Source organism: Paraburkholderia sp. Ac-20342 (genome assembly GCF_017104985.1).
GTDB lineage: Bacteria > Pseudomonadota > Gammaproteobacteria > Burkholderiales > Burkholderiaceae > Paraburkholderia.
In genome coordinates, this window is record NZ_JAAGPQ010000005.1 from 1 (window position 1) to 56,523 (window position 56,523).

General features: G+C 63.0%; 50 protein-coding genes, 1 tRNA gene and 1 pseudogene (1 of these 52 only partly in view). 29 read left to right on the forward strand and 23 right to left on the reverse strand.

Annotation, left to right across the window (positions count from 1 at the left end; genetic code table 11):
* Positions 1-388: pseudogene (locus G3N58_RS03065) on the forward strand (hypothetical protein); the annotation flags it as partial.
* Between the two features lie 109 nt (positions 389-497).
* Positions 498-1,493, forward strand: coding sequence for a twin-arginine translocation pathway signal (locus G3N58_RS03070; protein WP_205998444.1), 996 nt, complete (start codon positions 498-500; stop codon positions 1,491-1,493).
* Positions 1,494-1,599: 106 nt separating this feature from the next.
* Here G3N58_RS03070 and G3N58_RS03075 read toward each other — a convergent pair whose 3' ends face one another.
* Together G3N58_RS03075 and G3N58_RS03080 are read right to left on the reverse strand one after the other, a co-directional pair.
* Entirely contained in the window at positions 1,600-4,185 is a 2,586-nt protein-coding gene (locus G3N58_RS03075) for an adenosylcobalamin-dependent ribonucleoside-diphosphate reductase (protein ID WP_205998445.1), read from the reverse strand.
* 402 nt (positions 4,186-4,587) lie between these two features.
* Positions 4,588-4,875, reverse strand: coding sequence for a DUF3331 domain-containing protein (locus tag G3N58_RS03080; RefSeq protein ID WP_167049255.1), 288 nt, complete (start codon positions 4,873-4,875; stop codon positions 4,588-4,590).
* A 337-nt stretch (positions 4,876-5,212) separates the two neighbouring features.
* Between G3N58_RS03080 and G3N58_RS03085 the strand changes: the two genes are divergently transcribed.
* A complete protein-coding gene (locus tag G3N58_RS03085; RefSeq protein WP_205998446.1) occupies positions 5,213-6,307 on the forward strand; it encodes an AI-2E family transporter in 1,095 nt (364 codons plus the stop codon).
* An 81-nt stretch (positions 6,308-6,388) separates the two neighbouring features.
* On the opposite strand, the gene G3N58_RS03090 is transcribed toward G3N58_RS03085, so the two are convergent.
* Together G3N58_RS03090 and G3N58_RS03095 are read right to left on the reverse strand one after the other, a co-directional pair.
* Entirely contained in the window at positions 6,389-7,279 is an 891-nt protein-coding gene (locus G3N58_RS03090; protein WP_167049157.1) for an alpha/beta hydrolase-fold protein, read from the reverse strand.
* Between the two features lie 116 nt (positions 7,280-7,395).
* Positions 7,396-8,505, reverse strand: a complete 1,110-nt coding sequence (locus G3N58_RS03095; protein WP_205998447.1) for an OpgC domain-containing protein — start codon at positions 8,503-8,505, stop codon at positions 7,396-7,398.
* Positions 8,506-9,096: 591 nt separating this feature from the next.
* Between G3N58_RS03095 and G3N58_RS03100 the strand changes: the two genes are divergently transcribed.
* A complete protein-coding gene (locus G3N58_RS03100) occupies positions 9,097-10,275 on the forward strand; it encodes a porin (RefSeq protein ID WP_167049161.1) in 1,179 nt (392 codons plus the stop codon).
* A 683-nt stretch (positions 10,276-10,958) separates the two neighbouring features.
* A complete protein-coding gene (locus G3N58_RS03105) occupies positions 10,959-11,924 on the forward strand; it encodes a peptidoglycan DD-metalloendopeptidase family protein (protein ID WP_205998448.1) in 966 nt (321 codons plus the stop codon).
* 545 nt (positions 11,925-12,469) lie between these two features.
* Here G3N58_RS03105 and G3N58_RS03110 read toward each other — a convergent pair.
* Positions 12,470-12,868 (reverse strand): hypothetical protein, encoded by a 399-nt coding sequence (locus G3N58_RS03110; RefSeq protein ID WP_167049257.1) that lies wholly within the window; start codon positions 12,866-12,868, stop codon positions 12,470-12,472.
* 485 nt (positions 12,869-13,353) lie between these two features.
* On the opposite strand from G3N58_RS03110, the gene G3N58_RS03115 reads away from it, so the two are divergent.
* The 3 genes from G3N58_RS03115 to G3N58_RS03125 are packed head-to-tail and all read left to right on the forward strand — an operon-like array spanning position 13,354 to position 17,399.
* A complete protein-coding gene (locus tag G3N58_RS03115) occupies positions 13,354-13,809 on the forward strand; it encodes a (2Fe-2S)-binding protein (protein WP_167283043.1) in 456 nt (151 codons plus the stop codon).
* A gap of 1 nt (position 13,810) precedes the next feature.
* Entirely contained in the window at positions 13,811-16,063 is a 2,253-nt protein-coding gene (locus G3N58_RS03120) for a xanthine dehydrogenase family protein molybdopterin-binding subunit (protein WP_205998449.1), read from the forward strand.
* A gap of 16 nt (positions 16,064-16,079) precedes the next feature.
* A complete protein-coding gene (locus G3N58_RS03125; protein WP_205998450.1) occupies positions 16,080-17,399 on the forward strand; it encodes a cytochrome c in 1,320 nt (439 codons plus the stop codon).
* Positions 17,400-17,566: 167 nt separating this feature from the next.
* On the opposite strand, the gene G3N58_RS03130 is transcribed toward G3N58_RS03125, so the two are convergent.
* Positions 17,567-18,649, reverse strand: coding sequence for an ionic transporter y4hA (locus tag G3N58_RS03130; RefSeq protein ID WP_167049171.1), 1,083 nt, complete (start codon positions 18,647-18,649; stop codon positions 17,567-17,569).
* A gap of 463 nt (positions 18,650-19,112) precedes the next feature.
* Complete coding sequence (locus G3N58_RS03135) at positions 19,113-19,484, reverse strand: BON domain-containing protein (protein ID WP_167049174.1); 372 nt, start codon at positions 19,482-19,484, stop codon at positions 19,113-19,115.
* Positions 19,485-19,852: 368 nt separating this feature from the next.
* On the opposite strand from G3N58_RS03135, the gene G3N58_RS03140 reads away from it, so the two are divergent.
* Both G3N58_RS03140 and G3N58_RS03145 read left to right on the forward strand, forming a co-directional pair.
* A complete protein-coding gene (locus G3N58_RS03140) occupies positions 19,853-20,482 on the forward strand; it encodes a DNA-3-methyladenine glycosylase (RefSeq protein ID WP_205998451.1) in 630 nt (209 codons plus the stop codon).
* 304 nt (positions 20,483-20,786) lie between these two features.
* Positions 20,787-21,134: a DUF4148 domain-containing protein gene (locus G3N58_RS03145; RefSeq protein ID WP_205998452.1), complete on the forward strand. Its 348-nt coding sequence runs from the start codon at positions 20,787-20,789 to the stop codon at positions 21,132-21,134.
* 404 nt (positions 21,135-21,538) lie between these two features.
* Here the strand turns inward: G3N58_RS03145 and G3N58_RS03150 are convergent, their stop codons facing one another.
* Complete coding sequence (locus tag G3N58_RS03150; RefSeq protein WP_167283035.1) at positions 21,539-21,982, reverse strand: CBS domain-containing protein; 444 nt, start codon at positions 21,980-21,982, stop codon at positions 21,539-21,541.
* A gap of 360 nt (positions 21,983-22,342) precedes the next feature.
* Here G3N58_RS03150 and ribA point away from each other — a divergent pair, with 360 nt between their 5' ends.
* A complete protein-coding gene (ribA, locus tag G3N58_RS03155; RefSeq protein WP_167283076.1) occupies positions 22,343-22,993 on the forward strand; it encodes a GTP cyclohydrolase II in 651 nt (216 codons plus the stop codon).
* Positions 22,994-23,622: 629 nt separating this feature from the next.
* Entirely contained in the window at positions 23,623-25,077 is a 1,455-nt protein-coding gene (locus G3N58_RS03160) for a DUF2252 domain-containing protein (RefSeq protein ID WP_167283033.1), read from the forward strand.
* Between the two features lie 55 nt (positions 25,078-25,132).
* Here G3N58_RS03160 and G3N58_RS03165 read toward each other — a convergent pair whose 3' ends face one another.
* The 4 genes from G3N58_RS03165 to G3N58_RS03180 all read right to left on the reverse strand — a co-directional run bounded on the left by G3N58_RS03165 (position 25,133) and on the right by G3N58_RS03180 (position 29,912).
* Positions 25,133-26,263, reverse strand: a complete 1,131-nt coding sequence (locus G3N58_RS03165) for an amidohydrolase family protein (RefSeq protein WP_205998453.1) — start codon at positions 26,261-26,263, stop codon at positions 25,133-25,135.
* Positions 26,264-26,265: 2 nt separating this feature from the next.
* Positions 26,266-27,573: an MFS transporter gene (locus G3N58_RS03170; protein ID WP_167047134.1), complete on the reverse strand. Its 1,308-nt coding sequence runs from the start codon at positions 27,571-27,573 to the stop codon at positions 26,266-26,268.
* Positions 27,574-27,657: 84 nt separating this feature from the next.
* The gene (locus G3N58_RS03175; protein WP_205998454.1) at positions 27,658-28,932 is read right to left on the reverse strand and encodes a CaiB/BaiF CoA-transferase family protein; all 1,275 of its coding nucleotides are present in this window, start codon (positions 28,930-28,932) and stop codon (positions 27,658-27,660) included.
* Positions 28,929-29,912, reverse strand: coding sequence for a hydroxymethylglutaryl-CoA lyase (locus G3N58_RS03180; protein ID WP_205998455.1), 984 nt, complete (start codon positions 29,910-29,912; stop codon positions 28,929-28,931). The genes G3N58_RS03175 and G3N58_RS03180 overlap by 4 nt, the downstream gene beginning before the upstream one ends.
* A gap of 180 nt (positions 29,913-30,092) precedes the next feature.
* On the opposite strand from G3N58_RS03180, the gene G3N58_RS03185 reads away from it, so the two are divergent.
* Positions 30,093-30,914, forward strand: coding sequence for an IclR family transcriptional regulator (locus G3N58_RS03185; RefSeq protein ID WP_167047125.1), 822 nt, complete (start codon positions 30,093-30,095; stop codon positions 30,912-30,914).
* A gap of 53 nt (positions 30,915-30,967) precedes the next feature.
* Here G3N58_RS03185 and G3N58_RS03190 read toward each other — a convergent pair whose 3' ends face one another.
* The 4 genes from G3N58_RS03190 to G3N58_RS03205 all read right to left on the reverse strand — a co-directional run bounded on the left by G3N58_RS03190 (position 30,968) and on the right by G3N58_RS03205 (position 35,224).
* A complete protein-coding gene (locus G3N58_RS03190; protein ID WP_205998456.1) occupies positions 30,968-31,693 on the reverse strand; it encodes a hypothetical protein in 726 nt (241 codons plus the stop codon).
* A gap of 306 nt (positions 31,694-31,999) precedes the next feature.
* The gene (locus tag G3N58_RS03195) at positions 32,000-32,734 is read right to left on the reverse strand and encodes a LysE family translocator (protein ID WP_205988469.1); all 735 of its coding nucleotides are present in this window, start codon (positions 32,732-32,734) and stop codon (positions 32,000-32,002) included.
* 183 nt (positions 32,735-32,917) lie between these two features.
* Positions 32,918-33,154: a hypothetical protein gene (locus G3N58_RS03200; RefSeq protein ID WP_167283029.1), complete on the reverse strand. Its 237-nt coding sequence runs from the start codon at positions 33,152-33,154 to the stop codon at positions 32,918-32,920.
* Between the two features lie 237 nt (positions 33,155-33,391).
* Positions 33,392-35,224, reverse strand: a complete 1,833-nt coding sequence (locus tag G3N58_RS03205) for an ATP-binding protein (RefSeq protein WP_241016965.1) — start codon at positions 35,222-35,224, stop codon at positions 33,392-33,394.
* A gap of 81 nt (positions 35,225-35,305) precedes the next feature.
* Here G3N58_RS03205 and G3N58_RS03210 point away from each other — a divergent pair, with 81 nt between their 5' ends.
* Positions 35,306-35,971, forward strand: a complete 666-nt coding sequence (locus G3N58_RS03210; RefSeq protein ID WP_167047110.1) for a response regulator transcription factor — start codon at positions 35,306-35,308, stop codon at positions 35,969-35,971.
* Between the two features lie 437 nt (positions 35,972-36,408).
* On the forward strand, positions 36,409-37,110 hold the full coding sequence (locus G3N58_RS03215; protein ID WP_167047107.1) for an HD domain-containing protein: 702 nt from the start codon (positions 36,409-36,411) through the stop codon (positions 37,108-37,110).
* A 30-nt stretch (positions 37,111-37,140) separates the two neighbouring features.
* Here the strand turns inward: G3N58_RS03215 and G3N58_RS03220 are convergent, their stop codons facing one another.
* Entirely contained in the window at positions 37,141-38,052 is a 912-nt protein-coding gene (locus G3N58_RS03220; RefSeq protein ID WP_205998457.1) for a LysR family transcriptional regulator, read from the reverse strand.
* A 137-nt stretch (positions 38,053-38,189) separates the two neighbouring features.
* Between G3N58_RS03220 and G3N58_RS03225 the strand changes: the two genes are divergently transcribed.
* Genes G3N58_RS03225 through dmpG form a run of 5 tightly spaced genes read left to right on the forward strand, consistent with a single transcriptional unit; the run spans position 38,190 to position 42,077 of the window.
* Positions 38,190-38,420 (forward strand): tautomerase family protein, encoded by a 231-nt coding sequence (locus G3N58_RS03225; RefSeq protein WP_205998458.1) that lies wholly within the window; start codon positions 38,190-38,192, stop codon positions 38,418-38,420.
* On the forward strand, positions 38,417-39,229 hold the full coding sequence (locus tag G3N58_RS03230; protein WP_167283021.1) for a fumarylacetoacetate hydrolase family protein: 813 nt from the start codon (positions 38,417-38,419) through the stop codon (positions 39,227-39,229). Before G3N58_RS03225 ends, G3N58_RS03230 begins: the two co-directional genes overlap by 4 nt.
* Positions 39,229-40,014 carry a fumarylacetoacetate hydrolase family protein gene (locus tag G3N58_RS03235; protein ID WP_167047095.1) on the forward strand — a complete coding sequence of 262 codons (786 nt, stop codon included), beginning with the start codon at positions 39,229-39,231 and terminating at the stop codon, positions 40,012-40,014. Before G3N58_RS03230 ends, G3N58_RS03235 begins: the two co-directional genes overlap by 1 nt.
* Positions 40,015-40,037: 23 nt before the next feature.
* The gene (locus G3N58_RS03240; protein ID WP_205988473.1) at positions 40,038-40,997 is read left to right on the forward strand and encodes an acetaldehyde dehydrogenase (acetylating); all 960 of its coding nucleotides are present in this window, start codon (positions 40,038-40,040) and stop codon (positions 40,995-40,997) included.
* Positions 40,998-42,077: a 4-hydroxy-2-oxovalerate aldolase gene (dmpG, locus tag G3N58_RS03245; protein WP_167047089.1), complete on the forward strand. Its 1,080-nt coding sequence runs from the start codon at positions 40,998-41,000 to the stop codon at positions 42,075-42,077.
* Positions 42,078-42,107: 30 nt separating this feature from the next.
* On the opposite strand, the gene G3N58_RS03250 is transcribed toward dmpG, so the two are convergent.
* The gene (locus G3N58_RS03250; RefSeq protein WP_167047087.1) at positions 42,108-42,587 is read right to left on the reverse strand and encodes a MarR family winged helix-turn-helix transcriptional regulator; all 480 of its coding nucleotides are present in this window, start codon (positions 42,585-42,587) and stop codon (positions 42,108-42,110) included.
* Positions 42,588-42,943: 356 nt separating this feature from the next.
* Between G3N58_RS03250 and G3N58_RS03255 the strand changes: the two genes are divergently transcribed.
* The 6 genes from G3N58_RS03255 to G3N58_RS03280 all read left to right on the forward strand — a co-directional run bounded on the left by G3N58_RS03255 (position 42,944) and on the right by G3N58_RS03280 (position 47,158).
* Positions 42,944-43,312, forward strand: coding sequence for a RidA family protein (locus tag G3N58_RS03255; RefSeq protein WP_167283017.1), 369 nt, complete (start codon positions 42,944-42,946; stop codon positions 43,310-43,312).
* Between the two features lie 39 nt (positions 43,313-43,351).
* Positions 43,352-44,245 carry a 2-aminophenol 1,6-dioxygenase subunit beta gene (gene cnbCb / locus G3N58_RS03260; RefSeq protein WP_205299253.1) on the forward strand — a complete coding sequence of 298 codons (894 nt, stop codon included), beginning with the start codon at positions 43,352-43,354 and terminating at the stop codon, positions 44,243-44,245.
* Between the two features lie 122 nt (positions 44,246-44,367).
* A tRNA-Ala gene (locus G3N58_RS03265) sits at positions 44,368-44,452 on the forward strand.
* A complete protein-coding gene (locus G3N58_RS03270) occupies positions 44,404-45,129 on the forward strand; it encodes a tRNA U-34 5-methylaminomethyl-2-thiouridine biosynthesis protein (RefSeq protein WP_241016971.1) in 726 nt (241 codons plus the stop codon). Before G3N58_RS03265 ends, G3N58_RS03270 begins: the two co-directional genes overlap by 49 nt.
* Positions 45,130-45,219: 90 nt before the next feature.
* A complete protein-coding gene (locus G3N58_RS03275) occupies positions 45,220-46,680 on the forward strand; it encodes a 2-hydroxymuconic semialdehyde dehydrogenase (RefSeq protein ID WP_205988475.1) in 1,461 nt (486 codons plus the stop codon).
* A gap of 31 nt (positions 46,681-46,711) precedes the next feature.
* Positions 46,712-47,158, forward strand: coding sequence for a RidA family protein (locus G3N58_RS03280; protein WP_167047072.1), 447 nt, complete (start codon positions 46,712-46,714; stop codon positions 47,156-47,158).
* 8 nt (positions 47,159-47,166) lie between these two features.
* Here the strand turns inward: G3N58_RS03280 and G3N58_RS03285 are convergent, their stop codons facing one another.
* Positions 47,167-47,994, reverse strand: coding sequence for a hypothetical protein (locus G3N58_RS03285; RefSeq protein WP_205998460.1), 828 nt, complete (start codon positions 47,992-47,994; stop codon positions 47,167-47,169).
* A gap of 129 nt (positions 47,995-48,123) precedes the next feature.
* Positions 48,124-48,726, reverse strand: a complete 603-nt coding sequence (locus G3N58_RS03290; RefSeq protein ID WP_205998461.1) for a TetR/AcrR family transcriptional regulator — start codon at positions 48,724-48,726, stop codon at positions 48,124-48,126.
* A 150-nt stretch (positions 48,727-48,876) separates the two neighbouring features.
* Here G3N58_RS03290 and G3N58_RS03295 point away from each other — a divergent pair, with 150 nt between their 5' ends.
* The gene (locus tag G3N58_RS03295) at positions 48,877-50,118 is read left to right on the forward strand and encodes an epoxide hydrolase (RefSeq protein WP_167047063.1); all 1,242 of its coding nucleotides are present in this window, start codon (positions 48,877-48,879) and stop codon (positions 50,116-50,118) included.
* Positions 50,119-50,308: 190 nt separating this feature from the next.
* Here the strand turns inward: G3N58_RS03295 and G3N58_RS03300 are convergent, their stop codons facing one another.
* The 3 genes from G3N58_RS03300 to G3N58_RS03310 form a co-directional block, all read right to left on the reverse strand.
* Positions 50,309-51,694, reverse strand: coding sequence for a carbohydrate porin (locus G3N58_RS03300; protein WP_167283005.1), 1,386 nt, complete (start codon positions 51,692-51,694; stop codon positions 50,309-50,311).
* Between the two features lie 203 nt (positions 51,695-51,897).
* Positions 51,898-53,214 (reverse strand): MFS transporter, encoded by a 1,317-nt coding sequence (locus G3N58_RS03305; RefSeq protein ID WP_205998462.1) that lies wholly within the window; start codon positions 53,212-53,214, stop codon positions 51,898-51,900.
* Between the two features lie 25 nt (positions 53,215-53,239).
* Complete coding sequence (locus G3N58_RS03310) at positions 53,240-54,514, reverse strand: hypothetical protein (protein ID WP_205998463.1); 1,275 nt, start codon at positions 54,512-54,514, stop codon at positions 53,240-53,242.
* Between the two features lie 327 nt (positions 54,515-54,841).
* Here G3N58_RS03310 and G3N58_RS03315 point away from each other — a divergent pair, with 327 nt between their 5' ends.
* Positions 54,842-56,071, forward strand: coding sequence for a TetR family transcriptional regulator (locus G3N58_RS03315; RefSeq protein WP_167047051.1), 1,230 nt, complete (start codon positions 54,842-54,844; stop codon positions 56,069-56,071).
* A 166-nt stretch (positions 56,072-56,237) separates the two neighbouring features.
* Positions 56,238-56,523, forward strand: the 5' portion of a protein-coding gene (locus tag G3N58_RS03320; protein ID WP_205998464.1) for a hypothetical protein. The gene runs 2 nt beyond the window's last position; only the first 286 of its 288 coding nucleotides appear in the window; its start codon is at positions 56,238-56,240; its stop codon straddles the right edge of the window (only 1 of its three bases is visible, at position 56,523).

The following is a 56,523-nucleotide window of genomic DNA, read 5'->3' on the forward strand; positions in this document are numbered from 1 at the left end:
CGCCCACCGCGTGGCGGCCGCGGCGCTGGCGTACGTGCCGGCCGGCGACGTCGCGATGCGCCTGAGCGTGGCGGCTCGTTCCGGGGCGCGCATCGGCGATCTGACGCGTCTCGCCGGGCTGGCCGGCAACGTGCCGCCGTTCGCGCCGCGGCCTGACCTCGACCACGACCACGACGAAACGCTCGACATACACCACGGCGGCGGGCTGCTCGACGACGTGGCCGCGCCGACGGTCGTGCTGGCCGGCTCGTCGTATTCGCTCAATTCCGGCTTTGCCGACTATCTGCAACTCGCGATGAAACAGGAGATCGCGCAGCAAAGCCGCGTGGGCAGCGGCTTTGCCGGCAGCGCGATCGAACTGCTGCGGCATCACCCCGAGCGGCTCTAGGGTGTGCGGCTGCTGATCTGGGAGTGGCCGCTGCGCTCGCTTTACCAACCGCTTACCGACGATGAAAACGCCTATCTGGCGCAACCATGACAACCCAACAGGATTTCCGATGAAAAATCGTGCTTCACCGAACTGGGCCACGCCGCGCGGCTGGACCGCCGTGCTGGCCTTCGCGGCGCTCGCCGCGTCGATTCACTGCGGCGCGGTGCGGGCTGCGGCGTCGGTGATCGAGGGGCAGGACGGCTGGCTTTTCCCGGGCTGGGAAAGCACCGACAAGGTCGACCGTCCGCAGATCGAGGCTAACGTCAAGCTGATCCGCGAGGCGAAGGATGCGCTGGCGGCGAAGCACGTCGAACTCGTCGTGATGGTGGTGCCGGCCAAGTCGGTGTTCTACCCGCAGCGTCTTCCGGCCGACGTCAGGTTGTCGCCGCAGGTTCAGTCGCGCTACGGCGACCTGCTCGGCATGTTCGCGGCAGCCGGCATCGTCACGTTCGACGATCGGCCCGCGCTGCAATCCGTCGAGCACGACCGCCAGAGCGCGTTCTATCGCGCCGACTACCACTGGACCGCGTGGGCGGCGGAAGCCTCGGCCGATGCGATGGCCGCGCTGATCCGCGGCAAGTTCGCCGTGCCGGCCACCGGCGGCGGCAGCGTGCTCGGCGACTGGACCAACGAGCGGCGCTATGGCGATCTCGCGACGAACTTCATGTCGCCCGAGGACCGCAAGCGCATCGGCCGCGACATCTACACCGTGCGCAAGCAGCCGGAAGCGGCCGACGGCCTGCTCGACAGCGGACCGGCGCAGGTCGAGGTGATCGGCAACAGCTTCGTGCAGCCGTATCTCGGCTATCCGCAGAAGCTCTCGAATGCGCTCGGCGTGCCGGTGGGGCTGGCCTGGAATCCCGGCAACATCGGGCCGTGGAAGACGTTCCTCGATACGGTGGCGAACCCCTCGTTCGCGCAGCACGCGCCCAAGGTCGTGGTGTGGCAGTTCAACGAGGATCAATTGCAGACGCGCCTGGATGCGCCCGATAGCTGGGACCCGAAGAGCGTGATGCCGGCCGCGACCTGGCTGGCCGGCGTGTCGGCGGCGCTGGGCAAGTAGGGCCGATCTGGTTCGGTGGGGCGGGGGTGATTCGGGGGCCTTGGGCGGCCCCGTGGTTCCGGGCAATGCTGGCGGCCTTGGGCAACTCCGCTGGCCCTCTGCGGCCTTACCCGCAGGCCCCCACCTCGCCGCACGCCGTGCAGAAATCGCAGCCGTCCTTGCGAATCACCGCATGCGCGCCGCACGAACCGCATTTGCGTCCGAGCATCGTCTGCAGCCCTTGGGCGCTGGCCGGTTGCAGCAGCGCGTCCGCGCCGTCTTCGGGATGGGCGCGCATGCCGAAATCGGCCGATAACGCCGTGTCCGTTTTCATCTGCCCGCGCGGCAAGCGCGCGAGCAGCCGCGACGGCACCTGATTGCCTTCGGCGTCGAGAAAGCCGCGCCGATACAGAATCTGCTGGATCGCAAACGCGAGCGCGGCCACTTCCGAATCGTGCCAGCGCGGCGCGCGATGGCCGTCGAGACGCTGCACGTCGCCCAGCCGCACCTGGCCGCGATCCCACGACACCTTGCGCATGTCCTGCAGATTGCGCGCGACGAAGCCGCCGCGCGCGGCGAGCGACAGCGAGCGCATCGTCGCCGTGATCCATTGCTGCGACTCGTCGCGCTGGCCGGTCGGGATGAAGAACTCGATCGGCCGCTCGATCGTCACGTCCTCGCCGCCGAGGCGTCCCGTCACCTCGATGAACGACACCGCGACGTACAGCGACTTCTTGCCCGCCTGGGTCAGATACTCGACCTTCTCGATGACTGCCGGCAACTCGCCCTTCGGCCGGTGATCCATCGCGATCCGCAGCGGGTCGAGATCGCTGTCGGCGAGCGTGTCGTCGGCCTGCGCGGGCGCGACGCTCAGCACCGCGCCGAGCGTGTCGTTCGGGCGATAGGTGGCGAGGCCCTTCAGGCCGCTTTTCCATGCGTCGAAATAGAGGCTTTCGAACGCGTCGAACGGATAGTCGGCGGGCACGTTGACGGTCTTCGAGATCGACGTGTCGACGTACGGCTGCACCGCCGCCATCATCTCGAGATGGTCGCGCGCCGACATCTGCAATGCGCTGACGAAGTAGTCGGGCAGCCGGTTCACGTCGCCGCCGAGCTCGCGGTAGAGCCGGTACGCGTAGTCCTCGACGTCGAACGATTCGCGGCCGCCGTCGGCCATCACCTTCATGCGCTTGTAGGTCCACGAGAAGGCCGGCTCGATGCCGTTCGAGGCGTTGTCCGCGAATGCGAGGCTCACGGTGCCGGTCGGCGCGATCGACAGCAGATGGCTGTTGCGGATGCCGTCGCGGCGGATCGCCTGCTGGACGTCGTCGGGCAGGCGCGACGCGAAGGTGCCCGCTTCGAGATAGCGCGCGGCGTCGAACAACGGGAACGCACCGCGCTCCTTCGCGAGTTCGACCGACGCGCGGTACGCCTCGTCGCGCATGAGCCGCGCGATGCGCGCCGCGAAGTCGCGGCCCTCCTGCGCGTTGTAGCGCAGCCCGAGCATCACGAGCGTGTCGCCGAGCCCGGTGAAGCCGACGCCGATGCGCCGTTTCGCGCGCGATTCGTCATATTGCTGCGGCAGCGGCCAGAGCGTGACGTCGAGCACGTCGTCGAGAAAACGCACCTGGGTGCGCGTGCGTTGCGCGAGGCCGTCCCAGTCGAACGACGGCTCACGGCCCTGCAACTGCGCGAACGGATCGACGACGAAGCGCGTCAGGTTGAGCGGCCCGAGGTTGCAGCAGCCGTAGGCGGGCAGCGGCTGCTCGCCGCACGGATTGGTCGCGCGGATCGTTTCGACGGCGCGCAGATTGTTGTCCTCGTTCATGCGCGAGATGAACACGATGCCGGGCTCGGCGACGTCGTAGGTCGAGCGCATGATGCGCTCCCAGATCGCGCGCGCCGGGTGCTCGCCGTAGACCCACAGGCCGTCCTCGCGCCGCCGCACGTCGCCGGCCGCGCGCAGTGCCGGCGACGGCTCCGCGCGATGGACCAGCTGCCACGGCTCGTCGTTTTCGACCGCGCGCATGAATGCGTCGGTCACGCCGACCGACACGTTGAAGTTGTTCCAGCGCCCCTTCGAATGCTTGGCTTCGATGAATTCGAGCAGGTCGGGGTGGTCGCAGTCGAGCACGGCCATCTGCGCGCCGCGCCGCGAGCCCGCGCTTTCGACCGTGCGGCACGAGGCGTCGAACACGTCCATGTAGCTGCACGGGCCCGATGCCGACGAACTGGTCGTATGAACGCGCGCGCCCTTGGGCCGGATCGCCGAGAAGTTGTAGCCGACGCCGCCGCCGCGCCGCATCGTTTCGGCCGCCTGCAGCAGCGCCACGTAGATGCCCGGCAGTCCCTGCTCGTCGACGCCCTGAATCGAGTCGCCGACCGGCTGCACGAAGCAGTTGATCAGCGTCGCGGCGATACCGCTGCCCGCCGCGCTCATGATGCGGCCCGCGCCGAGCGCGCCGTGCCGCAGGTTGTCCACGAACAGCGCCTCGACCGGCGCGCGCAGTTCCGGCGGCTCGGCCTCGGCGACGCCGCGCGCGACGCGGCGAAAGACGTCGTCGGCCGATTGTTCGTCGCCTTTCGCGTATTTTTCGAGCAGCACGTCGAGCGAGAACTGCTGCGGGGCGATCGGCGTGCCCGCGATCGGCGATGGCGTGGGCGAGGCGGACGCTGCCGGGATCGTGGGGGTGTGCGGCGTGTCTTCTGCCATGATCGGCCCTCAAACGGCGTCGCGGCGGGCGCGGCGCGGTGGGTGGACGGCGCGCACTCAGGTGCCGGGCAGCAGGCCGGCGTGCGGGAGCGGGCGCAACGAGTCCACCTTAACGCACGGGGCGCGAGGCTGCAATCGACGGGGAGCGACCTGGGGCTGCGGCGCGTTCGGCGCTGCCGGGCGTCGTGGGCCGCGCTTGCGCGTGCCGTGCGCGCAAGGACAGCAAAGGCAGTCGGGGCAGGCTGGAAGCCGAGGTGCGCAAGTCGCGCAAATCGCAGCGGGCGAGCGCACCCCGGCGCTCGCGCCAAACCGCAACGGGCATGTATCGGCACAGGCGGCAAAAAGCGGCACTAGCCGCGCAAGCGTCAAACAAGCGGCGCGGCCGCCGCACCAGCCCGGTCGTCAGGCGGCTTCGAGAATCGGTTCGAGGATTTCGGCGCAGATCATCGCGGCCGCATTCGACGGTGCCGGCCGCTCGGCGGGCTTGAATACCGCGTCGCCGCGGCGAATCTTGCGATGCGACACCGCGCAAGTCCCCGAGGTATGCGCCGACCTGCGCCGCCAGCGTTGCTCGCCATAGTGGCAGCGTCCAGGCTCAACCCAGCGGATGACCAGCGTCGTGTCGGAGCTCTCGAGAATTTCGATGCGCACGCCATTGGTAGCGTCAAGAAGGATGGACTCTACGGTCATCATCGGCTCCGTATTGTGGAGTGCCGAATGTAGACTGGTGCGCGCCCAAGAGCCATTGTGCCGCGGTTGAAACTCTGTTCTCTAAACAGAAATAATCGTAAGCCAGTCGTACGATTGGTTGAAATGACGGACGTTGGATGCTTTTTTATGTAATTTTTTAATAGTGTGAATTTTTGCAACGCTGTATTGCCGTCAATGCGACGATGCGGCCACCCGCAAGGAGCGCCGGCGCTTCCTTTAAGATGTGAGGGTCGATGGGGGACCGAGCCGCCAGTTTAGCGGGTTTGAAATTTTCAGGTCGGCTCGCGCGCACCCCCTCAGGAAAACCAGAGTTCACATGATTTCAAGGCCACCCGCAGTACCTCCTCCTGCTCCCGATGCGTCGTCGCCCACTCCGGAGCGTCTGAAAAAACAGAAGGCCGCCTCGCTCGTGCTGTATAGCGGGCTCGTGCTGCTCGCGCTGTGGGTCGTGCGCGATTTCATCGTGGCGGTCGCGTGGGCGGGCGTCGTCGCGATCGCGCTGTGGCCGCTGCTGCACCGGGTGGCGGGCAGCCGCTGGTTCAAGGGGCGCATGACGCTGCTCGCCGCCGTATTTACCGTCGTGATCGCGCTGCTCGTGCTGCTGCCGGTCGGGCTCGGCGTCGCCCAGGCGCTGCACGAGGCGCGCGAACTGAGCGACTGGTTCCGCGGCGTCCAGGAGAGCGGCATCGCGCTGCCGGGTTTCGTCGAGCGCCTGCCGTTCGGCGCGCAGCAGATCGCCGCGTGGTGGCAGGCCAATCTCGCGCAGCCGCTGCGCGATTCCGCCGCGATCAAGGGGCTGCACAGCGGCACGGTGATGACGCTCGGCCGCCATTTCGGCGCGCGCGCCGTGCATGCGGCGATGGTGTTCGGCTTCACGCTCGTTACGCTGTTCGTGATTGTCCAGGCGGGGCCGCGTCTGTCGGGCTCGCTGCTGAAGGCCGTGCGGCGCGGTTTCGGCGAGAGCGGCGCGAACCTCGTCCAGCACATGGCGACCGCCGTGCGCGGCACGGTGGCGGGGCTGGTCGTGGTGGGGCTTGGCGAGGGCCTGCTGCTCGGCGTCGCCTATTTCGTGACCGGCCTGCCGCATGCGGCGCTGCTCGGCTTCGTCACGGCGATCGCCGCGATGCTGCCGTTCTGCGCGCCGATCACGTTCGGCCTCGCGGCGCTGTGGCTGCTCGCGCAAGGCTCGGTTGCCGGCGCGATCGGGCTCGCCGTATTCGGCTCGATCGTCGTGTTCGTCGCCGAGCATTTCGTGCGGCCGGTGCTGATCGGCAACTCGACGCGCCTGCCGTTCCTGCTCGTGCTGTTCGGCATCCTCGGCGGGGCGGAGACGTTCGGGCTGCTCGGCATTTTCATCGGCCCCGCGCTGATGACGGTGCTGATGGTGCTGTGGACCGATCTCGTGCAGTAGCGCGTGTTTTGCGCGCCGTGCCGCCCGCGAACCGGACGGCCCGGCGCGCGGTCCGCTGTTCGCGCCGCGCCGGCGCGCGGCTCAAGGCCGATGCATCGATGGGTGATCGAGCGGACGCTCGACCGGCGGCGGTTTCACGCTCACGCAGCCGAGCGTGTATTTGAGCGCGGCGGGCAGCAGCGCGCTCCACACGTCCCACGTATGCCCGCCGTCGATGATGCGCAGCGCCGCCGGATTGCCCGCGAGCCGCAGATGGGTGTACAGCACCGAGGCGTCGGCCTGGATGTCGAGGTCGTCGTCGCCGGATGCGATGAACATCGGCAGGCGGTACGGCCGGCTCATATAGCGGTCCCACTGCGCCGGATAGTTGAGCTCGTGCCAGATGCGCGGATCGAACTGCCGCTCGCCGAACACGCCGACGCGCCGCGCCGCCGACGCGCGCGGCGGCTCGTTGGCATAGATCGCGGGGCTCAGCAGCAGCGCGCCGCAGAACAGCTCCGGCTGCGTGAGCGCGTAGCGTAGCGCGCCGAAGCCGCCCATCGAGACGCCGCCGATCATCCGGCCGCTACGCTGCGTCGCGACCGCGTAGTGCGTTTCGATCTCGGGCAGCAGATCGTCGAAGAACGCGGTCTCCATTTTTTCCTTGCGGTCGACGTACCAGTCCGTGCCGCCTTGCGGCATCACGATCACGACGGGCGGGATGTCCTTGCGCTCGATCAGCGTGTCGGCCGTGCCTTGCAGATGGCCTTGGGTGAGCCAGTCGTTGGCGTCGCCGTTATTGCCGTGCAGCAGGTAGAGCACCGGCAGGCGCGGGCCGTCCGAGCGATAGGCGCCAGGCAGATAGATCGTGTAGTTCCAGTCGCGGCCGAGTGTATTCGAATGGAAGCTGCGGTTCGCGACCGTGCTCGCGAACGCCGGCGTGCCGACAGCGACGGAAAGCACAACGAGAGCGAGGCTAAAGAGTCGACGCATGTCAGGGTGGGAGACCGGCGCGCGGTTCGCGCGCCGGCCGTCATGCTATCAGCATTGGTACCGGATTTGAGGCGGATGCGAGGCGTGTCGATCTACGTCCGACGCGGCTGGCGCGCTCAGGACGGCGTGCCGAGCCGCGTCGCGACGAGCCGGCCGACATAGCGCTTGAGCGGCTCGACGCCAAGCCCGACCGCGAACAGCGCGCCGACGGCCGCCGCATCGGCGAGCAGGCCGAGCGGATAGTTCAGATAGCCGTCGGTGGCGGCATACAGCACCGAGTCGATCACGAGCGAAATCACCGCGCCGGCGATAAAGCACAGCAAGCCCTGACGTCCGATCAGGCCGATCCACGGCAGCCGGCGGGCGAGCTTTTTCGCCCAGCCGAGCTGGATCAGATTCGCGGTGAGCCACGCGATCGCGAGGAAGTTGCCGGCGCGCAGGTAGGACAGGTTCTGCTTGAGGCTGCCGGGCAGCGGCGCATGCTCGAGAACGAGCTTGTAGTAGGCGGCGCCCGCGACCACCGCGAGCGCGCACAGGCTGACGAGCCAGCCGAGCCGGTGCGCGCTCACGCGCTGATAAACCGGCTGGCAGCGCGCGAGCACGCCGAGCACGAACATCAGCTGCCACGCGAACGGGTTGAAGTCCCAGTGCATGTCGGGTGCCGAGGGCAGGTATTGGCCGATCGCCGGGGCGCCGGCCCACAGCGCGACGCTGCCGGCGAGCAGCAGCCACGGCTGGCGGCGCGCGAGCGGCAGGATGGCCGGTACGAGCAGCGCGAAGAACGCATACATCGGCAGCACCGAGGCGAGATACGGCTGGCGGCGCAGCAGCAGGATGTCGCGCAGCGCGGCGAGCGGGGTGTCGATGAGGTCGTCGAGGTCGGTGGTGGCGAGATTCGGCCCGTCGATGCTGAATGCGGTGAGCACCGCGCTCACGAGCAGCATGAGCCCGGCGGTGACGAGAAACGCGCGGTAGATCTCGAACGAGCGCCGCAGGAAGCGGCCGCGCGCGATCGTTTCGCTGCGCCGCTCGGCGAGCGTGGCATAGGCCGTGGCGGTCGCGAAGCCGCCGAGGAACACGAACACTTCGGCGGCATCGCACAGCGCATACGCATGCAGCGTGACGCGCGACAGAATGCTGCCGCCAATATGATCGACGACGATGATCAGCAGCACGAGTCCGCGGAAAAAGTCGAGTTCGATCAGACGGGACGAGGATTGTTGCATTGTTTGCGTCAAAAGCAGCCCCGTGAGACGGCCACGCTGATCCAGCGGGGCGGGTGTCTCACACGGCGTTTTTAGTATGGGGTGGGGTGTCGCGGCGGGCTGCGCTCTTCATGCGCCCAGTCCGCGCCCCGCGTTGCCGCGCTCGACCGGCGGCGGAGCGCCGTGTCAACGGACTGTAAACCTGACCCCCGGTGCGGCGCGGAGTTCCGCTGCGTCGCAGCAAAGGCGCCCGATTATATTTCTTTCTGTGACAAAGCTGTTGGGAACGGTACGGCGCCATGCGGATTACCGCATCGGCGGCCCCTTATCGGCGACTCGTCTTCGCCGTGCTCACGCGCCACGCGCGCCGTCGCTTACCCGAACCCCACTGACGAAAAAAGGGGCAAGCGCACCGAGTGGAGAATTAGCAACATTCTCGATCATCGGCGCTTCCTCTCATGGACGGCCAGCCGCCGTCGTGTGACGATTTCCGGAACGCGCAGGTGAACGGAGCAGTCGGCAGAACTGCCCGGGGCATCGAGAACAAGCATCAATCAAGAACAAAGCGACCGGATCGAGTTGTCCTGTTACTCGAAGTGCAGGGAGATCATCATGAACAGGCAAGTGTTCGCGCTGGCTGTCTCCATTGCTGCGTCCGCCGCTTTCGTCGTGCCTGCGCGCGCGCAAACCAGCGTCACGCTCTATGGCGTGATCGACGAAGGCATCAACTACACCAACAATGCCGGCCGCGGCCATGTCTACGAACTGGCGAGCGGGCTGGCGCAGGGCAGCCGCTGGGGCCTCAGGGGTTTCGAGGAACTGGGCGGCGGTCTCAAGGCAATCTTCCAGCTTGAAAACGGCTTCGACCTGAATTCCGGACGGCTCGAACAGGGCGGCCGCCTGTTTGGCCGCCAGGCGTTCGTCGGCCTGAGTTCGGTGCCGTACGGCACGTTGACGTTCGGCCGTCAGTACGATTCGGTCGTCGACTATCTGGCGCAGACCACGGCCAACGGCAGTTGGGCCGGCGAGCTGTTCTCGCACCCGTACGACAACGACAACACCGACAACACGTTTCGCCTCGACAACACGGTCAAGTACACGAGCCCGTCGATTGGCGGCTTCCAGTTCGGCGGCACCTACAGCTTCAGCAACGACACCGGCTTCGCGAACAATCGCGCCTACAGTTTCGGCGGGCAGTACGCGTATGGCGGCCTGCTCGTCGCGGCGGCGTATCTGCAGGCCGACAACCCGGGCAACGGCTCGAACGGCGCGATCACCGCCAACGACGCCGGTTTCGTCGCGACGCGCATGCGCGTGTTCGGCGGCGGCATGACCTATACGTTCGGCCCGGCGACGGCCGGCTTCGTCTACAGCAACTCGAACTATCTCGATCCGACCGGCAACGGCTATCTCGGCATCGCGCCGCTCGTGCCGCTGGTTCCCGTGACGCCGCCGGGCGTGCTGCTGAACTCGCTCAAATATCAGAACTTCGAGGTGAACGGCAAGTATCAGATTTCGCCGATGCTGTTCGTCGGCGCGCAGTACGTCTACACGATGGAAACCTACGACGCGTCGAACGGCGGCGTGAAGCCGCGCATCCATACGTTCGGGCTGATGGCGGATTACAACCTGTCCAAGCGCACTGACGTTTATCTGCAGGGCGAGTACCAGCAACTGACGGGCGACTCCACGCTGTCGATTCTCGACTACGCGTTTATTCCGGGCACGCAGTCGCCCTCGTCGACGTCGAAGCAGGTCGTCGTGCGCGCGGCTATCCGGCATAAGTTCTAGCGTTTTCACGCTGCGCGTTATTGGTTGGTGTAACGCGGTTTTTTCTTTTTCTCCAGGGCGCGGAGGTTGCCGGAGCCTGGCGGTTTTGTTTGCGGCGAGCAGGTGCAGCGAAAACTCTATTCCTGTCTCGTCTTCATCTCCTTATTCCTTATTTCTATCCCTGGACCGGGCGCCGGTCCGCTCTCCTGACGGCGCGCATTCCACGACGATCTGCAGCCGCGATGCCCGGCAATTCAAGTTCCGGGCATGCCTGCCGATATGACAAATGTTAAATAAACGCGAATCGCTCACCGGACGGCGGCGTTTCCGCTTCCAGCCGCGTCGGCTATCCGCTTCCGCCGAATCGGCAGGCCATGGGCGGGAATCCGGCTGGTAACGGTTGTATCAGAGTGTTCGAAGCGGGGCGTTTTCGTTAAAAGTCACTTTACAATTTCGCCGGAATTTTGATCGGCAATCCGGTCCCGATCCGATCTGTTTCGCTGGAGTTGCGCGGTTTTGATGTCTGGAGTCCGGACATGACCGGCCTTCGGCAGCGATTGGAACGGGCCGGCCGGGCATGGGATGAGCGCCGTACGAGGCGGTCTCGCCGTGCCGCGGATGAGGCCGCGCGGCACGAGATCGCGCGCAGCGCTGCGGCATGGCGACATCCGGTCCGTCCATGAACAAGGCAGGAGTCGAACAGGATGAAAAAACGTTTCGACAGAACGAGACTGGTCAGTCTCGCTGGCGTGTGGGTTGCGCTGGCAGTCAGCGGTTGTGCGAACGTCGGGCAGCAGAACGCGCAGAACGGCGCGGCGTCGGGTGCGACGGCCGCCTCCGGCGTGCCGGCGGCGAATACGGCGGTAACGGGCGTGGCGGCCGATGGCGCGGCGTCTGCGGCGCTGACCATCGACGCCAACCAGAGCGCGTCGCTGAAAAAAGCGCCGCCGCTCGTTTATCGCGTCAAGCATGGCGACACGCTCGCGCGCATCGCGCAGCATCATCATGTGAGCGTCAGGCAGTTGCAGGCGTGGAATGGCATGAAGCCGTCGTCGCGGTTGAGGCCGGGGCAGGTGTTGCATGTCGCGTCGCCGGAAACGGTGCGGGCGGTGAAGCAGGCTAATGCGGCGGCTGCGAGGTCCGCGGCGGGTGTGGCGTCGGCGGGGGCGGCGCTGCCGCAAACGTCGGCGCAGGCTTCGGCGCCAGCCTCTGCTCAGGCGCTAGCGCAGTCCGCAGCGCCGGTTCCCGATGCCGCCGAGGTCCGCGAAGTCACGCAGGAGACGCGCCGGCACGCGAGCAGCGTGACGCTCGCATGGCCTGCGTCGGGCAGCGTCGTCGAAGCGTTCCAGCCGGGCGAAACGCGCGGTATCGAAATCGGCGGCAAGCCCGGCGACCCGGTGCGCGCTGCCGCCGACGGCAAGGTCATGTATGCGGGCACGGGACTGAACGGCTACGGCAGTCTCATCATCGTGCAGCACAACAAGGACTTTCTGACGGCGTACTCGCATAACCGCAAACTGCTGGTCAAGATGGGCGACGTCGTGCGCAAGGGACAGCAGATTGCCGAAATGGGCGACGAAAGCAACTCGCGGGTGTCGGTGGGTTTCGAGGTGCGCCACGACGGCAAGCCGGTCGATCCGTTGCCGTATCTGCCGCAGGCGCGCGGTTAGCGTCGAGTCTGTTGTTGTATCGGCTTTCGCTATGCCAGACATGGCGAAAGCCTGTTAGCCGCTCGCCGCAACCGGCTTCGAACGCTTCCCGCAAAAGCTCACCCTGGTTTTAGTCAGCAAAGCCAGGTAATTTCCTTGCACGGCGCAGGCACGAAAGCGTTTGATCGAGCGAACCGTGGTGGCGCGCGCCCGCATTCTTGCGAATCGAACGAGGAATGCCTTCGAGCAAGGTGTATTTGTGCCGGAGATAGAAGGCAATCCAGGCTATTCGCCACCCAGACATCATTCGCGTGCAACCGTCATGCGGCGAATGAAACACGTATTCACGACCCGACGCCGCTCCTGCAACGGTGAGGAAATACAGGAGCCGGCCGTGCGTTCGTCATCAGGTCATTCGCGATCACGCACCATCGCGCGAATCGACAGGTGAAGCAACGGGCAAAGCAACGCGCCGATCAAACCCGTCAAACGCGTGCCTCAAACACACGACTCCCGTCCGATACGCTGCCGGGAACAACCCGGCAATCACACGGCCGCAGCCGCACCTACTTCGCCTGCACGCCGCGCAGCAATTGCGCCACCTGGCCGTGGTAATGCAGGATCGCCGGATCGGCCTGCAACAACGGCAGATAACGCGGCAGAAACGCATTGTTCGGCTGATCGGGCGAGAACAGGCCGACCAGGGCTTCCGCGGCCGCAAGGCGGTCGCCCGCATCGGCTTCCTCGTCGTCGAGAATTTCGTCGACGCTCGCGATCACCGTCGAAAGCGGCGTGAGCCAGCGAAACCCCGAGCCGTTGATGAGCACCTGCAGAAACGCCGCCGGCGTCACCGGGCCGAATTCTTTTTCGTACGCCGCGCGCTCGTGATCGAGAATCGCCTTGTGCAGCGCAAGCAGCGGCTTGCGAATGTCCGCGAGGAATTGAGTGCATTGCGGGTCGTTCATCGGCGGCTCCTTCGGATCGGTTGGCTCGACGCAATAGCGCGTCGCAATACGCATCACGGGCGGCGTCACGATACCGCGCGCCGCTTCCCGCTCTAACGCTAGCAGGTAGATGCGTCGATGGTAACGCATTGATTGCATCCCGTTGCCGGGCGTGGGTCCGTGCATCGGCATGGGCTTCGAGACAGGCATCGGGACATGCATCGCAGCCTATATCGAGATACGTCTCGGAATTGATGCGCGATACTTGCGCAGGAGGCGCGCTGCACACCTGCGAAGCAAACTTCGTTTCTCACGACTACAATCAGCCGGACTGTTAGCGGCACATGCTTCATCAGGACCGACCTGCATCGCGTGATTAGCCCGGCGTGTCGAACAAACGCGGCGAGTCTTTGCGTTCCGATGCGGTGCCGCTGTCTAAACAGTATGAATAAGCAGCCTGAATAAACAGCCTGAATCCCACACTATAAATTCCACCGGAGCCGCGCATGACAACGTTCAATATCAACGGCCAAACCCATACCGTCGACGCACCCCCTGACATGCCCCTGCTGTGGGTCTTGCGCGATCTCGTCGGCCTGACCGGCACCAAGTTCGGTTGCGGCATCGCTCAATGCGGCGCATGCACCGTGCATCTCGACGGCGTTGCGGTGCGCTCGTGCGTGTTCCCGGCGGCCGCCGTCGGCGAGCGCAAGGTCGTCACCATCGAAGCGGTTGGCGGCACGCCGGCAGGACAGAAAGTGCAGGAGGCCTGGCGCGAACTCGACGTCGTGCAATGCGGCTACTGTCAGTCGGGGCAGGTGATGTCGGCGGCCTCGCTGCTCGCGAGCAATCCCAACCCGAGCGACGCCGACATCGACGCCGCGATGGCCGGCAACATCTGCCGCTGCGGGACCTACAACCGCATCCGCGCGGCGATCAAGCACGCCGCGAAGGGAGCCTGACATGTCCCAGGGATTGCTCGATGCACAGAACGGCGCGCAGCCGTCGAACGACGATACGCAGCCCGCGCGCGGCATCTCGCGGCGCAGCTTCCTTAAATTCGGCGTGACGGTCGGCGCTGCAGCCGGCGGCGGTCTGCTGCTCGGCTTCAGCATGCCGGCTTCGAGCCAGGATCAGAAGACCGGCAGGAGCGTGATCGGCGGCGATGCGAACGAGGCGCCGCAAAGCGGCGTGTTCGCGCCGAACGCGTTCATCCAGATCGACACCGCGGGAAAGGTCACGCTGGTGATGCCGAAGGTCGAGATGGGCCAGGGCGTCTATACGTCGATTCCGATGCTGATCGCCGAAGAACTCGAAGTGCCGCTCGACGCGGTCACGCTCGATCACGCGCCGCCCAACGAAAAGCTCTTCGGCGACCCGCTGCTCGGCGGCCAGCTCACGGGCGGCTCCACGTCGATCCGTTTCGCGTGGGAGCCGATGCGCCGCGCGGGCGCGACCGCGCGCGTGATGCTCGTCAACGCGGCCGCGCGGCAATGGCAGGTCGATCCGGCCAGTTGCCACGCGCAGGCGGGCCAGGTGATCCACGCGGCCAGCAATCGCAGCGCGAGCTATGGTCAGCTTGCGCAGGCCGCGTCCGCGCTGCCGGTTCCGCAGAACGTGCCGCTCAAGGAGCCGAAGGATTTCAGGCTGATCGGTACGCCCGCGAAGCGGCTCGATTCGCCCGAGAAAGTGGACGGCACCGCGCTGTTCGGGCTCGACGTGCGCCTGCCCGGCATGGTCTACGCGGCGATCGCGAATTGCCCGGTGTTCGGCGGCACGCTCGCGAGCGTCGACGGTACGCATGCGAAGACGATCCCCGGCGTGCGCGAGATCATCAAGGTCGACAACGCGGTGGCGGTGATCGGCGACCACACATGGGCTGCCAAGCGCGGCGTGCAGGCGCTCGACATCAAATGGAACGAAGGCGCGGGCGCGCAGGTATCGATGAAGACGATCGTCGACGATCTCGCGGCGGCCTCGCAACGCAGCGGCGCGGTCGCGCGCAAGGAAGGCGACGTGGGTCGCGCGTTCGGCGATGCGAAGTCGCGCGTCGATGCGGTCTACCAGCAGCCGTTTCTCGCGCACGCGACGATGGAGCCGGTCAACTGCACGGTCCATGTGCGCGCCGATGCGTGCGAAATCTGGCTCGGCTCGCAGGTGCCGACGCGCGTCGTCGATGCGGCGGTGGCCGTCACCGGTTTGCCCGCCGACAGGATCATCGTGCACAACCATCTGATCGGCGGCGGCTTCGGCCGGCGGCTCGAAACCGATATGGTCACGCAGGCGGTCAAGGTCGCCAAACAGGTGTCGGCGCCCGTGAAGGTGCTGTGGACTCGCGAGGAAGACATCCAGCACGACATGTACCGGCCGTACTACTACGACACGATCTCGGCCGGACTCGATGCGAACGGCAAGCCGGTCGCGTGGCAGCATCGCATTGCCGGCTCGTCGATCATGGCGCGCTTCGCGCCGCCCGCGTTCAGGAACGGGCTCGATCCCGACGCGGTGGAAGTTGCCGCCGATCTGCCGTACGACCTGCCGAACCAGCTCGTCGATTACGTGCGCGAGGAACCGCACGCGGTGCCCACTGCGTTCTGGCGCGGCGTCGGGCCGACGCGCGGCACGTTCGTGGTGGAGAGCTTCATCGACGAACTCGCCGCGCACGCGAAGATCGATCCGGTGCAGTACCGGCGCAGCCTGCTCGGCAAATCGCCGCGCGCGCTGAACGTGCTCAATACCGCCGCGCAGGCCGCGAACTGGGGCAGCGCGCTGCCGCAAGGGCAGGGGCGCGGCGTCTCGGTCATGCATGCGTTCGGCAGCTTCTTCTCGATCGTCGTCGACGTCGCCGTCGACCAGGGCGAGGTGTCCGTCAAGCGCATCACGTGTGCGGTCGATTGCGGCATGGTCGTCAATCCGAACACGATCGAGGCGCAGGTGCAGGGCGGCATCATCTTCGGCATCACGGCGGCGCTTTATAGCGAGATCACGATCAAGGACGGCCGCGTCGAGCAGAACAACTTCACCGACTACCGGATGCTGCGCATCAACGAGACACCGCCGATCGACGTGCATATCGTGAAGAGCGGCGAGGCGCCCGGCGGCATCGGCGAGCCGGGCACGGCGGCGCTCGCGCCCGCGCTGGCCAATGCGATCTACGCGGCCACCGGCAAGCGGCTGCGGCAGTTGCCGGTGGGCCGTCAACTGCAAAGCGCGTGACGCCAAGGAGCCCGACATGAAAATCACTTTGAAGGGTCTTGGCGCGGCGTTGTGCGTCGCGTTGCCGTTGCTTGCGCAGGTGCCGGCCAATGCGGAAACGGCGGCGGTGACGTCAATGGCAGCTACGTCATCGGCCGATCAGGCGCTCGTGCAGCGCGGCGCCTATCTCGCGCAGCTCGGCGATTGCGCGGCCTGCCACACGGCGCCGAAGGGCAAGCCGTTCGCGGGCGGTCTGCCGATGAACACGCCGATGGGCCGCATCTACACCACCAACATCACGCCCGACGCGCAGACCGGCATCGGTGGCTACACGGAAGGCGACTTCGTGCGGGCGCTGCGCGAAGGCGTCGCGCAGGACGGCCACAACCTGTATCCGGCGATGCCGTATCCGTCCTATGCGAAGGTCAACGACGACGACGCGAAGGCGCTTTACGCGTTCTTCATGCACGGCGTCGCACCGGTGCAACAGGCGAACCGGGAGCCAGACATCAAGTGGCCGTTGAACATGCGCTGGCCGCTGAAGCTCTGGAACATGGTGTTTCTGGAAAAGAGCGCCTATCGCGACAAGCCGGGCAAGGACGTAGCGTGGAATCGCGGCGCGTATCTCGTGCAGGGGCTCGGGCATTGCGGCTCCTGCCATACGCCGCGCGGCGTCGCGTTCCAGGAGAGCGCGCTCGACGAAAGCGGCAGCGGCTTCCTGAGCGGCGCGCTGCTCGACGGCTGGTTCGCGTCGAACCTGACCGGCGAGCACAACGAGGGGCTCGGGCGCTGGAGCGACGAGGATCTGCGCACCTTTCTGAAGACCGGTGCGAATCGCCATGCGACGGCGTTCGGCGCGATGACGAGCGTAATCAACAACAGCACGCAAGGCATGACCGACACCGATATCGCGGCGGTTTCGACGTATCTGAAGTCGTTGCCGCCGGCGGGCGGCAGCGGCGCGCCGCTTTATACGTACGATGCCCAAGCGACCAAAGTATCGCTCGATCGTCCCGCCAACGATGCCGGCGCGCGCGTCTATACGGCATATTGCATGCACTGCCACGGCGTCGACGGACAGGGCTTCGCGCCGATGCTCGCGCCGCTCGCGGGCAATCCGAACGTGCTCGCGAAGGACGCGTCGTCGCTCATCAACGTAACGTTGAACGGTACCGGCGATCTGGTGATCGACGGCGTGCCGTCGCCGTTCCCGATGCCCAGTTTCGCGGCGGTGCTGAACGACCAGCAGATCGCCGACGTCCTGAGCTTCGTGCGCGCGGGCTGGAACAACGGCGCACCGGCGGTGGGCGCGGCCGAGGTCGCGAAGCTGCGCAAGTCGACGCAGGCGGCGCGCTGATCGCCAGAGTGAGGGACGTGGCGGTCAGGTGAGGCGGGCCGCTTCACATGCCGCCCGCTCCCGACTCATGGCGCGCGTGGCGCCGCTGGCGCACTCGACGGGCGCAACGTGCCTGATGCACCGCACGGTGCACCCCGCAGCGCACGCCACGGCGCACCCCGCACCGATCAAGGCGCGAACGACAGAAACAGATACGCAGCGAACAGCGACAAATGCACGGCGCCTTGCAGGATCGTCGTGCGTCCGGTGCTGAGCGTCAGCGTGCCGACCACGAGCGTGAGCGCGAGCAGTACCATTTCCTTGCCGTTGATGCCGAGCACGATAGGCTGGCCGATGTACAGGAACACGCCGGCCACGGTCGGAATGGTCAGGCCGATGCTCGCGAGCGCCGAGCCGAGCGCGAGGTTCAGACTGGTCTGCAGGCGATCGCCGCGCGCCGCGCGCAGCGCTGCAAGCCCTTCGGGCAACAGCACCAGCGCTGCGATCACGATCCCGACCACGGCCGGCGGCGCGCCCGCGTTGAGCACCGCGGATTCGACGACCGGCGACAACACCTTCGCGAGCAGCACCACGGCGACGAGGCTCACGACCAGCAGCGCGCCGCTGATCGCCGCGAGGCGCGCGCTCGGCGGCTCGGCGTGAACGTCTTCGTCGGGCACGCCGGCGAGGAAGTAATCGCGATGGCGCACGGTCTGCACGAACACGAACACGCCATACAGCACGAGCGACGAAGCGCCCGCGAACGCCAGTTGCGACGGCGACAGGACCGGACCCGCGCTCGTGGTCGTGAAGTTCGGCATGACGAGCGTCAGCACCGACAGCGACGCGAGCACCGCGAGCGCGGCCGCCGCGCCGCGGCTCTGGAAGTCCTGTTCGAGATGGCGAATGCCGCCCACCAGCAGACACAGTCCGACGATCCCGTTGCAGACGATCATCACGGCCGCGAACACGGTGTCGCGCGCAAGTCCTGCTTTTTCGGGACCGGACGTGAGCATGACCGAGACGATCAGCGCGACTTCGATCACGGTGACGGCAACGGCGAGCACGAGCGTGCCGAACGGTTCGCCGACGCGATGCGCGACCACTTCCGCATGGTGCACGGCGGCGAACACCGCCGCGCACAGCGCCACGCCGACCAGCGAGAGCAGCAGCGCATTGCCGGGAAGCGCATAGGCGGCGCCGAGCACGATCCAGCCGACGAATGGCACGACAACGGTCCAGCGCGGTAAAACGGTCGTGGGTGAGGTCATTCGGGCTTCCTTTTGACGCGGGTGGATGACGGGGCGAAGCGGCATCGCCGGATTTTCACTGTGCTCGGCAAAGCTGAAGCAATATCTTAATAAAGCGCTTCAAGCCATTAAATTATAAGGGATCGTGCTGCCTGGGCCGAGCATGGTCGCACGGCTGAGCGCGCAATGGAGCGGACGCGGCGCAGCCATGGACGCAGGGTGCCGCCCAGTGGGAAATCATTGTGCCGTGGAAGGACTGCTCGTGCGTTACAGCATGCGCCGGGCGTTGCAAACAGGATGGCGGACGCACCGTCGAAGCGCACCGCTGGACTCGAAAACGGTTGGAACGGGCGGGGCGGATATTAACCTTAGCCGGCAAGGCTGCCGCGAACGGCGTGCCGGGCCCGCGACAAACAGCAGGCCGGCGTCGATGCGGTTCGGACATCGGCGCCGGCGTGTTTGTCTACCTCTACGGCGACTTCTCTTACTGGCCGATTGCGCGGATCGTCAGCGCGTTGCGCACCGACGTCACGCCTGCCACGCTCTTCGCGGCCGTCGTCGCGAGATCGACCTGCGCTGCCTCGGGCACCGAGCCGGCCAGCGTGATGTCGCCACCGCGTGCGCGCACGGTGATGTTGCTGACCGTCAGGCCCTTGGTGTGCGCGAGCGCCGCACGGATCTTGCGCTGCATCGCGCGGTTAGCCTGGCGGGTCTGCTTGGCGGTGGGCGCCGAGGCCGCCGCTGCCGCGGGTGCTGCCGCCGAGGCCGCTGCGTCGTTGTTTTGCGCGTATGCATTGAGGGAGGCCAGAACGACCAGCGCGCCGCCGATCACCTTCATTGCCGGAAATGCTTTCATGCGAGTTCTCCTGTTGTCGTAGGTACATCGTTCCCGAATGGGGACACCGGTCACACCAATGGGTACAGCGGGATTCGATCCGGATGGAACGGGTACGGCCGCCGCGCAAATGCTTTGAGCCGGATGGCCGGGCTGGGCAGCCCGCGCGGCGCACGGGCCCGAACAGGCTGGATGCCAGCCCGAAGGCACACAATACAACAATTAGTGCCATGTTGACCTCGTGCGGCCCCGATGGGCCGAGAAAATGAGGCTTTGACACAACGGATCGGCCGGGCGGCGCGCCGCCATGGCGGCGGGGCGTTGGACCTGCGGGCGGTTTTCCCCCATGCTGCAAGCTCCTCGCGACACGTTTCAGGACGACGGCATCCATGCGAACCGCGCCTCTTCCGATCCGGCCGCTGCGCCGCGACGATCTGCCCGTCGACACGGTCGAACTCGCGCGCTTCATGGTCGGCAAATATCTCGTGCACGACCTGCCCGAGGGGCGTATGAGCGGCCGCATCGTCGAGACCGAGGCGTACCCGCTCGGCGATTCGACGAGTCATGCGTTTATCGGCCGCCGTCCGTACAACGGTTCGATGTTTCTCGCGCGCGGCCATGCGTATGTGCGGCTGACCTATGGTGTCTCCTGCATGCTCAACATGTCCGCCGAGGCCGAGGAGGTTGGCGCTGGCATCTTGCTGCGCGCGATCGAGCCGCTCGAAGGACTCCCGCTGATGGAAGCGCGCCGCCCCGGCGTGCCGCTGCGCGATCTCGCGCGCGGACCCGGCCGGCTGACGACGGCGCTCGGCATCGGCCAGGCGTTCGACGGCCGCGATCTCTGCACGGGGCGAGGGTTGTGGATCGGTGTGATGGAGAGCGGCGACGCGCCGATCGGCGTGACGACGCGCATCGGACTGTCGCGCGAGATGCATCGGCCGCTGCGGTTTTTCGAACCGGGCAGCGCGTTCGTTAGCGGTCCGCGCAAGTTGCTGTTGATCCCGCATTCGGGCGCATGAAATTGCCGGACGCGCGGGCACCGGTTCCGGCCGATCAGGCGGCGCGCGCCGGCAAAACTTCCTCAGATCAGACGTATTGCGGAAACATCAGACGCAAACACCCGGTTTCCAGTCATTATTGCTACGCGGCTCATGTTCTCGCACAGGTTCCAGTCAATTCGAAATCATTGTTGCGACGAAAACAATTATCTATCTCGAAATTAAGGGTTTTCCCTCGAAAGCGTGATGACTAGACTGAAGTCAATCGCTTCCACGACAGCGTGGCGAGGCGAGGCAGACAAAACCAGATTGGAGGTAGGTCATCATGAAATCGCTCTTCAAGGCAGTTGCCATTGCAGCCCTTCTCGCCGCACCGGTCGTTTCGTTCGCTCAATCGGGCGACCAGCCCGTCACCCGCGCGCAAGTGCGCAGCGAACTGATCCAGCTGGAACACGCGGGCTATAACCCGGTGACGTCGAACGACTCGAACTATCCCCAAGGCGTGCAAGCCGCCGAACAGCGCGTGCAAGCGCAAAACCCGGCTCTCGCGCAGACGCAGACCCAGCCGGTCGCCGATACGAGCGGCTATGGCGCGCCGGCGAGCGGTTCGTCGCAGTCGGGCGCCGCGCTTCAGACGACGGGTGGCCCGCACGGCATCTATTTCGGTAACTGATTGGGCAACTCATGGATTGGATGCGTGGCGGCGGGGCGCGCACGGGGCCGGCGAACATGGCCTGTCCTCGCGAATGATCCCTGCCGGAGTGTGTGCGACTCGTTTTTGAGCGCTGCGCCTCAAGCCCGGTTGTTGCCGTAGACCCGGCGCCAAAGCCGGCGCTCCGTCGAGCGGACAGCACGACGCGTGCGCATCGCGACCCGCGCGGCGCACACAGTCTCGACCACAAAGTGTTCCAGTCCAGCGCAACGCACGTACGAGCTACCCGGCGTGCCGTTCGTGCGTTGTGTTCCTGTTTGAAGGAACCTCCGCTGCCGCAAGGTAGCTTGCCCAGGCTTTTCGAGGTTTGGGCTTTTTTTGCGTTCGCGCCGAGGTTCGCTTCGGTGCCTGACTTCGTTATGACCTCAAGGCCGTTCGCCGTGAATATAGAACTCGAGCTGCTGAATCGTGAACTGCTGTTCCGCGATGATGTTCTTCACGAGGTCGCCGATCGACACCATGCCGATGAGGCGTTCGTTCTCGATCACCGGCAGATGGCGCATGCGCCGCTCGGTCATCAGCGCCATGCATTCCTCGGTCGTCTGGCTGGGGCGCACGAAGCGCACCGCCTTGCTCATGATGTCGCGCACCGGCGTCTCCTTCGACGAGCGATCCATCAGCACCACCTTGCGCGCATAGTCGCGCTCCGTGACGATGCCGGCGATGCTGTCGCCGTCCGTCACCACCAGCGCGCCGATGCCCTTTTCGGCCATCAGCCGGACCGCCTCGTAGACAGAATCGTCGGCGCCGATCGTATAGACGCCGGTGTTGTTCGGTTTCGTTTTAAGAAGTTGTGCAACGCTTGTCATGGAGCGGCTCCGTTTCGCAATGCAGCACGCCGAACTGGCGCGCCGTCGTGAGGGACAGGCCATTCCAGTATAGGCCCGACGCACCGCGGCGGTACACCGGGAATACGTGTGGCGGGTCACACGATGCACGGCGGACCGGCGTGGCAAGCGCGTGCGCGGATGCAGGCGTGCGCGTCCCGCTGGCGGTCTCGCTGCCTCTTCTGCGGGCGCGCCGCCGTGCCGCCGCGCGATGCCGCTTCGGGTCGCGTCCCGCGGTTGCGAAGGGGCATCCGCGTATGTCATGCGGATTAGCGGTAAACTCGCAGTCCACACCTTATCCCCGGCTCGTTCGGGTTCATGTCAGCACCACTGTTTAACGCCATGCTCACGTCTCACGATCCATCGCCCGCAGCGGACGGCGTCATCACCAGCGAATGCGTCGTTCTCGACGCCACCGCCACGCTTCCCACGCGCTACGGCACGTTCACTTCCTATGTGTTTCGCGTGGTCGACAGCGGCGCCGAACATCTCGCGCTCGTGATGGGCGATGTCGCCAACAAGTCGTCCGTGTTGACGCGCCTGCATTCGGAGTGCCTCACCGGCGACGTGCTCGGCTCCTATCGCTGCGACTGCGGCGAGCAACTCGACCTCGCGCTGCGCTATATCGCGGCTGAAGGCTGCGGCGTGCTGCTCTATCTGCGCGGACATGAAGGGCGCGGCATCGGCCTGTCGAACAAGATTCGCGCGTATGCGCTGCAGGAGCAGGGACGCGATACGGTCGAAGCCAACCTCGATCTCGGCCTGCCCGACGATTCACGCGAATACGATTCGGCCGCGGGCATTCTGCGCACGCTCAAGGTCACGTCGGTGCGGCTCATGAGCAACAATCCGGAGAAGTTCCACACGCTGTCGAAGCATGGCATTCCGGTGTGCGAGCGTGTTGCGCTGGCGATTCCGATGCGCGAGGAGAACGAGCGTTATATTCGTACGAAGCAGGTTAAGTTTGGGCATTACTTCGAGGAGAACGAGTAGTTTAGGGTTGCATAGCGATGGCCCGCTTTGATTTACCTGCGCCGGGGAGCGACAACCTTTCACGCATCGCCACGACACCATCCACCCGGAAGGGTGATCTGCCAGCCAGGCAGTTTGCGCGTATGGCAGTCGATCGCCAGGGCCAGCGTCGCTCAACCGTCACGGCTATTTACATAGGAGCAGAGGAGTACGGGCTTTGTCCGCATTGGTATGCTTCTGTCTCGGCCCGACTTCGGGTGTAACGGTTGTCGGAACTCCAGTACATATGCGTCGTCACCGACAGCCGCCATTCGATCTTCGAACGATCGGCAAGGCTCAATCCACCACTTTGAAAATGAATATGGCCTGTCAGTATCGCTGACGGCATCTGCGTGACCGCATTGAGCGGAAACGCCGTCTCCAGGATGGTTCGGGAGACTAACAGCAGAATTGACTTCCTAACAGTGTGGAATAATGCCGTGGCAGGCAGGAATCAGGGAGGCCTTCGATCCTGGAGTCAGGCGTCAAACCCGGCATAGACCTGCGGGCAGAATAAAGATGCCTTCGTCCCCGCCGGGCGCCAGGCCGGAATGAAGCTAAGCGCAATGGCGAACATCCGCCTCCGTCTCTAACAGAACGAGGAGTGACGCATGCCCGATTCAACCGACGCAAAGCGCACCAAAGCGGCCACGCCCGCCGCCGACCCAGGCACACTCGCGACACAGGAAGATCCGTCCATGCTGTTTGCGGGGCGCGGCGCATCCGCCAGGCGCGTCGAGGCGGGCAAGGCGGCGCGCAGCAAGGTGCCGCGCGAGAAGCTTGCGGAATGCAAGGTGACGGATCGCGATCCCATCGCGCTGCTCGACGCGTCCAACGCCGGCCGCGTGACCGAGCTGATACCGATCCGCTACGGGCGGATGGTCGCGAATCCGTTCGCGTTCTATCGCGGTGCCGCGCCGTTGATGGCGCACGATCTGTCGAAGCTGCCGCATTCGGATGTGATCGTGCAATTGGGCGGCGACGCGCATCTCGCCAACTTCGGCTTGTTTGCCAGCCCGGAGCGGCGCATTCTCTTCGGCCCCAACGACTTCGACGAAACGCTGCCGGGTCCGTTCGACTGGGACGTGCGCCGGCTGGCCACCTCATTCGTGATTGCCGCACGCGAACGCGGTTTCGCGCAGCGTGACCAGCGCGGTGTGGTGCGCCGGCTATGCGAGACCTTCCGGCAGCAGATCGCCGAATTCAGCCGGATGGACACGCTCGATATCTGGTATGCCCAGTTCAACTCGGACAACATGCTGGCCATTGCCGATTCGGCGCAGGAGCGGCAGAAAGAGCAGGCCGTTATCGACAAGGCGAAGCAGCAGTCATCGCGTTCCGTGGTGAATCATGCAACCGAGCTCGTGAACGGCAAGCTGCGCATCAAGGATCAGCCGCCGCTCGTGTATCACGTGCCGTTTGAAAGCCCGCACGAGAACAAGCAGTACGACGCGATGGTGCGGCGCTTCTTCGCCGACTACCGGCTGACGCTTCCCGACGACCGCCGCACGCTGTTCGATCGCTATGAACTGGTGGATGTCGCGATTCGAGTGGTCGGCATCGGGTCCGTGGGAACGCGTTGCTACGAAGCGCTATTCATGGCCGATGGACAATGCCCGCTGTTCCTGCAACTCAAGGAAGCGCGGGCTTCCGTGCTGGAGGGCTATCTGCCGCCGAGCCGTTATCCCAATCACGGTCAGCGCGTGGTGAACGGGCAGCGCCTGCTGCAGTCGGCCAGCGACATCTTTCTTGGCTGGTCGAAGATGCGTCACACAGGCAACGACTTCTACGTGCGGCAATTGCGCGACATGAAGGGCGCATTCGACTTTACGACTTTCGATGTCGAAGATCTCGGCGAGTATGCGGTGTCCTGCGCTCACGCGCTGGCGCATTCGATGGCGAAAGCGGGGGACCCTGCGTTGCTCAGCGGATATGTCGGCAAGTCGGATGCATTCGACGAAGCGATCGTGCAATTCGCGCTCGCTTACGCGGACCAGAATGAAGCTGACTGGACGGTTTTGAAATCGGCCGTCAAGGCGGGACGCATTCAGGTCATTCGGGAATGAACGGGTCATCCCCGGCGCTGTTGTTTGCTCCATCGGCCAACGACAGCGCAGAAGATCACGCGAGACGGTAGACCTTCGACACCGTGCCCCGGAACAGGGCTTCCCGATCCTGCGCACTCGCCTGCGCGGTCAGGCGTTTAAATGCATTCCAGCCGTTGCTATAAGGATACGAGCCTTTATCGACGGGGAAATTGCTTTCGAACATGCACCGGTCCACGCCGAAAGCCTCGATGCACGTATGCATCCACGGTTTCCACGTTTCGGCGAGTTGACTCGACGAAGGCGGCCGCTCGCCTTTCTCGAAGTCAAACCCGTTGATGCGCATGCCGAGGCCACCGAGCTTCACATACACGTTGGGCAACTGCGCCAGCTCGTGCATCGAACGCGACCATGCCTCGAACACTTCCTTGTGTTTGTCCGCGTAGCTGGCGATTCTCACGACACCGCCGCAATGGTTGATGATGAACGGAATGTCGGGATAAGCCTTCGCCAGATCGAATAGTTCGGGTAACTGAGGAAAGAAGAGCCACGCATCGCAGGAAAGACCCAGTGCCCCGAGTTGCGCCACGCCCGCGCGATAGGCCGGATCGAGCAGCAGTCCGCGCGGCGAGGCCGACAACGGATTCACGAGCGTCGCGTCCGCATCCCACGTCGCGAGGTGCCGCACGCCCCGCAAGCGGCCGTCGCCGGCCTGACGCTCCGCTTCGAGAACCTCGCGCACCGCCGCGCCGCGGCGCAGGTCCGCATAGCCCACGATACCTTTTGCGACCTGCGGCTTGCTCTTCTGCAACGGTGACGTTACCTGAGCCACGTATTCGATTTCTCCAACCGGGCGCAACGGTTCCGGGCCCGATTGCCGATAACGCGTGAGTGCCTGCATGTACACCGACGCGGTGATGTTGTGGCCCGATCTCGCGTCCTCGAGATAGTCGTCGAGCAGGTACGTCCATCCCGGCCGCTCGTAGAAGTGATGATGCGCGTCGATGATCGGCAGGTCCGGTTCGAGCGCGGCTTCGGTGCCCGAGGCGAGCCATGCCGCGCGAACGGGAAGGTAGTTGCTGGTCGTGTTCATGCCGTGCGTTTCCTCTTTTGCGAATCCGTGCCGCGCGGTGACGGCGGGGATCATGATCGATGCGGCCGCCATCCCGAGGAGCCGGCGCCGTCGTGGCGAACGAAGCTGGGTCATCTTCACTTTTCCGTGCTGAAGGCATACAGCGAGAGGGTCAGCAAGGTCGTGACGAACAGCACGATCGACAGACCGATCATGCCGGCCGTGAACGTGCCGAAGCTGTCCTTGAGATAACCCACGAGATACGGTCCCGCAAACCCGCCCAGCGCGCCGATCGAATTGATCAGCGCAAGGCCGCCGGCGGCCGCCTGCCCCGAAAGGAACCTGGCCGGCAACGTATAGAAAATCGTGCGGCCCGCGATCGTGCCGATGAGCGCCAGCGTGATACCCGTCATGGCGGGCACCAGGTGATGGAAGTGGGTCGATACGCCGAGCGCCACGGCCCCGATCAGAAGACCCACCGCCAGATTCGCGACGGGGCCGCCGCGGCGGTCGACGCGCCTCGCCCACCAGAGCAGCGCGATGGTGGCAAAGAAGTACGGTATCGCCGAAACCCAGCCGGTCTGCGTCACGCTCATGCCGTGCGCCTTGAGCATCTGCGGCAGCCAGATGCCGATGCCGTAGGAGCCCATCGTGAAGCCGAACGAGATCATCGCGAGAATGTACGTGCGCACATCCTTCAACGCGGCGGAGAAATCCTTCTTCTTCTGGCTGGCCGAGCCCTCGCGGTCGAAGGCGCTCTGCAGCGCCTGCCGTTCTTCCGGCGACAGCCACGCGGCATCGGCCGGCCTGTTCACGAGCATCTTCAGCACGAGGAAGCCGAGTAGGCATGCGGGCAGTCCTTGCGCAATGAACATCCATCTCCAGCCAGCGAGCCCGAGGAAGCCGTCCATATTGAGCAGCCAGGCGGAGAGAGGCGCACCGACGAACGATGAAAGCGGCGTGGAGACGGTGAACCACGCGAGCACACGCGTGCGATAACTCGCGGGAAACCAGATGGCCAGAAAGAAGATAACGCCGGGGAAAAAGCCGGCTTCGCCGATACCCAGCAGGAGCCGGACTGCGTAAAAGCTCTTCGGCCCCACCGCAAGCGCCGTGGCCGCCGCAAAAAAGCCCCACGTAATCATGATGCGCGCCAGCCAGCGCCGCGCGCCGAAGCGATACAGCGCGAGATTGCTTGGCACTTCGAAGATACAGTAGCCCGCGAACATGATGCCGGCACCCCAGCCGAACTGCGTGGCGCTCAGGCCGAGGTCGTGGTTCATGGTCAGCGCGGCGAAGCCCACGCTGGTGCGATCCAGGTAATTGAAGAAATAGGCGAGCGCGAGAAGCGGGATAAAGCGCCACGCGGCCTTTTTCACGGCCTGCTGCTCGAGCGCGGAATCGGCAAGGCTGTCGGCCGCTATAGTCGAGGAAAGGGATGTCATCTATCGTCTCCTGTCGAATCACTGGCCGAGTCGAGCCATGCCGCTTACGCGCGGCACCGTGATTCTCCGTGTGCTGTTCGGGTATCAGGCGCTGGCGGCTTCGTTCGCCGATGGCCTCGTCGTATCGCCGGGCTGCGGGTCCTGACACCTGACGACGCCCGCTTCGGTCAACTGTCTGAGATCTTCCGGCGTGTAGCCGAGCTGCATGAGAAGCGCCCGCGTGTCCTGACCGAGTGAAGGCGGCGCGGCACGCAGTTGCAACCGGTCCCCGCCGAGCGTCAAAGGCAGCAGCGCGGTTTTCGTGGCGACGGCCTGGCCGGCACCGCTGGCGTCGGCCGGCAACGTCACGTCGGCGAGCCCGCCTGTGGCGAGCAGGTGAGGGTCGTCGAACAGATCCTGAGGCTTCGTAATCGGCGCATACGGCAACCCGTTGCGTTCGAAGATCGTGCTGATCTCGGCCGCGGTGAAGACTTCCATATGCTTGCGGAGCTGAGGCATCAACCAGTCGCGCGCCTGCACCCGCTGATTGTTGGTCGCGATGCGCGCGTCCGCCTTCAGGTCCGCGAGGCCGAACGCGTCGCAGAAGATCGCCCATTGCGTGTCGGACACGACCGCGAGAAAGATCTGTTCGCTGTCCCTGACCGAAAACACGTCGTAGATGCCCCATGCGGAGATGCGGCTCGGCATCGGCGCGGCGGCTTTTCCGGTCACGGCGAACTGCATCATGTGCTGTGCGACGAGAAACACGTTGTTCTCGAATAGTGCGCTTTGAACTTCCTGGCCCAGCCCGGTGCGCTCGCGTTGAGCGAGCGCCGCCATCGCGCCGATCGCGCCGAACATGCCACCCATGATGTCGTTGACGCTCGTGCCGGCCCGCAACGGACGGTCTTCCGGTCCTGTCATGTAGGCGAGGCCGCCCATCATCTGCACGACCTCGTCGAGCGCGGTACGGTGATCGTACGGACCGGGCAGGAATCCCTTGTGCGATACGTAGACGAGACGCGGATTGAGCCGCGAAAGCGCGGCATAGCCGAGGCCGAGCTTGTCCATCGTGCCGCTTTTGAAGTTCTCGCTGAACACGTCAGCACCGCCAAGCAGCTTGTGCAGAATTTCGAGCCCGCGTGCATCTTTCACGTCGACGGCGATGCTCTTCTTGTTCCGGTTGAAGGTACCGAAGAAACCGGCTCCGGAGCCGCGCAGTACGCGCGTACTGTCGCCCGCTATCGGTTCGACCTTGATGACTTCCGCGCCCAGGTCGGCGAGTACCATGCCGCACGTCGGTCCCATCACCATATGCGTCATCTCGACGACGCGTACGCCGCTATACGGCAGCGCCTGATTCGCTTGCACCTCGCTCATTGCGCCACTCCCAGCAGGCAGCCTTCCGGTTGCGGCGCGCTCGGTACGCGCCCGTCTGAATAGGTAAAACCTTTTGGCAGCCCGGCGTCCTGCACGTGCCCGTACAACGCTTCTCCCGGCAACGCTTCGGCCAGAATCGCGCGCGCGGCGACGAGTTGGTCGATGTCGACGCCCGTGTCGTAGCCCATGGCCTCCAGCAGGAACGCCAGGTCTTCCGTGACGATGTTGCCGGTGGCGCCCGGTGCATACGGGCAGCCGCCAAGGCCGGCCTGACTCGAATCGATCGTCGTCACGCCGACATCGAGCGCGGCAACCACATTGGCCAGTCCCTGGCCGCGTGTGTTGTGGAAGTGCGCGCCGCCCGCCTTGCCGCCGAATTCGGATTGCAGCCGGCGGAACAGACGGCGAACCTGCGCCGGGTTGGCGTAGCCGCTGGTGTCGGACAGGCCGATCTCGTCCACGCCGCATTCGGCCATCGCGGCGCACATGCGCATCGTCTCGTCGTCGGTGACCGTGCCGGCGATCGTGCAGCCGAATGCGACCGACACCCCCGCTTCGATCTGCACGCCGGGAAACCGCTCGTTACGCAATGCAACGATGCTGCGGACCTCTTCGATCATCTGCGCCGTCGTCTTGCGGATATTGGCCATCGAGTGCTCGTTGGTCACCGAGACGGGCAGTGTCACCTTGTGCACGCCGGCTTCGAAGGCGCTCTGGGCGCCGCGCAGATTCGGCGCGAGGACCGCGACGTGCAAGCCCGGAATCGACAGCGCATGCGCCACGACCTCGCGGATGTCGGCCATTTGCGGCAGCAGCTTCGGCGGCACGAACGAGCCCACCTCGATCTCCTTGAGTCCGGCGGCGGCCAGCGCGGAGATCCAGCGCAGCTTGGCCGCTGTCGGCATGACGCTTTTGATGCTTTGCAGGCCATCGCGCGGCCCGACTTCGCTGATCAACACCTTGGGGTTGGACGTACTCATCACTGGCTCCTAAGTTCTTACCAAGTTCTATTAGATAGATCTATGTTCTGTGTGAAAGAACTATAGGCGTGCATAGGAGGCCAGTTAAGAGGGGTAAACCCCAGAATTTCTAAAATAATAGAACTTGAGTTCTGTTGAGTAGAACTGTAAAGTCGGGGTGACGATCAAGGAGGAGAACACATGTCTAACAATGCGCTTGCGCCGACGGAGCCGTCGGCCGATGCGTCGGAAACGTCGAGTGGCGTTGCGGTCCTGGATCGGGCATTCGCGATTCTCAACGCCTTTGGACCGACCGATGACCGCCTGACGCTCACCGAACTTTCGCGCCGAACCGGCTTGTACAAGAGCACGGTTTTGCGGCTGCTCGGGGCTTTGGAGCATGGCGGATTCATCCGGAAGCTGAACGACGGGCAGTACGCGATCGGCCATCAGCCATTGCGTCTCGCCACGCTGTATCAGCGGTCATTTCAGGTCGGTCCGGTGGTCGAGCCGATACTTCAGCAGTTAAGTCGGGAGCAGGGCGAGACGGCCTCTTTTTACGTGCGGCAGGGCGACCAGCGGCTGGTGCTCTACCGGGTGGAGCCGTCGAGAAGTGTCCGGGTCGCGATACGCGTCGGCGAGGAGTTTGCGATCGACAGGGGCGCCTCCGGCAAGGTGCTGCTCGCGTTCACCGAATTATTGGACCCGCGCTGGGATGAGGTGCGCGAACGGCTTTGGGCCGTCTCGTACGGCGAACGCGATCCTGAAACGGCCTCGGCCTCGGTGCCGGTGTTCGATTCGACGGGGCAACTGGTGGGGGCGCTGACGTTATCCGGACCTAAAGGCCGATTCGATGTCCCGGCCGTCATGAACGTTGCGTTGGTGGCTTTGCTCGACAGTGCGAAGCGAGCGACAACGGCTCTCGGCGGCAGGGGGGCGAGATACGATGCGAGCATCGCCAGGTTTGCTCATGAGGACGCTGTCGACGGCATGAGACGACGAGATGCGGATGCCGGTGGTTAGCTGCGGTTGAACTGCCGATGGGCTGTGTGGCGGGGGCTATCGTTGCAGGACTGTTATGCCCTGAGCCAGCCTATCAAGTTCGAAAGCATCGAGGTGTCTTTCACGCCTTCGCAATAGACCTGCCCGTACGGATACTTTGAAGTCGGGGGATGGGTGATTTCCGTCACTTTATAGCCGCGTGCTTCCAGAGCAGCGCGAGCCTGTGCCCGGTAACTTCCGTCACCGTTGTAAAAGATGACTTTCCCTGACTTGTTCAGCAGCGTGTCCGCGCCTTCAATCCAGCCGTCGATCTCGGTCTGGCTGAATCGATCGCGGGGGCCGCGATTGAGGTACTCGAAAGCCACGGTGTCGAATCGACCCTTGCCATGTTCGTATAGCTCGCTGTTTTTATAGTCGGCAAAGTCGAGGGTCAGGTTGGCACCCGCGTCAGGGCTGATATCCACGGTGAAGTCGTTGTGATGGTCGCTCCGGTTTGTGCATGCTGTGCCCTGCATAGTGTCCATTGTGACTTGCTGCGGAGTCGTGCCGCAGCCAATGACGAGGTTTTTTGTTCGCTCATGACGAATCACAAGGTATTCGCGGATATTGAGCGGTGGTGGCGGGCTCCGCTTTCGCTCTGAGTTCAGGTTGGACAGGGCTGCCAGATCCCCAACGGCACTGGGGTGGGTCGGCGATCGCGGTTGCTGGAGGCGGCGAGATTCGGCTGGCTGGGTACCGCGTGCGTGCTCAGTGGGATTGAGAGGCGGCGACGCAGAGGTGGAACGATTGATCGATGGCATGGGCGATTCTCAGGGTTGCGGCGTATGCGATCGGTTATCGGCAAATAGCGTGGGAAACAGGGCCGTTGAAAGAAACGGCGAAATGGCGATGCAGCAAAGCAGGTTGGATCGCAGGTCAGTTGCCCCTCATGCGCCACGGCGTGATCTGATCATAATCAGCCAGCGTGCCGGTATGGGATCGCTTCGCGAAGCGATTGCGCAGATAGCGAAGGGTCGCCGCCAAAGCGGCACAGCAGGCCGGCCCGGCGATACAGCAGCATGCCGACGTTTCATGCTTCGGCAGCGGACCCACCCGGTGAGTCGTTCTCAGGCGACGAGCAACCGGGCAGCAAGCGCCGTTGCGGCTGGAACCGCCAGTTTCAACCCGAAGGCAGTCAAGGTACTGCCGGAAAGGAACTCGACGCGCCGACGCTGTTTCGCGTAGAAATTCGCCACTGACTTGACCGTGGCAACCAGTACGATATTGCAGCGGGTCAACACGCTGACGCAGGCCACGCCAACGACCAGAGCCACCGCCACGGAGAGCGGCGGCTTGACGGAAAGAGCCGTGAGAAACAGGGACGAAAAAAAGATGATGGCCTGTGCATTGAGCATGCCGGCAGTGAGGCCGATCCGGTAGGCATGCGAGGCGCTCAAGGCGACTGCACGCCTTTGTGCATCGGACGAGGGAGACGGTGTCCGGTTGCTCAGCATGAACCGCAATCCGCCCTGGATAAACCAGAGTCCGCCGAGCAGACTGATGCCTTTCACAAGGAAAATGCTCTGGCCTAAAAGGGTCGCGAGGCCGGCGGTAGCTGCTACCGCAAACAGGGTGTCGGCCGTCGCCAAACCCAGTGCGATGAACAAGCCAGAACGCTGACCATGATTCATGGCATTGCTAACTGTCAGGACGAAAGAGGCGCCGGGCGTCAGGACATTGAGCGCGAAAACGCCGAGCATGGCGAAGAAAGTCGTCAATTTCGTTTCCTTTGGCAGCTCACGTGCCGGGCAGGACGTGTCATGCCATTCGGCATGCATGCGGTTGGGTTGACAGGCGAACATACGTGTCGATCCGTTGCCGACAGGACACGACAACGTCAATGCCTTTCCTCGGTGTTCTTTTCTGGCTACTGACTACGACGGGCGAGGTGCGCCCTGTCGGGTAATCGGCAATGACTTGGGAGGCCCCGTGCCCGACGTCGGCGGAATATCGTGGTTCGATTCGCTGAGGATCGTGTCGTGCGCTTACCCGTTGCTACACAGTTCGGAGCTGGCGGTGCCGATACGTTCGTCGATTTCGCCTATCGCCGCGCGGATCCGCTTCACCCGTAAGGTCTGTGCGGGGATGAGTTCTACGGTTTGCATCGCCTCGACACGATTACGCCAATATGAAAGCGAAAGCGGAATAGAGTCCAAAACCGACAGTCGAAAAATGACATGTTCGAGATGTCGAATGTCCTGTTCGATCTGCTGGCAATTCATTATTTCCCCGATCCATACGAAACTGCCCGGCCTTCAATGGGCCGTTTGCCGTGTTGTTTTCGGTCTTCCCGCTTTCCCCGAGGTCCCTCGCGCTTGTTCTGTTTCTCAATGGGTAGAACGGTACCGGACGGGCGGGTTCCGAGTAAATACTGCATATGCAGTATTTACCCGGCAAAGTTGTTGGCGCAGCGCAGCGCCTCGCATGAGGCCGCGGGATGGTGAGATGGCGAGACGCGCTCAGCCGGGCGGCGCGTCGATCAACGCACGGAGTTCCTGCGGATCGAGCGGTTTGTGCATGACGCGAAAGCCGCTCGACGACGTGGCATTGATGCCGTCTGTCGAGGTATCCCCGGTAATGATGATTGCCGGTATTGTGCGATCGATGGAATCGAATACGGCATGGATAATATCGGTGCCGCTGACGTGCCTCGTCAACCTGAAGTCGGTCACGAGCATTTCCAGCGCGTCGCGATGCGACTTTGCCGCCGCGACCGCGTGTTCCAGCGATTGTGCGGTGATCGCCGTGTGTCCCCACGCCCGCAGCAGGCTCTCCATGCTGGACAGCACATCGCGGTCGTCGTCGACGACCAGAATCGTCTTCTGCCGGCGCTCCCGGGCCGGCAGGCCGAGCCGTCCCTCTCCCCTGGCGCCGGGCGTCATGGCATGCGGCATCGACCGCAGCCGCACGGAGAATCGTGAGCCGCGCCCCGGCACGGAACGAACATGGACACGGGCTCCCAGCAGTGCCGCCGTACGCTGCACGATGGCGAGGCCGAGGCCCAGCCCTTGTTCCCGGTCGCGTGCCGCATTATCGACCTGATAGAACTCGCGGAAGATGTTCGATAGCTGATCGGGCTCGATGCCGATGCCGGTGTCGAATACCTGGATCTCCACATGGTCGCCGCGATGCCGGCTGGCAACCAGAATGCCTCCGCGGCGGGTGTAGCGCACGGCATTGGACAACAGGTTCGAGAGCATGTTGCGCAGCAGGACGGCATCCGTTTCCAGCCAGATCGAGGTCGGCCTGATTCTGAGCGTCAGGCCTTTGGCCGTCGCCGCCTGCAAAAACTGGTTCTCCAGCGCGTCCAGTTCATGCTGCAACTCGAAGCGGCGCGGTTCGACTTCGACGACGCCGGCGTCGAGCCGCGAAATATCCAGCAATACGTTCAGCAATTGAGACATGCCTTTCAGCGCGGTCCGAAGCCGTTCGGCAATGTCGTTGAGCGCTTCGCGCTCGACGGCCGGAGCCTCGGCCATCGCGCGCAGCGTCGCGATGTAGAGACCCAGCGCATGGGTCGGCTGGCGCAGGTCATGGCTGGCGGCGGCGAGGAATTGCGATTTGCTTCGATTGGCGAATTCGGCCCGCTCCTTTTCCTCGGTCAACTGCCGGATCAGGCCGATATTTTCGAAGCGCAAGCAGACGGTGTCCCGCACGGTGTGCTGCAGCGTTCGGCTGAAGGCGAGATTCACCCCCAGCAGAAACAGCGAAAGGAATCCCAGCACCGAGAACAGCGCGTTGCCGTACGCAAACGAGCGAATGGCAAACGGCAGGACAGTCAGCAGTGCAAACGTGACGTAGGTCGGCCACCAGGAGGACAGTGAGGCAACCGAACCGCCGGTCATGCCTGCCAGCACGATGCAGGTCAGTACTGTCACGATGGTGTTGTCCGGGGCGAAGAACAGAACGCCCATGGAACCCCACAGACAGCCGGACAGGGCGGCGAAGAAGGTGTAGCGCATCGCGCGGCTGTTCGCTGTTTCTACCGGGTGCCTGGCGGTCCGGCGATCTCGCCATATCATCACGAAACGAATGCTCGTCAACACGTAGATCGCGGCAGCCCAGGCAAGCAGATCGTGCCGAGGAACCTCGTGCCACAGCAGGAAGATCGTCAGGCTGACCACCGCGAGATTGCCGAAGAGAATCGGCGGCGACTGGCGATACAACGTATTGATCAGTTCCAGTCGCACGTCGGCGCTATGTTCTTGAGGTATCTTTCTTCTCGCCATCTTGAAGATGTTTTTATCTGAACTTGTGTGGAATCGGGCTTTTCGTAAAATACCGTCGGCCATAGGGGCAGTGTATCGGACACTCGTCCGGCATTGTCGTAAGAACGCGGGCTGTCAGTCGGCTCGAAAAACAGCGAAAGAAAAATGAAAAATATCGTACTGGCTGAAGATCACGCCATGATCCGCGACGGGATGAAATTGCTGTTGATGACCCAACCCAACTGGCGCGTTGTGGGCGAAACGGGAGACGGGGCGGCCGTGAGTCGACTCGTACGCGAGACGCGAGCGGATTTGTTGCTGCTCGATCTGGATTTACCCGGTTGCCGCGGCCTCGATCTGGCCCAGCAAATCAAGACCGAATCGCCGGGAACCGGAATCCTGGTCGTTACGGGCAACCAGAATGCGTCCGCGGTGCGATCCGCGCTGGCTGCCGGGGTGGACGGATACGTGCTCAAACACGAGGACAGCAGCGAACTGCTGCAGGCCATTTCCCTCGTCTTCTCCGGCACCCGCTACGTGAGCAAGGTACTCGCCCACGCGCTGGAAAGCACTGACCACGGCGCTGGGCAATCGATGACATCTCGCGAGAAGGAGATTCTCGTCCTGATCGCAAACGGATACTCCAGCCAGGACATCGCGAGAAAGCTGACGTTGAGCGTACTCACCGTGAGAAAACATCGGCAGAACCTGATGTCGAAGCTGGCGTTGCACAACGTGGCCGAACTGACGGCCTATGCGATCCGTGACGGTTTGGCCTCCGCGGTGCCGGAGGTTGTCCCGTCCGTTCGGACCGATTGCGGCACGACTTGACCTCCGGGGGCATGGTCCCGTACCGCCGGCGCCACCTGTCGTGTCTGGAGACCAGCAAGGCTCAGCCGAGCCGGGAGAGGATGATCCGGCTCGCGGGATACCTCGATATCCCGCTGCAGGATCGAAATACGCTGACGGGCACGACACGCCCGAACGGGTCACCGCCCAATGCAGATTCTCCCATGTCGACACGCTGAGACAATCCTTGGCGAGGCATGTCGGGATAACGCCGGCTGAGTATCGGAAACGCCTGGTGTACATGGCTCGAATCGATGCCTGATCGGCACGCCACATGCGATGGCAGGAAACGACGGTCGCCTGGCAGAAATGCCTTGCATTCGACTATTGAGGGAGCAGTGCGATATCGCAATACTTGAACCCGATAAAGCGGGCTCGTACCCGCGAGTCATGTTACCTACCTCAAAAGGAGTCATCCTATGGCCACCACCATTGCCGGAATCCGGATTCCCGACAGCGCGATGGCACGCGCGGCGACCGAATTTGTTCGCGACACCGAATCGGACCTGCTCTATAACCATTCGCGGCGCGTGTTTCTTTTTGGTGCCCTTACCGGAGAGAGAAAGCAGTTCAAATACGATGCGGAATTGCTCTATATCGGCGCGATGTTTCATGACATCGGTCTGGTCGATGCCTATAGCAGCAAGGCAGACCGCTTCGAAGTCGATGGGGCGAATGCGGCGCGAGATTTCCTCAGGCAGTACAACGTGAGCGAGTACGACATCGAGCAGGTATGGCTGTCGATCGCATTGCATACGACGCCCGGCGTGCCGGAGCATCTGAAGCCGGTAGTCTCGCTGGTGACGGCGGGTGTCGAGATGGACGTACTTGGGCTTGCGTACGGCGAGTTCAGCGAGGAGCAGCGGGTGCAGGTGGTGGAGGCTCATCCGCGCGAAAAGGACTTCAAGAACGGCATCATCGATGCGTTTGCTCATGGCACGAAGAAGAAACCCGAGACGACATTCGGTAACGTCAAGGCCGATGTGCTCGATCTTCGCGACCCCACGTACAGGCGACTGAACTTTTGCAAGATCATTTTGACGTCGGCGTGGGACGATTCGAACGGGCATGTGCACGACACGCACTGCGCTTGCGGCGGCGCTGCTTCTGCAACGGTGTAATAGCGGCAGTCGGGAAAGTGCCGATCGCCGTCAGGGAGCAGACCTCATTCGTGCCGACTGCCGGCGAAACGCCCGCACGACTTCCAGAAACGCCGTCAGCGCGGGCGCCGTATCGCCTTTCCGGTACAGGCAGTTCAGTTCGATATGGCGAAGACGTCGCGAACGCAATGGCCGATAAGCGAGGCCCGGTAGTTTGAGATTTGCCGCAGAGGCCGTTGTAATACAGACGCCGAAACGGCTCGCGGCAAGACTCATCGCGGTAATGACATCCTCGACTTCCTGCTCCACGACGAGCGCGATGCGTTCTTCGGCAAATGCGTCGGTGACTTCCTGCGCGAGACCGCGAAGCGCCGCATTGGGATAGAGAATCATGGGCTGGTTGTCCAGATCACCGAGCGATAGGGTGTTCTTGTGAGCGAGTGGATGCTGCTCGTGCAGGGCGACGATAAATTGTTCCTTCAGCACCATCTCTACGACAATGTCGTCTTCAGCGGGCACGTAGCGATTAAATCCGACGCTGATGCGGCGCTCGCGTAACGCCTCGATTTGGCCGGCCTTCGACAGGTTGTGCAAGCCGATTTTCACGCCCGGCCGATCTGTATGAAATCTTGCCAGCAGCTGAGGTATCGCATGTAGTACCCCTGACGTAAAGATGCCGACATCGAGCCTGCCCAACATGCCTTGGCCTGCCAGTTGGGTATGTTCCGTGGCGCGCCGCGTGAGCGTCAGGATATTGGGTACTTCCGCGAGCAATGTTCTGCCCGCTTCCGTCAGTTCCGCTCCCTTGGGGGTGCGAACGAATAGCGCCGCGCCCAATTCGTCTTCCAGAGCCCTGATATGCCGGGTCAACGGCGGCTGGGCCATATGCAGGCGTTGCGCGGCACGCCCGAAGTGCTGTTCTTCAGCGACAGCCAGGAAGTAACGCATCTGTTTCAGTTCCATGGACCACGGGTCTCCTTCATACCGAAACCGTATCGTAACGGCAAAAAACGGTATTGGACTGTATCCGGGCGGCCTCGGCAAGATGACGTACATCGCGGTGCCGTTCGTGCTCGCCGCTCAATCAGGATGGATTCTCTATGCCTATCGTGCACATTTCCCTCGTTGCCGGTCGCAGTGACGATGCCGTCAAGGCCTGTGTCAAGGCCGTTGCGATTGCCGTTCACGAGAGTATCGGCGCACCGCTCGACAGTATCCGCGTCTATGCCACTCAGGTGCCGTCCACTCACTGGGCCGTAGGCGCTCAAACCAAAGACGAGCTGGTCGCGGCGAGTGACGTGAGCGCGTCTCCGGCTGGAGCGGTGAGATGAACGCCGGGCAGATCAAGGATGCGGCGTCGGCTCTGCGCGCCGCGGCCCACACGCATGCGTTTCTGGCGCCGTTGCGCGAAACGTACCCTGACATGACCATCGACGACGCTTATGCGGTCCAGAGCGAGAACGTCCAGTGGCGGATCGATGAGGGGCGGCGCATCGTCGGCGCCAAGATCGGCCTGACGTCCGTGGCAGTTCAACGACAGCTCGGCGTCGATCAACCGGATTTTGGCGTCCTGTTTGACGACATGAGCTTCGGACACGGCGAACCGGTTCCCGTTGGCTTGCTCACACAGCCGAAGGTCGAGGCTGAGATCGCGTTCGTGCTGGGCCGCGATATCCACGTGGGCGACGCGGGGCATGCAACGTTCGCGGATGTCGTGGCCGCCGTCGACTATGCGCTGCCCGCGATCGAGATCGTAGGCAGTCGCATTGCGAACTGGAATATCGGCATCGTCGACACCGTAGCGGACAACGCATCGTCGTCGGCGTTCGTATTGGGGGGCCGCCCCGTGAAGCTGGATGCCTTCGATCTCCGGCTGTGCGGCATGCTGCTCGAGCGTCGCGGCGAACCCGTCTCGGTCGGGGCGGGGGCTGCTTGCCTTGGCCATCCGCTCAACGCGGTCACGTGGCTGGCGCGCACCGTGATCGAGCGAGGCACGCCGCTGCGCGCCGGCAGCGTGGTGTTGTCGGGCGCGCTGGGTCCGATGGTATCGGTCGAGCCCGGAGACCGATTTGAAGCTCATATTCATGGTCTCGGTTCCGTCAGCGCTGTTTTTGAATCCCATTCGAAAGAGCCATCCTGATGAGCCAGATCCAATCCATTGCCGCACAACTCGACGACGCAGCTCGTCACGCGCACGCGATATCGCAATTCGATCCTCAGGGAGCGTTGTCGCTTGAGGACGCGTACGCGATCCAGCGCACGTCGATCGAGCGACGTCTCGTGCGAGGCGAGCGACGAGTCGGCGTAAAAATGGGCTTTACCAGTCGCGCCAAGATGGCGCAGATGGGTCTTTCCGATGTTATCTGGGGGCGTCTGACGTCCGCGATGCAGGTTGAAGAAGGTTCGGCAATCGACCTGTCGCGCTATGTGCATCCGCGGGTCGAACCCGAGCTGGCCTTTGTTCTGAAGCGGGGTCTTCACGGCAACGAGACGGGCCCTGCTGCGCTGGCTGCTGTCGAGGCGATCGCTCCCGCACTGGAGATCATCGATTCGCGTTACCGCGACTTCCGCTTCAGCTTGAGCGAGGTTATCGCAGACAACGCGTCGTCCAGCGGTTTCGTCATCGGGCCGTGGAGCGATCCACGCGCAGACTTCTCGAATCTCGGGCTCGTGATGAGCATTGACGGACGAACCGTTCAAGTCGGTTCTACGGCCGCGCTGCTCGGCCATCCGCTACGTTCGCTGGTGGCGGCAGCGCGCCTTTCCGCGGCGGCGGGTGAGCCATTGGAGGCGGGCGACGTCGTGATGGCGGGCGGTGCGACTTCGGCCGAATGGCTCAAACCCGGGCAGTACATTGGCGTGGAGATGGAACGGATCGGCCGTGCCGGTTTCCACACGGACAGGCAGCGATTGATCGGTCAGTAAGGCGAAGCGTTATGGAGGGCGACATGACGGACAAGCTAAAGGTGGCAATCATCGGATCCGGGAATATCGGCACCGACCTGATGATCAAGATCCTGCGTAATGGCCGGCACCTGGAAATGGGCGCCATGGTCGGCGTCGATCCCGCATCGGACGGCCTGGCCCGTGCGGCGCGCATGGGCGTGATGACGACCGCGAAAGGCATTGAAGGCTTGCTCGAGCTGGGGATGTTTGGCGAGATCGACATCGTGTTCGACGCCACATCGGCGGATGCACATGCGCGTCACAACGAGATCCTGCAGGCACACGGCATTCAGGTCATTGACCTCACACCGGCCGCTATTGGGCCGTACGTGATTCCGGCGATCAACCTGGAGTCGGAAAACGCCTCCAACGTGAACATGGTCACGTGTGGAGGGCAGGCCACGATCCCGATCGTCGCCGCGGTGTCTCAAGTCGCCAAGGTGCACTATGCCGAAATCGTCGCGTCGATCAGTAGCAGGTCGGCAGGCCCGGGCACGCGCGCCAACATCGATGAATTCACCGAAACGACGCGAGCCGCTATTGAACAGATCGGGGGTGCAACGCGAGGCAAGGCCATCATCATCCTGAACCCGGCCGAGCCGCCGCTTGCCATGCGCGATACCGTGTTCGTTCTGTCGGACGCTGTCGACACGCGCGCTGTCGATGCAGGCATCGAGCGCATGGTCGCCGCCGTGCAAGCGTACGTCCCGGGTTATCGTCTGAAGCAGAAGGTGCAGTTCGACATGATCGAACGGGACAAGCCATTGAATGTGCCGGGCGTGGGTACAAGACACGGCTTGAAAACCTCGGTCTTTCTCGAAGTCGAAGGCGCCGGCCACTATCTGCCTGCCTACGCCGGCAATCTGGACATCATGACATCGGCGGCACTGGCTTGTGGGGAAACGATGGCTCGCCGGCGAATGGCGGCCGGTGTGGCGCGTGGTCGGAAGGAGGTTGCGTAAGTGAACAGCATGAACCGCAAAATCTACGTTTCCGATGTCACTTTGCGTGACGGTAGTCACGCGATTCGGCATCAATATAGTATCGAAAACGTAAGATTGATCGCGTCCGCTCTCGACGCGGCCGGTGTCGATAGCATAGAAGTCGCTCACGGCGACGGCATTGAAGGATCGAGCTTTAACTATGGCTTCGGCTTGCATTCGGACGTCGCATGGATCGAAGCTGCCGCGGCGAGCGTCACGCACGCGAAAATTGCGACCTTGCTCATTCCGGGAATCGGCACGATTCATGACTTGCGGAATGCTTATGATGCCGGTGCGAGAATTGTCCGTGTGGCGACGCATTGCACCGAGGCCGACGTATCGCGACAGCATCTGGAGTTCGCAAGCAAGCTTGGAATGGACGCCGTCGGCTTTCTGATGATGAGCCATATGACGACGCCCGCCAGGCTCGCGGAGCAGGCCCGGCTGATGGAGCGCTACGGTGCAACCTGTGTCTATGTCGTCGATTCGGGCGGGGCGCTCGGAATGAACGATGTCAGGGAGCGATTCCGGGCATTCAAGGACGTACTGAAGCCGCAGACGTTGACCGGCATGCATGCTCATCACAACCTGGGTCTCGGGGTTGCCAATTCGCTCGTGGCACTCGAAGAAGGCTGTGACCGTATCGATGCAAGCCTGGCTGGAATGGGGGCAGGCGCGGGTAATGCGCCGCTTGAAGTGTTCGTTGCCGCCGCGGAGCGGCAGGGATGGCGTCATGGCTGCGATTTATACCGCCTGATGGACGCCGCCGATGACCTCGTGCGTCCACTTCAGGACCGGCCCGTCAGGGTCGATCGTGAAACGTTGGCACTCGGTTATGCGGGCGTCTACTCGAGTTTTCTCAGGCATGCAGAACTTGCGGCGAGAAAGTACGGGTTGAAAACGGTCGATATCCTTGTGGAACTGGGGCGTCGGAAGATGGTGGGCGGTCAGGAGGACATGATCGTCGATGTCGCGTTGGACCTGGTTTCGCTTGCCTCGGGCGGCGTACTGGCAACCGACGCCAGCAGCCATCGGCGATCCGCAACCCTGACTGAATGAATCGGTATGGGTGACGCTCGTTCGACGAAGTCAATCGCTTTCCTGCACGATCAGGCGCAGACATTTCAGGAACAGCGGGCGGTATTCCTGCGGCAGGCGTTCGAGAAGTTTCTTTTCGACGCTTGAGTCACGCGTCATCATTCGATCAAGCAGCGCCGCGCCGGCAGGGGCGAGAAATAATTCATACGCCCGGGCATCGGTTGCGGCCGGGGTTCGTTCGATAAGACGGTTGGCGCACAGCCGCTTTACCATCTCGGCGACGGTATTGCGGTCCATAAAAAGCTGTTCCGCGAGCAGGTTTTGACTCATTCCGGGATGTTGATAGAGGGCGATCAGGGCAGCTTTCTGTCGTGGCGTGACCGATTCATCGTGGAATTCCGAGGCAAACAACTCTTCCGCTTTGAAGTGAGCACGACGCAAGAGATGCGACGTCACTTGATCCAGCCGGAAAGCGTCCAGAATCTTCGTGGTGACTGGGGACAATTCAGGGTAGTTCTTTTTTTTATGCATATCGTGGGTTCCAGAGTCGAATAACAGGTCGCTCGCCGGTGTCCGTGAAGGCGCATAACGGGCAGATGGCTACAGTCGGTTGCCGACATATTATACGTATAGAGACAATGCGATTGATACCGGCAGACTATCAAGGTGTTGGCTTGACCAGTCTTAACCAGGCATGATCTCGGAGTGAATTCGGGTTAATCCCAATAATTTTGGCTATTTTTAGTTTGACAGTGCAAGTTGTGCTACTTAGACTTTGAATTGCCATAGAGCGAATTGGCTTGCTTATAAATGACGTGTACGTACTATTTGAATGTGTTCATGCCGGAATATCCGGCAGCGGATGGAGGAACGAGGTGCGTCGACTTATGAGACCTTCGGCATTGCCGGCTCCGAGGTTTCGCTATACACCGGTTGTCCGGGTAGGTTCTCTAGTGTTCGTGTCCGGACTGATTGGACTCGACCGGATGACGGGCGAATTGGCAACGGGTGGTGCGGCGGAGGAGACCCGGCAGGTGTTGCACAACTTGCTCGCACTTTGCGAGGCGGAGAAGTGGTCACTTAGAACCCTCGTGTTCGCGCGGGTATACTGCGCCGGCCACGAGAGTGCTGCAGCCGTGAATGATGCATGGGACGAGTTCTTCAGGAATGAGCCGCCGCCAGCAAGAAGCTTTGTCGTCGTAGCGGGACTGCCGCTTGGGGCGGCAGTCGAAATTGAATTCCAGCTAGTTGTTTGAAAGGAGGCAATCGTGAGCGGAGGTCGAATTCTTTCTGGCATGTTGGCACCGCATCCGCCGCATCTCGTCTACGGAGAAAATCCGGCACAGAATGAGCCGCGTTCCGAGGGAGGGTGGGAAGTATTGCGCTGGGCGTACGATCATGCTCGAGAAAGTATCGAGCGTCTGAAACCCGACGTCCTGCTCGTGCATTCGCCGCATTGGATTACGCAGGTCGGACATCATTTTCTTGGTGTTCCCGAGCTCTCTGGCAGATCGGTCGATCCGATCTTTTCAAATATTTTCCGGTACGACTTTTCGCTCAAAGTCGATGTGGAATTGGCGGAGGCCTGCTGCGAAGAAGGCCGAGCCCTCGGCCTCGTGACCAAAATGATGCGCAATCCTGCGTTTCGAGTCGACTACGGCACGATCGTGACGTTGCATATGGTGCGACCACAATGGGATATCCCCGTCGTCGGTATTTCGGCCAATAACAGTCCGTATTACCTCAATACCGGCGAGGGATTGGGGGAGATGGACATTCTGGGGAAGGCCACGCGCGAAGCTATCAGAAAGAGCGGTCGCCGCGCTGTGCTGCTTGCGAGCAACACGCTGTCGCACAGACATTTTCACGAAGAACCCGCACTCCCTGAAGACATGTCCAAGGAGCATCCCGAGCGCTACGACAGTTATAAATGGGACATGCGTCTGATCGATCTGATGCGCAAGGGCAAGATGCGGGAAACATTCTCACTCTTGCCGCAATTCATCGACGAGGCATTTGCAGAGGTCAAGTCAGGCGCGTTTACGTGGATGCACTCAGCCATGGGGTATCCCGAACTGGCGGGGAAGTTCTATGGATATGGAACCGTCATTGGAACGGGAAACGCCGTGATGGAGTGGAATCTTGAAGAAGCCGGCCTGGCGGCGCTCGAACCGGCGCTCCACGCCTGAGCAGCATTCATGACTGTGTACGGCGGTATGTCGTGCGCTTTTGCTACGAACATGAGCTGGAGTATTCCGTGACCATCGTATCGGCATTTCTCGTACCGGGAAGCCCGCTTCCTCAGCTGCGCGGCGACGTACCGCCGTGGCGGCGGCTCGCATCGGCAATGCGTGAAGCGGGTCAGGTCCTGGCGGGTTCAAAACCCGACGTTGTCCTTGTCTATTCGACCCAATGGATGGCCGTGCTTGACCAGTTGTGGATCAACCGGGCCAAAAGCACGGGGCTGCACGTAGACGAAAACTGGCATGAGTTCGGTGATCTACCGTTCGACATATCGAGTGACGTGGAACTTGCTGAAGCGTGTGTCCAGGGTTGCAGGCAAGGCGGTGTTCATGCAAAAGGCGTCGATTACGACGGTTTTCCGATCGATACCGGCACCATTACCGCCGCAACCCTGATGGGGTTCGGGACACCGGATCTGCCGGTTGTCATTGCTGCCAACAACCTGTACCACAGCCCGCAGCAAACGGAGGCACTCGGACGGATTGCATCCCGCGCGGCAGATGCGGCTGGCAAGAAAGTCGCCGTCGTGGGGATCGGTGGACTGTCGTATTCGATGTTTCGCGAGCCGATTGATCCGAGTGCCGATCACATCATTTCAGAAGGCGATGATCGGTGGAACCGTCGCATTTTGCAGTTGATCGAGGCCGGAGCCGTTGACGAGCTTCGCTCGGCCATTCCCCAGTATGCGTCGGAGGCCCGGGTCGACATGGGATTCAAGCACTTCTTCTGGATACTGGGGGCGCTGGATGGGCGGTTTTCCAGCGCCAGGATTCATGAGTATTCGCCGCTGTATGGCAGCGGCGGTACCATCGTGGAATTCGTGATCTGACCTTGAGATACCACATCGGCGGCATCTTTACCTGGTCATACTGATCGTATTGCCATCGGCTCAACACGGTGATCGTTTCGAGGAGAAGCTGTGAAGCATTTCAGAAATTTTGTAAACGGGGAGTTTATCGAAAGCAACAGCCGTTTCCCGAATCACAATCCGGCTAACGGAAGGATCATTGGCGAGGTACATGAAGCTGACCGGGAACTCGTGGATTTCGCGGTCGACGCGGGACATCGTGCGGTGCGGGGAGGATGGGGCAGGCTGAAGGTTGCGACGCGCGCGGCCATGCTGTACGGGATTGCTGACGAGATCGAACGCCGCTTCGACGACTTTCTCGAAGCCGAAATGAGTGATACCGGCAAGCCGGTGTCTCTTGCTTCAAATGTGGATATTCCCAGAGGCGCGGCGAATTTCAGGATGTTTGCCGACATTCTGAAGACGGCTCCGCTCGAGTCGTATAGAACCGAATTATCGGACCGCAATCATGCGTTGAACTACACCGTGCGCAAGCCACTCGGGGTCGTGGGAGTCATTTCGCCATGGAATTTACCGTTGCTTCTGTTGACCTGGAAAGTGGCTCCGGCTCTTGCATGCGGAAATGCCGTGGTTGCGAAACCCTCTGAAGAAACACCGGGCACAGCCACGTTGCTGGCCGAGGTGATGCATAAGGTGGGCTTGCCGCCCGGCGTATTCAATCTCGTGCATGGAAAGGGACCGGGATCGGCGGGCGAATTCATTACCACGCACCCGAAGATCAACGCCATTACATTTACCGGCGAGTCCGCGACGGGAACCGCAATCATGCATGCAGCGGCGAAGCATGTGAAGCCCGTCTCGTTCGAGCTTGGAGGAAAAAACGCGGCTATCGTATTCGCCGACTGCGATTTCGATAAGACCGTCGAGGGCATGATGCGTGCCATCTTTTTGAACAGCGGCCAGGTATGTCTGTGCTCGGAACGCATCTTTGTCGAGCGACCAATCTACGAACGATTCGTCGCAACCATGGTTGAGCGCGTCTCGGCTCTCAAGCTCGGAACATCGACGGATTCTTCGACGACGATGGGTCCGCTCATCTCTGCGGCCCATCGCGACAAGGTGCTGTCGTACTACCAGCTCGCTCGCGAAGAGGGGGCGATTTTCCATGCCGGCGGCAGCATTCCCCAATTGGGTGGCGAACTCGATGCGGGTTTCTGGGTACAACCCACGCTTATCTCAGGACTGCAAGACAGTGCCCGGTGCATCAAGGAGGAGATTTTTGGCCCCATCTGCCATATCTCTCCCTTCGACAGCGAGACGGAGGTGGTCGATCGTGCTAACGACACCGAATACGGTCTTGCGGCCACGATCTGGACTTCCAATGTACATCGCGCTCATCGCGTGGCGGAGTCGATGAATGTCGGGACCGCGTGGGTCAATACCTGGTTCCTGAGAGACTTGCGCTCGCCATTTGGTGGAAACGGCCTTTCCGGCGTCGGGCGCGAGGGCGGTTTGCATTCACTCAATTTCTATTCGGAGCTGACCAACGTATGTGTAAGCGTAGAGCAGTGAGTGCCATGTTCCTTCAACAGGAGGTGAGCAAGTGAAGGACTTCCGGAACCAGGCAACGACGGCAACCGTTGTGCCGGGGCGTGCGACTCCCAGAGGGAAGTATCCGCATATCAAACGCGCGGGTGATTTTCTATTCGTCTCCGGCACGAGTTCGCGCCGGGCTGACAACAGTGTTGCGGGCGCGAGTTCGGACGAGCCAGGCGTTCTCACAATGGACATTCGCGAGCAAACGCGGGCGGTTATCGAGAACATCCGGTCAATTCTCGAGAGCGAAAAGGCGGGCCTTGAGGACGTGGTCGAAGTCTGCACTTATCTGGTCGATATGGGGGACTTCAAGGGCTACAACGAGGTCTACGCGGAGTACTTCGACTTTTCCGGGCCTGCCCGCACGACGGTTGCGGTCCACCAGTTGCCGCACCCGCATCTGAGAGTCGAGATCAAGGCGGTCGCTTATCGGCCGCTCACGGGTTCGGAGTGATCGAACGATCAGTGCTGCAGCCAGCCGCTGATGTCGTTCAGAACTTGCTGCTCGATCCCAAGAAAGCCGTGAGGCGCGTGGGCGCCGCATTCGGCTCGCTTGCTGCCGCCTCCCGCCGAACTGGAGACGGCGATGAAGGCGAAGCCATTGCCGGACGCGAGACTCCGTGCATTGCCGAATGGGGAAACCATGCAGCCGTCGTTTTCATTGGAGACGACCAGCACGCGCGCATGATTTTCCGGCCACGCGAGCCCCGATAGCCCGGCTTGCGAACCTCTTGCCACCGTGACGGGCGAGGTGAGGACGAACGCGTCGGCGATATCAGGGCTGCGCTTGAGCAGATTGCCGACCGTAATCGTGCCGCGGCTCGTGCCGACCAGTGCGATCTTCGCTTGCGGGTAGCGCTGCCGCAGTACCGAGATCGCGGCTGCGACGTCCTGGCGGGCCGGGTCGCTCAGGCGGAAGGGGTCGTCCATGCCATCCGGATGATCCGAAGGCGTGTCGAAGATCACCGCGGCGTCGCCGAGGCCGGTCCAGTACGAGGCAGTCCGGAGGACGAAATTGCCCGCCATTCGCATCGGGCCGCTACTGGCCAGCCCGACGTTGCCGTTGTCGCCGGCGAACAGGATCACGATCCAGGGCGGCGTGCTCGATGGGGCGTCGAGCCAGATGCCTTGCGTAACGTCCGACCGGCTCGGGATCTGGATCAATTCGGCGGCAGACGCCGTGCGGGCGCATAGCAGGGAAGCTGCCGCGAGCGTGGCCACGAGCAGCGAACGGACCCCGGCGGCCAGGACGGCCATTGGAGGAGAAGGCAAGGGCTTGCGGTGTTCCATCGTTTCCCCCGGACTGACGTGACAGGTCGCACGATTCTATCGCGTCCGCCCCGTTCCCAATTCTTTGGCAGAGCGAGGCGCGAGACTTACGTGCACTATCCGACCGGAAGGCTTCGGCGTGGAATACGATCAGCAGATCTGATTACTTACGCCAATACCATGGAGAAGCACGTCGAGTTGTTGCTCGATGTTTGCGCGATCGTAAGAAACCATCGCCACGCGCCAGAGACCTTGCAGGAAGGTGACGATGATGGAGGCGACCATCATGGGGGCCAGCGACGGCTGCAATAGCCCCTTTTCCTTGTCTTCGCGCACCCGGGTAGCCACTGCCGATTGCAGTTCCGTGAGGATCCGCTCCGCGCGCTTGCGCAAGTCGGGATCGTCCAATACCTCCGGAGCTTCCATGGCGGCCAGCATGCACAACTTCGATGGGGTTGCGGAATCGTCCAGACAGTCAAGGACTACTGCAAAAAATGCCTGGATTCCTTCGAGCGCTGTCGGCGCGTTCGCGAGAGCTTCCATGCGCCTGGCAACGATCTGCTTTTCATAGCGTTCAATGCAAGCAAAGTACAACTGCTTCTTGCTTTTGTGGCTATTGTAGAAAGACCCTTCTCCAATGCGCATGACCTTCAGTAAGTCACGCAATCCGGTCTGGGCATAGCCGCGTTGCCAGAATAGTGCGAGGGCGGCGTCAAGGGCCTCTTCGTAGTCGAATGCAATTTTCCGAGCCATAGTCCGATTTTCCTTAATTGTAACGGCCGCTACAATTTCGTTGACGGCACGAATTTAGCGCACTATATTGTAGCGATCGTTACAATATGGTGCCGCCTAACTTCGCCGTCGAGCTGTATCGAGCGCGGGCAGCGCCCACCAGGAACCCCTATGAACTCTTCGATGCCCGTGCCTGCGCAAACACTCGTATTGCCGCCGGCGACCGAGCGCGTTACCCCGTTCGAACTCGATGTGCCTCAGGCGGCGATTGACGATCTAAAAAACCGCCTCGACCTGATTCGCTGGCCGGACCGCGAGTTGGTAGCCGACTGGTCTCAGGGCGTGCCTTTAGCCGCGGCCCAGGACTTGATCGCGTATTGGAAGCAAAGTTATGACTGGCACCGATTTGAGGCGCGCCTGAATAGTTTTCCGCAATTCCGCACCCGGATCGATGGGGTTGGCATCTACTTCATTCACGCGCGATCGGCGCATGAGAACGCCTTGCCTATCATCATGACGCATGGCTGGCCGGGGTCCGTAGCCGAATTTCTCGATGTCATCGAGCGCCTGACCGACCCGACCCGGTTTGGGGGGAGGGAGGAAGATGCTTTTCACGTCGTTGTCCCGGCCATTCCCGGTTATGGTCTTTCGGACATACCTCGTGATCTGGGTTGGAACCCGAGCCGTATAGCGCGTGCCTGGGCTGTACTGATGACAGAGCGTCTGGGTTACCGAGGCTGGGTGGCCCAAGGTGGGGATTGGGGCTCCGCCATCACGACGGCGCTTGCCAGCCAGAGGCCTCAAGGCCTTCTCGCAGCCCATGTGAATCTTCCCATGGTCGTTCCCGCAGAACTCCCGTCAAATCCAACGAAGGAAGAGATGAAAGCACTGGCCGGCATCGAATACTTCGTCACCCGGGGCACGGGTTACGCCGATCAGATGAACACTCGCCCGCAAACCATTGGCTACGCACTCAATGATTCGCCGCTGGCACTTGCCATGTGGATCTATGAGAAGTTCTGGGATTGGACGGACAATTTCGGAAAACCCGAGGACGCTTTGACTCGCGATCAAATGCTGGATGACATTTCGCTCTATTGGTACACCGGTACAGGAACATCTGCATCGCGGTTGTATTGGGAAGGCGTTGGAGAAACCATTCGCAGCCACGAGTTCTTCTCGCCGAGCCGGTCCGGCGGCGGAAAAATCGAAATCCCCATGGGCGCCAGCCTGTTTCCTTCCGAGACTTTCAATCCACCTCGGGCGTGGGCGGAACAATCCTGGAGCGAAATTTTTTACTGGAACCGGGTAGACGCCGGTGGCCACTTCGCGGCGTTCGAGGAACCGGAAATTTTTTCGAAGGAAATGTGGAAGGCCTTTCAGCCGTTCCGGGCCTCGGTGAAGGGACAGTAAGAAAAGCAGAACGTTACCGAAAATGCGCTAGCCGACAGAGGCCGGGTTGGGCGGAAAAACTTCGATTGCCTGGAGCGGTTCGCTGTCCGATCGCCGCTTTGCGGCATGACGATTGGTGCGGCGGCGTGACGGCGGAAATTGCAGCGACTCAAGATCGACTAACAACGAGAGTCGCTGCCCTGTCGATTCCTTAGAAGAAAATATTCAGATTGCCGAGCAGATTGAGTGCCGAGCCCGTTTCCGGCTTATAGGCAATGCTGGTCGGATGGTTGACGTATCCGACGCCGAGACTGCCGTAAACGCCGCGCACGAGCCGCGCGCTCCAGGAAAGCGTAATCGCCTTGCTGTCGCGATGCACGAGATTGCCGGCCGCCTGCGAAACGCGGATCGCGTCGCTGCCCCACACGCTATCGGTCGCGACAAGCGAGATCAGATCGTAAGGCCGGCTCTCGAATATCCCTTTGGCGTACAGCCGTAATTCATAGTACTGCGAAACGGCATTCGCGTAAGGAGGCGCATACATGACCGAGGCTCCCGCATAGAGGCCGCGCCCCGGTGCGCCCGAAGGATGCGTCTGCCACAGCTGACGATCGCCGACGAAGTAGAGATAGCCGTTATGGTCGACGCGCGTGCCGGGATGCTCGTAGCTCTTGAAGTTGCTCGTGTTGTACGCGCCGCCGACGCGCATCCACGTCATCGGCCGGTCTGCCGCCGGCGCGCGCTGATAGCCCGCTTCGCCGAGATAGAGGGCGCCCGCGTTCGGCGTGGACCAGTCGAAGCCCGTGGGATTGTATTGGGTCTCGGCCTGCAGGCCGTCGGGATTGACGGAGCGCTGTACCGCGCCCTGCAAGTACCACTTGTCGGTCACCCAATACTTGAGGTTGATCCCCGGAGTGGGCGTGCTATTGCTCGACATGCCGCCCTGAATCGGAATGCTGCCCGAAGGGCCGAACACGCTCGAGGCCAGGCTGCCGCCCACGTAGATATTGGCGAATTGCCACGTGTTCGTCGTATAGCCGAGCTTGAGTTCCAGGCGCTTGCTGAATAGCGTCTGGTAGTAGGTCATCTGCGAGAGACTGGTCTTGTTGGGGCCGAGCGGCGCCCAGGAAACCGTCGTGTTGATACCCGCGACGTAGAACTGGCCGTCCGGAATGCCGAAGCGCGAGAGATCATACGTCACGCCGGCGATAAAACTGTTGGTGTACGAAAAGGTTTGGCCGTTGTACTGCTGCGTGCCGTTATTGCTGCGCGCCGAGCCTTGCAGCGTGTTGTACGCCATGTTGAACAGATTCATGCCGATAAAGCCGATACCGGCGTCGGCCAGCGCGCGGCGCATGCCGAAAGCCTCGGGGTCGACCGTGTCGGCGGGGCCGGGCAGCGCGAGGTTGAAGCCTTTCGGCTGCAGCGACGCGAATTCGCTGCCAGGCGCCAGAGCGGAGGCGGGCGGCGTCGTGAGCGCGGCGGCGCGCGCGGCGTCGACGGCCGGGTCGGCCTGCGCGGAATTGAGTGTGTCGGACCAGGCGCTTTCGGCGTTGCACAGCAACGTGAAGGCACCCGAGAGCAGCATCGCGCTCATGGCGGGACGGTGCGGGAGAAAGCGGCGTCTTCGACGCGTGGGCAGGCTCTGGCGAGTCTGTCGTAAGGAGCGGCAATGAGCGTTCATGGTCGGAGCGGCGAAATAGCGTAGTGGAAGGGAGCGTGCGAAGCGGTTAGCTGTCGTGCTGGGGTTCTGTTGTCGTGATGTGGGCAAGGGCGCGGCAATCGCGCGGCGGGCGCGGATCAGTCGTGCTCCGCCATCGCGAGTTCGCGCAGCAGCGTGCGCGATCCGCTCGCGATCAGCAGTGCGCCGGCAATATAGGTGAGCGAAACGACGGCAAGTGCGTGGCGCAAGGCATCGGGGCCGGCACTCGCGGCAAAGAGGTCGCTGAGTACGCCCGCGAGCGAGGGACCGACGCCCATGCCGATCAGGTAAGTGAAGAGCAGGAACAACGCCGAGGCCGTTGCCCGATAGCGGCTGCCCGCGAGGGACTGGATCAGCGCGTAGGAAGGGCTCGTCGAGAGACCGGCGAAGAACGTCATGGGCAGCGAGATGGCGAGCGCGATGTCCAGGCTATCGGTGTACAGGAACGCGAGCGTGAGCGGCGAGGCGAGCGCGAACGACAGCGCGGGCAGGCGCAGGCTCCAGCGCATGTCGCGGCGTGCGAGCAGGTCGACGAGCACGCCGCCGAACAGCAGCGCGGCGATAGTCGCAAGGCCCATCGTCAGCCCGTAGGTGGCGCCCACGCGCGCGGCCGTGAGATGGTAGTGGCGCATGAGAAACGCCGGCACCCAGCTCAGTACTGCGAATGAGCCCACCGAGCACACCGCTACGCCCAGGCAAAGGAGCAGGAACGCACGGCGCGCGAGCAGCACGCGGGTTGCGCGCCAGAGGCTTTCCTGTGCGCGCGGTGCGGCGGCGTGCGGCTCCTTGACGGTGAGCCAGAGCAGCAGCGCGAGCAGCGGACCGGGCGCCGCGCCGGCAATGAAGGCCATGCGCCAGCCCCAGTGATCGACGATCCAGCCGCCGATGAAGCTTGCCGCCATATAGCCGCAACCGCCCACCACCACCACGACCGATAGCGCCGTGCCGCGCCAGCGCCGCTCGAACGTGTCCGAGACGAGCGCATGAATCGTCGGATTGCCGCCGGCCTCGCCGACGCCTACACCGAGCCGCGCCAACAGCAGCACGCCAAAGCTGGGCGCGACGCCGCACAGCGCGGTCATCGCCGACCAGACGGTCAGCGAAAGGCTCAGCACGCGCACGCGCCGGCCGCCGTCCGACAGGCGCGCGATCGGCACCGCGAGCAGCGAGTACACGGCGGCGAAGCCGAGTCCCGAAAGCAGGCTGATGCGGGCGTCGCTCACGTGCATGTCCGACTTGATGGCCTGCGTGACGATTGCGATCAGGAAGCGATCGTAATAGCCGAGCAGTGAAACCAGTGCGAGCAACACGAGAATGTAAAGCGCAGTGGCGCGCCGCGGCGGTGCGACGTGGTGGCGGGCGTGCGCGGGTGAGACGCCCGCGCGCGGCGGTGCGATCGGCGTGGTGGTTTCCATGGCGAAGTCCTTGGTTAACCGTCGATCAGGTCGGATGTGTGCCGGCCGGCGTATCGACGTCGCCGTCGATGCGCGCGCCGCTAAAACGCTCGTGGAAGTCGCCGAGCTCGATCGTGAAGTCGTCGAGCGCGGCGATTTGCGCTTCGCTCAGTTCCGGGTGTTCCGCGCGATACCACGCGCCGTATTCGGGCAATTGCGAGGAATAGGTCTTGAAGTAGGTGGACCAGGCACGCAGACGCAACTGCGGGCGTTGCGCATCGAGATCGAATTCCATGAGGCGCAGCCAGCCGTCGCCGATGCCGTCGATCACGCGCGTATCGGGCGAGGTCATGCGCAGCGACTGCTTGCGGCTTTGATAGTTGGTGAGGAACTGATAGACGTCGTGGCCGTGCCGGTTCTTGTCGATGCGATGCTGCACGCCGTGAAAGTGGCCGTTGAGCACCGCGAGAATCGGGTCGTGCCGCGAAACGAAGCGCTCCCACAGGCGCTCGGGGTCATGGCGCTGCGGATCGAGACGCGAAAGATCGAGACATTCGATCGATTCGCGGCGGCCGTTGCTGTTGAGGAACTCGTGAATGGAAACGATCGTCGGCAGGCCAGGAAACGCGGCGAGCACCGATTCGGCCCATTCGATCACCTCGCTGTCCGGCGACATCTCCATGCCGAGATGCAGGAAGCGATAGCCGCCGCCGTTGAAAATCTGCGCGCTGTTCGCGCCGCCGCGCAGCGATGCCACATACCACGGCTGACCCTTGAAGAAGGGTGTGCTGGCGCCGAAGTTGCGCGTCCAGTTCACCAGCTCGCCGCAATGCAGGCCGCCGATGCCGCTGTAATCGCCGGGCACGAGCTCGCGCGCGCTGGGCGGATGGTTGGCGTCGGTCCAGAGATGATCGTGGTCGTGATTGCCGGGCACGACCGAGAACGGCAGCGTGCCCGCGATGATCTCGTAGGCGGCCTTCGCCGCGGGAATCTCGACCTCGACCACTTTCTCGGGCGAAGGCGGAATCAGCGAGTCGATGATGGGATTGGCGACGGCCTTGTCGCCGCGCGCAGCGTGCTCGCGGTCGAGCGCGTTGCTCACCGGATGCTGCCACATATCGCCGAGCCCGGTAGCGAAGGCGATTTCGCCGCCGTTCTTCACGGCGTTGCGCGCGATGTAGTGCATCATGTCCCAGAGAATTTCGCGGGAGTTGAACGGGAAACCCGCCTCGCGCTGCTGGGTATGACTCGTGTAGTTTTGTGTGTCGGGGATGACCGCGATGCTGAAGCGATGGCCCGGCGTGGCCTTGGATGACTGCATAGAAACTCCATGAGAGCGGACGTAAAGCGTCGGAGTCGAAGCGTGTCTGTCATGCTTCACGAATCAACTAGAACACTTGTACAGTATCTGGCTATTAAGGCGGCGCTGTGACATCGCACGGCTCACGCAGCTCCGGACGTAGCCTTCATCACCAAGAAAAATGAGGAATATGACGTGAGGTTTACAAGATGTTGATCGGCTACAATCTCGGCTTCGAGCTGCGATCAGGGCGTGCGAAGCGGCCAGATCAACACGAGAGGCAGGAAGAAATATGAAACAGTTGTACAGTTTTGGGCTGAATGGCCGGACTGCCCGCGGGAGGTGCCGTTGAGCATCGAAACCTCAGCAGGCCCGAGCGCGGAGCGCCTCAAGCAGGCCGCGTTCGATCTGGCATGCGAGCAGGGGCTCGCCGCCTTGAGTGCCCGCGCGCTTGCGTTGCAGACGGGCGGTAGCGCCTCCGCGATCAACTATCACTTTGGCAGCCGGGACAAGCTGCTGCTGGCGCTCCATGGCGAGGCCGCCGAGCGCTCGGCCAGGGCGCGTGAAGCTGCGCTGGAGTGCGGATATGCCATGGTGCCGGACTGGGCAGACTGGCCTTATGTGTTTGCCGCCGTGCTGCAGGCGCGGCTGGAGCGTGAGCGCGCGGCGAACCTGTTATTGCTCGAACTGGAGCACGAGAGCAATTCGGGCCGCGAGCCCGGCCTGCGTGAAGCCGCGCTCGGCGAAGCGCATATCGAGGCGCGATTCTGGTTCGAATTCGCGAGCCGCTTCGGGGCGAGCGAGGCCGCGGCGCGCGTATGGGCAGACTTCGCACTCGGGCTTACCGGTCTTCTGATTGGCGAAACCGAGGCCGTGGCTTGTGCCGCGTGGATAGCGGCGCCGGCCGTGCGACTCCAGCAGCGCCTCGGCAGGCAGCCGGTCGCGCTCGTCGAGCGCCGCAAGCCCGCCATGGCGGATCGCGAAAGGGCCGCGCTCGACGAGGCGCGCACGGTGACGGGGTCGGCGCGCGCGAGCAGGACCACACAGGCGATTCTCGACGCCGCCATGACGACGATAGCGAAGCAGGGCGCGGACCGCCTCACGCAACGCGAGGTCGCGACGCTGGCCGGCGTGTCGCTTGCTTCGGTCACCTACTTTTTTCGGACCAGGAACGATCTGATCTATGCGGCCTTCGATGCGCTGTGCCAGCGCATGCGCGCGCGGGTCGACGCGCTGGAGCGTCGTGCGGCAGACGAGTTCGTCGAGGCCAACGTGCTGCTGCAGAAAGGGGACGGGCTCGAGTCGCTCGCGGCGCTCAATGCGCTGCTACGCGCGGCGGCACGTGACGCCGCGCTCGCGCCCATTGCCGCCGAGATCCGGCAGCTACGGGGGATCGGCTCGTTCGTCATGCTCGGCAAGCTGGGCTTGCGGACCGACTGGGTCGATGCCTATGTCTGGGGCGTACTGGCGGCTGGCAGCACGCGCACGTGTCTGCTGGCGCATCCTCACGATCCTGTTGCGGCAATCGAGGCGGCGGCGGGGGAGACGCTGCTTGCGGTGTTCGGTGTGCGCGGCTGATGTCCGACTCTCCTTCGTCGGTCGATTTGTATTGGTGGATGAGCGTGTTCTTGGAGTCGTTGCCTCGCAATCAGGTTCATTGACTCGCGTCTGTATGGATCACCGCGTAAGGCTGTGGAACAATCTCTTTTCCCACATAAATCACCAATAAAGAACGGAGCTTGTTATGACAGCAGAGCGCGAGACTCGTGCGAAGACCGTACTGCAAAGACTGCGCGATGAGATCGACGGGGATGCATGGCGGTGGCCTCGTCACCCCGGCCGCATCGACAAAGTGCGGCGCGTCATCGCGGGATGCGAGAAGCGTATCCTGGACCCTATCAAAAGCCGGCACGAGAACGTCGCGTGCAGCGGCGATGCGAATACTTGCCACCTGTTTCAGGCGCCGCCGATTTCCGGGATGCGTGATCGACGCCTATGCATGCGTCCCGGCTGCGGGCTTCGCAAGCGTT

Bases quoted from the DNA above. Each gene is read 5' to 3' on its own strand.
- G3N58_RS03130 (WP_167049171.1), bottom strand. From the start codon at position 18,649: ATGACCTCACCCACGACCGTTTTACCGCGCTGGACCGTTGTCGTGCCA.
- G3N58_RS03150 (WP_167283035.1), bottom strand. From the start codon at position 21,982: ATGACAAGCGTTGCACAACTTCTTAAAACGAAACCGAACAACACCGGC.
- G3N58_RS03110 (WP_167049257.1), bottom strand. From the start codon at position 12,868: ATGAACGACCCGCAATGCACTCAATTCCTCGCGGACATTCGCAAGCCG.
- G3N58_RS03270 (WP_241016971.1), top strand. From the start codon at position 44,404: ATGCGTGAAGCGGGTCAGGTCCTGGCGGGTTCAAAACCCGACGTTGTC.
- G3N58_RS03220 (WP_205998457.1), bottom strand. From the start codon at position 38,052: ATGGAACTGAAACAGATGCGTTACTTCCTGGCTGTCGCTGAAGAACAG.
- G3N58_RS03290 (WP_205998461.1), bottom strand. From the start codon at position 48,726: ATGGCTCGGAAAATTGCATTCGACTACGAAGAGGCCCTTGACGCCGCC.
- G3N58_RS03075 (WP_205998445.1), bottom strand. From the start codon at position 4,185: ATGGCAGAAGACACGCCGCACACCCCCACGATCCCGGCAGCGTCCGCC.
- G3N58_RS03195 (WP_205988469.1), bottom strand. From the start codon at position 32,734: ATGTTCGCCTGTCAACCCAACCGCATGCATGCCGAATGGCATGACACG.
- G3N58_RS03085 (WP_205998446.1), top strand. From the start codon at position 5,213: ATGATTTCAAGGCCACCCGCAGTACCTCCTCCTGCTCCCGATGCGTCG.
- G3N58_RS03295 (WP_167047063.1), top strand. From the start codon at position 48,877: ATGAACTCTTCGATGCCCGTGCCTGCGCAAACACTCGTATTGCCGCCG.
- G3N58_RS03105 (WP_205998448.1), top strand. From the start codon at position 10,959: ATGAAAAAACGTTTCGACAGAACGAGACTGGTCAGTCTCGCTGGCGTG.
- G3N58_RS03240 (WP_205988473.1), top strand. From the start codon at position 40,038: ATGACGGACAAGCTAAAGGTGGCAATCATCGGATCCGGGAATATCGGC.
- G3N58_RS03310 (WP_205998463.1), bottom strand. From the start codon at position 54,514: ATGCAGTCATCCAAGGCCACGCCGGGCCATCGCTTCAGCATCGCGGTC.
- G3N58_RS03205 (WP_241016965.1), bottom strand. From the start codon at position 35,224: ATGGCCGACGGTATTTTACGAAAAGCCCGATTCCACACAAGTTCAGAT.
- G3N58_RS03070 (WP_205998444.1), top strand. From the start codon at position 498: ATGAAAAATCGTGCTTCACCGAACTGGGCCACGCCGCGCGGCTGGACC.
- G3N58_RS03170 (WP_167047134.1), bottom strand. From the start codon at position 27,573: ATGACATCCCTTTCCTCGACTATAGCGGCCGACAGCCTTGCCGATTCC.
- G3N58_RS03285 (WP_205998460.1), bottom strand. From the start codon at position 47,994: ATGGAACACCGCAAGCCCTTGCCTTCTCCTCCAATGGCCGTCCTGGCC.
- G3N58_RS03235 (WP_167047095.1), top strand. From the start codon at position 39,229: ATGAGCCAGATCCAATCCATTGCCGCACAACTCGACGACGCAGCTCGT.
- G3N58_RS03080 (WP_167049255.1), bottom strand. From the start codon at position 4,875: ATGACCGTAGAGTCCATCCTTCTTGACGCTACCAATGGCGTGCGCATC.
- G3N58_RS03255 (WP_167283017.1), top strand. From the start codon at position 42,944: ATGAGACCTTCGGCATTGCCGGCTCCGAGGTTTCGCTATACACCGGTT.
- ribA (WP_167283076.1), top strand. From the start codon at position 22,343: ATGCTCACGTCTCACGATCCATCGCCCGCAGCGGACGGCGTCATCACC.
- G3N58_RS03135 (WP_167049174.1), bottom strand. From the start codon at position 19,484: ATGAAAGCATTTCCGGCAATGAAGGTGATCGGCGGCGCGCTGGTCGTT.
- G3N58_RS03215 (WP_167047107.1), top strand. From the start codon at position 36,409: ATGGCCACCACCATTGCCGGAATCCGGATTCCCGACAGCGCGATGGCA.
- G3N58_RS03210 (WP_167047110.1), top strand. From the start codon at position 35,306: ATGAAAAATATCGTACTGGCTGAAGATCACGCCATGATCCGCGACGGG.
- G3N58_RS03100 (WP_167049161.1), top strand. From the start codon at position 9,097: ATGAACAGGCAAGTGTTCGCGCTGGCTGTCTCCATTGCTGCGTCCGCC.
- G3N58_RS03165 (WP_205998453.1), bottom strand. From the start codon at position 26,263: ATGACCCAGCTTCGTTCGCCACGACGGCGCCGGCTCCTCGGGATGGCG.
- G3N58_RS03300 (WP_167283005.1), bottom strand. From the start codon at position 51,694: ATGAGCGCGATGCTGCTCTCGGGTGCCTTCACGTTGCTGTGCAACGCC.
- G3N58_RS03175 (WP_205998454.1), bottom strand. From the start codon at position 28,932: ATGAGCGAGGTGCAAGCGAATCAGGCGCTGCCGTATAGCGGCGTACGC.
- G3N58_RS03140 (WP_205998451.1), top strand. From the start codon at position 19,853: ATGCGAACCGCGCCTCTTCCGATCCGGCCGCTGCGCCGCGACGATCTG.
- G3N58_RS03305 (WP_205998462.1), bottom strand. From the start codon at position 53,214: ATGGAAACCACCACGCCGATCGCACCGCCGCGCGCGGGCGTCTCACCC.
- G3N58_RS03125 (WP_205998450.1), top strand. From the start codon at position 16,080: ATGAAAATCACTTTGAAGGGTCTTGGCGCGGCGTTGTGCGTCGCGTTG.
- G3N58_RS03095 (WP_205998447.1), bottom strand. From the start codon at position 8,505: ATGCAACAATCCTCGTCCCGTCTGATCGAACTCGACTTTTTCCGCGGA.
- G3N58_RS03145 (WP_205998452.1), top strand. From the start codon at position 20,787: ATGAAATCGCTCTTCAAGGCAGTTGCCATTGCAGCCCTTCTCGCCGCA.
- G3N58_RS03120 (WP_205998449.1), top strand. From the start codon at position 13,811: ATGTCCCAGGGATTGCTCGATGCACAGAACGGCGCGCAGCCGTCGAAC.
- G3N58_RS03250 (WP_167047087.1), bottom strand. From the start codon at position 42,587: ATGCATAAAAAAAAGAACTACCCTGAATTGTCCCCAGTCACCACGAAG.
- G3N58_RS03180 (WP_205998455.1), bottom strand. From the start codon at position 29,912: ATGAGTACGTCCAACCCCAAGGTGTTGATCAGCGAAGTCGGGCCGCGC.
- G3N58_RS03115 (WP_167283043.1), top strand. From the start codon at position 13,354: ATGACAACGTTCAATATCAACGGCCAAACCCATACCGTCGACGCACCC.
- cnbCb (WP_205299253.1), top strand. From the start codon at position 43,352: ATGTTGGCACCGCATCCGCCGCATCTCGTCTACGGAGAAAATCCGGCA.
- G3N58_RS03185 (WP_167047125.1), top strand. From the start codon at position 30,093: ATGTCTAACAATGCGCTTGCGCCGACGGAGCCGTCGGCCGATGCGTCG.
- G3N58_RS03225 (WP_205998458.1), top strand. From the start codon at position 38,190: ATGCCTATCGTGCACATTTCCCTCGTTGCCGGTCGCAGTGACGATGCC.
- G3N58_RS03200 (WP_167283029.1), bottom strand. From the start codon at position 33,154: ATGAATTGCCAGCAGATCGAACAGGACATTCGACATCTCGAACATGTC.
- G3N58_RS03190 (WP_205998456.1), bottom strand. From the start codon at position 31,693: ATGCCATCGATCAATCGTTCCACCTCTGCGTCGCCGCCTCTCAATCCC.
- G3N58_RS03160 (WP_167283033.1), top strand. From the start codon at position 23,623: ATGCCCGATTCAACCGACGCAAAGCGCACCAAAGCGGCCACGCCCGCC.
- G3N58_RS03090 (WP_167049157.1), bottom strand. From the start codon at position 7,279: ATGCGTCGACTCTTTAGCCTCGCTCTCGTTGTGCTTTCCGTCGCTGTC.
- G3N58_RS03230 (WP_167283021.1), top strand. From the start codon at position 38,417: ATGAACGCCGGGCAGATCAAGGATGCGGCGTCGGCTCTGCGCGCCGCG.